At 66.1% G+C, this 57671-nt stretch carries 48 protein-coding genes, 1 tRNA gene and 1 pseudogene (1 of these 50 running past the window's edge); 28 read left to right on the top strand and 22 right to left on the bottom strand.

The features are described 5' to 3' along the window. Positions 1–255 precede the first annotated feature (255 nt). The 3 genes from A9975_RS32000 (at position 256) to A9975_RS32010 (ending at position 2388) form a co-directional block, all read left to right on the top strand. Entirely contained in the window at positions 256–1173 is a 918-nt protein-coding gene (locus A9975_RS32000) for a LysR substrate-binding domain-containing protein (RefSeq protein WP_183036247.1), read from the top strand. A gap of 144 nt (positions 1174–1317) precedes the next feature. Beyond that, entirely contained in the window at positions 1318–1728 is a 411-nt protein-coding gene (locus tag A9975_RS32005) for a MerR family transcriptional regulator (protein WP_183036248.1), read from the top strand. A gap of 60 nt (positions 1729–1788) precedes the next feature. Beyond that, the gene (locus tag A9975_RS32010) at positions 1789–2388 is read left to right on the top strand and encodes an NAD(P)H-dependent oxidoreductase (protein WP_183036249.1); all 600 of its coding nucleotides are present in this window, start codon (positions 1789–1791) and stop codon (positions 2386–2388) included. Positions 2389–2475: 87 nt separating this feature from the next. Here A9975_RS32010 and A9975_RS32015 read toward each other — a convergent pair whose 3' ends face one another. After that, a complete protein-coding gene (locus A9975_RS32015; protein WP_150984161.1) occupies positions 2476–3978 on the bottom strand; it encodes a tripartite tricarboxylate transporter permease in 1503 nt (500 codons plus the stop codon). A 12-nt stretch (positions 3979–3990) separates the two neighbouring features. Continuing rightward, entirely contained in the window at positions 3991–4452 is a 462-nt protein-coding gene (locus tag A9975_RS32020; RefSeq protein ID WP_043348382.1) for a tripartite tricarboxylate transporter TctB family protein, read from the bottom strand. A 319-nt stretch (positions 4453–4771) separates the two neighbouring features. Between A9975_RS32020 and A9975_RS32025 the strand changes: the two genes are divergently transcribed. Then, complete coding sequence (locus A9975_RS32025) at positions 4772–6496, top strand: potassium/proton antiporter (RefSeq protein WP_183036250.1); 1725 nt, start codon at positions 4772–4774, stop codon at positions 6494–6496. A gap of 325 nt (positions 6497–6821) precedes the next feature. On the opposite strand, the gene A9975_RS32030 is transcribed toward A9975_RS32025, so the two are convergent. The 3 genes from A9975_RS32030 to A9975_RS32040 all read right to left on the bottom strand — a co-directional run bounded on the left by A9975_RS32030 (position 6822) and on the right by A9975_RS32040 (position 9768). Beyond that, complete coding sequence (locus tag A9975_RS32030; RefSeq protein WP_183036251.1) at positions 6822–7856, bottom strand: tripartite tricarboxylate transporter substrate binding protein; 1035 nt, start codon at positions 7854–7856, stop codon at positions 6822–6824. Positions 7857–7932: 76 nt separating this feature from the next. Next, positions 7933–8388 carry a DUF2214 family protein gene (locus A9975_RS32035; RefSeq protein WP_150984164.1) on the bottom strand — a complete coding sequence of 152 codons (456 nt, stop codon included), beginning with the start codon at positions 8386–8388 and terminating at the stop codon, positions 7933–7935. Between the two features lie 159 nt (positions 8389–8547). After that, positions 8548–9768, bottom strand: a complete 1221-nt coding sequence (locus tag A9975_RS32040) for a CaiB/BaiF CoA-transferase family protein (protein ID WP_183036252.1) — start codon at positions 9766–9768, stop codon at positions 8548–8550. 332 nt (positions 9769–10100) lie between these two features. Between A9975_RS32040 and alaS the strand changes: the two genes are divergently transcribed. Beyond that, complete coding sequence (gene alaS, locus A9975_RS32045; RefSeq protein ID WP_183036253.1) at positions 10101–12725, top strand: alanine--tRNA ligase; 2625 nt, start codon at positions 10101–10103, stop codon at positions 12723–12725. Positions 12726–12853: 128 nt separating this feature from the next. On the opposite strand, the gene A9975_RS32050 is transcribed toward alaS, so the two are convergent. From A9975_RS32050 to A9975_RS32060, 3 genes are all read right to left on the bottom strand, one after another. Then, complete coding sequence (locus tag A9975_RS32050) at positions 12854–13615, bottom strand: slipin family protein (RefSeq protein WP_183036254.1); 762 nt, start codon at positions 13613–13615, stop codon at positions 12854–12856. Between the two features lie 2 nt (positions 13616–13617). Beyond that, positions 13618–15048: a nodulation protein NfeD gene (locus tag A9975_RS32055; protein WP_183036457.1), complete on the bottom strand. Its 1431-nt coding sequence runs from the start codon at positions 15046–15048 to the stop codon at positions 13618–13620. 109 nt (positions 15049–15157) lie between these two features. Beyond that, a complete protein-coding gene (locus tag A9975_RS32060) occupies positions 15158–16036 on the bottom strand; it encodes a LysR substrate-binding domain-containing protein (protein WP_183036255.1) in 879 nt (292 codons plus the stop codon). Positions 16037–16158: 122 nt separating this feature from the next. On the opposite strand from A9975_RS32060, the gene A9975_RS32065 reads away from it, so the two are divergent. The 6 genes from A9975_RS32065 to A9975_RS32090 all read left to right on the top strand — a co-directional run bounded on the left by A9975_RS32065 (position 16159) and on the right by A9975_RS32090 (position 20661). Beyond that, positions 16159–17370: a YbfB/YjiJ family MFS transporter gene (locus tag A9975_RS32065; RefSeq protein ID WP_183036256.1), complete on the top strand. Its 1212-nt coding sequence runs from the start codon at positions 16159–16161 to the stop codon at positions 17368–17370. A 131-nt stretch (positions 17371–17501) separates the two neighbouring features. Then, positions 17502–18275: a class II aldolase/adducin family protein gene (locus A9975_RS32070; protein WP_183036257.1), complete on the top strand. Its 774-nt coding sequence runs from the start codon at positions 17502–17504 to the stop codon at positions 18273–18275. Between the two features lie 96 nt (positions 18276–18371). Beyond that, positions 18372–18560 carry a 4-oxalocrotonate tautomerase gene (locus tag A9975_RS32075; RefSeq protein WP_043348354.1) on the top strand — a complete coding sequence of 63 codons (189 nt, stop codon included), beginning with the start codon at positions 18372–18374 and terminating at the stop codon, positions 18558–18560. Between the two features lie 110 nt (positions 18561–18670). Then, positions 18671–19702 carry a low specificity L-threonine aldolase gene (locus A9975_RS32080; RefSeq protein ID WP_183036258.1) on the top strand — a complete coding sequence of 344 codons (1032 nt, stop codon included), beginning with the start codon at positions 18671–18673 and terminating at the stop codon, positions 19700–19702. 58 nt (positions 19703–19760) lie between these two features. Beyond that, a complete protein-coding gene (locus A9975_RS32085; protein WP_183036259.1) occupies positions 19761–20348 on the top strand; it encodes an NUDIX hydrolase in 588 nt (195 codons plus the stop codon). A gap of 85 nt (positions 20349–20433) precedes the next feature. Further along, a complete protein-coding gene (locus tag A9975_RS32090; protein WP_043348346.1) occupies positions 20434–20661 on the top strand; it encodes a sulfurtransferase TusA family protein in 228 nt (75 codons plus the stop codon). 92 nt (positions 20662–20753) lie between these two features. Here the strand turns inward: A9975_RS32090 and galU are convergent, their stop codons facing one another. Further along, a complete protein-coding gene (gene galU, locus A9975_RS32095) occupies positions 20754–21632 on the bottom strand; it encodes a UTP--glucose-1-phosphate uridylyltransferase GalU (RefSeq protein WP_183036260.1) in 879 nt (292 codons plus the stop codon). Positions 21633–21684: 52 nt separating this feature from the next. After that, positions 21685–24552, bottom strand: a complete 2868-nt coding sequence (locus A9975_RS32100) for a valine--tRNA ligase (RefSeq protein WP_183036261.1) — start codon at positions 24550–24552, stop codon at positions 21685–21687. 322 nt (positions 24553–24874) lie between these two features. On the opposite strand from A9975_RS32100, the gene A9975_RS32105 reads away from it, so the two are divergent. Beyond that, positions 24875–27238, top strand: coding sequence for a UvrD-helicase domain-containing protein (locus A9975_RS32105; protein ID WP_183036262.1), 2364 nt, complete (start codon positions 24875–24877; stop codon positions 27236–27238). Between the two features lie 33 nt (positions 27239–27271). Here A9975_RS32105 and A9975_RS32110 read toward each other — a convergent pair whose 3' ends face one another. After that, positions 27272–28249, bottom strand: a complete 978-nt coding sequence (locus A9975_RS32110) for a tripartite tricarboxylate transporter substrate binding protein (RefSeq protein ID WP_183036263.1) — start codon at positions 28247–28249, stop codon at positions 27272–27274. A 71-nt stretch (positions 28250–28320) separates the two neighbouring features. After that, complete coding sequence (locus tag A9975_RS32115) at positions 28321–29088, bottom strand: GntR family transcriptional regulator (RefSeq protein ID WP_183036264.1); 768 nt, start codon at positions 29086–29088, stop codon at positions 28321–28323. A 127-nt stretch (positions 29089–29215) separates the two neighbouring features. Between A9975_RS32115 and A9975_RS32120 the strand changes: the two genes are divergently transcribed. Further along, positions 29216–30016, top strand: a complete 801-nt coding sequence (locus A9975_RS32120) for an amidohydrolase (protein WP_183036265.1) — start codon at positions 29216–29218, stop codon at positions 30014–30016. A 44-nt stretch (positions 30017–30060) separates the two neighbouring features. On the opposite strand, the gene A9975_RS32125 is transcribed toward A9975_RS32120, so the two are convergent. The 4 genes from A9975_RS32125 to A9975_RS32140 all read right to left on the bottom strand — a co-directional run bounded on the left by A9975_RS32125 (position 30061) and on the right by A9975_RS32140 (position 33646). Next, positions 30061–30861: a BPSS1780 family membrane protein gene (locus A9975_RS32125; protein ID WP_183036266.1), complete on the bottom strand. Its 801-nt coding sequence runs from the start codon at positions 30859–30861 to the stop codon at positions 30061–30063. Positions 30862–30866: 5 nt separating this feature from the next. After that, positions 30867–31850, bottom strand: coding sequence for a homoserine kinase (locus A9975_RS32130; RefSeq protein WP_183036267.1), 984 nt, complete (start codon positions 31848–31850; stop codon positions 30867–30869). Positions 31851–32066: 216 nt separating this feature from the next. After that, positions 32067–32501: a hypothetical protein gene (locus A9975_RS32135; protein WP_255504151.1), complete on the bottom strand. Its 435-nt coding sequence runs from the start codon at positions 32499–32501 to the stop codon at positions 32067–32069. A gap of 206 nt (positions 32502–32707) precedes the next feature. After that, positions 32708–33646 carry a TIGR00730 family Rossman fold protein gene (locus A9975_RS32140; protein WP_253928737.1) on the bottom strand — a complete coding sequence of 313 codons (939 nt, stop codon included), beginning with the start codon at positions 33644–33646 and terminating at the stop codon, positions 32708–32710. Between the two features lie 4 nt (positions 33647–33650). Here A9975_RS32140 and polA point away from each other — a divergent pair, with 4 nt between their 5' ends. The 4 genes from polA to A9975_RS32160 all read left to right on the top strand — a co-directional run bounded on the left by polA (position 33651) and on the right by A9975_RS32160 (position 40031). Next, positions 33651–36464, top strand: a complete 2814-nt coding sequence (gene polA / locus A9975_RS32145) for a DNA polymerase I (protein ID WP_183036268.1) — start codon at positions 33651–33653, stop codon at positions 36462–36464. 199 nt (positions 36465–36663) lie between these two features. Beyond that, entirely contained in the window at positions 36664–37992 is a 1329-nt protein-coding gene (locus tag A9975_RS32150; protein ID WP_183036269.1) for an NAD(P)/FAD-dependent oxidoreductase, read from the top strand. Positions 37993–38149: 157 nt separating this feature from the next. Then, positions 38150–39022 (top strand): dienelactone hydrolase family protein, encoded by an 873-nt coding sequence (locus A9975_RS32155; protein ID WP_183036270.1) that lies wholly within the window; start codon positions 38150–38152, stop codon positions 39020–39022. Positions 39023–39203: 181 nt separating this feature from the next. Further along, positions 39204–40031 (top strand): ZIP family metal transporter, encoded by an 828-nt coding sequence (locus A9975_RS32160; protein WP_052494643.1) that lies wholly within the window; start codon positions 39204–39206, stop codon positions 40029–40031. Between the two features lie 30 nt (positions 40032–40061). Here A9975_RS32160 and A9975_RS32165 read toward each other — a convergent pair whose 3' ends face one another. The 3 genes from A9975_RS32165 to A9975_RS32175 all read right to left on the bottom strand — a co-directional run bounded on the left by A9975_RS32165 (position 40062) and on the right by A9975_RS32175 (position 43285). Further along, entirely contained in the window at positions 40062–40919 is an 858-nt protein-coding gene (locus A9975_RS32165; protein ID WP_183036271.1) for a sulfurtransferase, read from the bottom strand. A gap of 86 nt (positions 40920–41005) precedes the next feature. Next, entirely contained in the window at positions 41006–41926 is a 921-nt protein-coding gene (locus A9975_RS32170; protein ID WP_183036272.1) for a DMT family transporter, read from the bottom strand. 255 nt (positions 41927–42181) lie between these two features. Further along, on the bottom strand, positions 42182–43285 hold the full coding sequence (locus A9975_RS32175; RefSeq protein ID WP_174428233.1) for an aromatic ring-hydroxylating dioxygenase subunit alpha: 1104 nt from the start codon (positions 43283–43285) through the stop codon (positions 42182–42184). A 358-nt stretch (positions 43286–43643) separates the two neighbouring features. Here A9975_RS32175 and A9975_RS32180 point away from each other — a divergent pair, with 358 nt between their 5' ends. The 4 genes from A9975_RS32180 (at position 43644) to folE2 (ending at position 47873) form a co-directional block, all read left to right on the top strand. Beyond that, the gene (locus A9975_RS32180; RefSeq protein WP_043348298.1) at positions 43644–43934 is read left to right on the top strand and encodes an exodeoxyribonuclease VII small subunit; all 291 of its coding nucleotides are present in this window, start codon (positions 43644–43646) and stop codon (positions 43932–43934) included. After that, positions 43931–44851 (top strand): polyprenyl synthetase family protein, encoded by a 921-nt coding sequence (locus tag A9975_RS32185; protein WP_183036273.1) that lies wholly within the window; start codon positions 43931–43933, stop codon positions 44849–44851. Before A9975_RS32180 ends, A9975_RS32185 begins: the two co-directional genes overlap by 4 nt. 59 nt (positions 44852–44910) lie before the next feature. Then, positions 44911–46821: a 1-deoxy-D-xylulose-5-phosphate synthase gene (gene dxs, locus A9975_RS32190; protein ID WP_183036274.1), complete on the top strand. Its 1911-nt coding sequence runs from the start codon at positions 44911–44913 to the stop codon at positions 46819–46821. Positions 46822–47069: 248 nt separating this feature from the next. Then, on the top strand, positions 47070–47873 hold the full coding sequence (folE2, locus tag A9975_RS32195) for a GTP cyclohydrolase FolE2 (protein WP_150984189.1): 804 nt from the start codon (positions 47070–47072) through the stop codon (positions 47871–47873). 65 nt (positions 47874–47938) lie between these two features. Here the strand turns inward: folE2 and tsaD are convergent, their stop codons facing one another. After that, positions 47939–48979: a tRNA (adenosine(37)-N6)-threonylcarbamoyltransferase complex transferase subunit TsaD gene (gene tsaD / locus A9975_RS32200; RefSeq protein ID WP_150984190.1), complete on the bottom strand. Its 1041-nt coding sequence runs from the start codon at positions 48977–48979 to the stop codon at positions 47939–47941. A gap of 184 nt (positions 48980–49163) precedes the next feature. Between tsaD and A9975_RS32205 the strand changes: the two genes are divergently transcribed. The 6 genes from A9975_RS32205 (at position 49164) to A9975_RS32230 (ending at position 56250) form a co-directional block, all read left to right on the top strand. Next, positions 49164–50438 carry an NAD(P)/FAD-dependent oxidoreductase gene (locus tag A9975_RS32205; protein ID WP_183036275.1) on the top strand — a complete coding sequence of 425 codons (1275 nt, stop codon included), beginning with the start codon at positions 49164–49166 and terminating at the stop codon, positions 50436–50438. 110 nt (positions 50439–50548) lie between these two features. After that, a complete protein-coding gene (rpsU, locus tag A9975_RS32210; protein WP_043348281.1) occupies positions 50549–50761 on the top strand; it encodes a 30S ribosomal protein S21 in 213 nt (70 codons plus the stop codon). A gap of 130 nt (positions 50762–50891) precedes the next feature. Continuing rightward, complete coding sequence (locus A9975_RS32215; protein ID WP_183036276.1) at positions 50892–51341, top strand: GatB/YqeY domain-containing protein; 450 nt, start codon at positions 50892–50894, stop codon at positions 51339–51341. 225 nt (positions 51342–51566) lie between these two features. Further along, positions 51567–53381 carry a DNA primase gene (dnaG, locus tag A9975_RS32220; protein ID WP_183036277.1) on the top strand — a complete coding sequence of 605 codons (1815 nt, stop codon included), beginning with the start codon at positions 51567–51569 and terminating at the stop codon, positions 53379–53381. A gap of 486 nt (positions 53382–53867) precedes the next feature. Continuing rightward, positions 53868–56144, top strand: coding sequence for an RNA polymerase sigma factor RpoD (gene rpoD, locus A9975_RS32225; RefSeq protein ID WP_183036278.1), 2277 nt, complete (start codon positions 53868–53870; stop codon positions 56142–56144). A gap of 27 nt (positions 56145–56171) precedes the next feature. Further along, positions 56172–56250, top strand: a tRNA-Ile gene (locus A9975_RS32230). Positions 56251–56323: 73 nt separating this feature from the next. On the opposite strand, the gene A9975_RS32235 is transcribed toward A9975_RS32230, so the two are convergent. Further along, positions 56324–56686, bottom strand: coding sequence for a hypothetical protein (locus tag A9975_RS32235; protein WP_183036279.1), 363 nt, complete (start codon positions 56684–56686; stop codon positions 56324–56326). A 194-nt stretch (positions 56687–56880) separates the two neighbouring features. Between A9975_RS32235 and A9975_RS32240 the strand changes: the two are divergent. Continuing rightward, positions 56881–57129, top strand: a pseudogene (locus A9975_RS32240) (DUF3455 domain-containing protein); the annotation flags it as partial. Between the two features lie 82 nt (positions 57130–57211). Here the strand turns inward: A9975_RS32240 and A9975_RS32245 are convergent. After that, positions 57212–57671 carry the 3' portion of a hypothetical protein gene (locus tag A9975_RS32245; RefSeq protein ID WP_183036280.1) on the bottom strand. Its footprint extends 8 nt past the window's final position, so only the last 460 of its 468 coding nucleotides appear in the window; its start codon lies off the right edge, out of view; it ends in the stop codon at positions 57212–57214.

The following is a 57671-nucleotide window of genomic DNA, read 5'->3' on the forward strand; positions in this document are numbered from 1 at the left end:
CTCCGGATCGGGGAAGCAAGGCAAACGCAGGCCGGGGCCGGCCGTCGGGCAACACCCCCCGCCGCGGATGCTGCCAGGCGGTGCTGCGGATCAATTATTCCGTGCAGGTCATCATAATGAAAGCTAATATTTCTTTCTTATGTCTAAAGGTTTTCTTAAGTATTGATGCGCCGTATTGGTGCGCTGGACGTGCGCCGGACAAGACATAGGCCAAGCCACACACCACACCAAGCCGCACATCATGACGTTCTCCCCATGAGCACCATCCGTTTCCTGCGCACCTTCGTTGCCGTGGCCGACCACGGCTCCTTTGCCGCCGCCTCCGAGAGGGTGGCCCTGACCCAGGCCGCGGTCAGCCTGCAGATGCGCGCGCTGGAGATGGAACTGCGCCGCGAGCTGTTCGACCGGGGCGGCCGGGTGGTGGCGCTCAATGCCGGCGGGCGCGAGCTGCTGCCGCAGGCGCGCCGCATGCTCGCGCTCTACGACGAGATGCGCCTGCCCCCGGAAGCGCCGGACGCGATGGCCGGCGCGGTTGCGGTGGGCGCGGTGGTGTCGGTCATGGGCGGCCTGTCGCATGTGGTGGCGCGCATGAAGCGCGAATACCCGGCGCTGGACGTGCGCCTGGTCGGCGCCAAGTCGATCGAGCTGGCGGCGCAGGTGGAATCCGGTGAGCTGGACGCGGCGATGCTCGTGCAAGGGGCGGGCCGCCTGCCCGGCACATTGGTGTGGACGCCGCTTTACCAGGAGCCGCTGGTGGCGATTGCCGGGCGCGATAGCCCGGGGGCGAACGCACGCGAAGCGCTGGCGGCCAACCCCTTCCTGCGCTTCGACCGCGGACAGCGCACCGGCATGCTGGTTGAGCGGGCGCTGCGCCGCGCGCATCTGCGCGTCAATGAGTTCCTCGAGCTGAACTCGATCGAGGCGCTCGTCGAACTGGTGCGCCAGCAGGTCGGCGTGACCGTGGTGCCATTGCTGCAGCGTGCGCGCTGGCTGGAGGACGAGGCGCTGCGCATCCTGCCGCTGGAAATCGGCGGCGCGCCGGTGCTGCGCACCATCGGCATGCTGGAGCGGCGCGACCAGGCGCGCCGCCACGTCACGGCGGCCGTGCGGGACGCCTGCGCAGGCCTGTTCGATGCCCCTGGCACCGGCGAACGGCACCTCGGGGGGGCTTGACTCTGCCCCTAGGGGCAAGCCTTACCCTGTGAAGCGCGTGCGGCAAGGTTCGCGCCCAAGGTTCGCGCCATAAGCCAAGCCAGGGCAAGCCGCCGGATGCCGCTGGCGTTTCATACTTTCGTACCAATGCAAGGAGGATCGGGGATGTTCATCGGAGAAATTGCCAGGCGCACGGGCGCGTCGCCGAAGGCGATCCGCCACTACGAATCGCTTGGCTTGCTAGGGCAGGTCACGCGCGCCGGCTCATACCGCGTCTACGCGGACGACGCGGTCAGGCAGGTCGGGTTGATCCGGCAGGCGCAGGCCCTGGGCTTTCGCCTGGCCGAGCTGCTCCCGGTGATGGATGCGGGCGCTGGGGAGCCGGACTGGCACCGGCTCGTGCAGCAGGTCGACAGCAAGCGTGCGAGCCTGCGCGAGGAAATCCAGAGGTTGTGCAAGCTGGACGCCGAGCTTGGCGAGATCGGCGCGGAAATCCGTGCGTGCCTTGGCCGTGGCGAAGCACGCGAAGCGGCCAGCGATCCGCCGCACGACGCAGTGGCGTGCCCGCGGCCTTGACTCTGCCTCCAGGGGCAAGCCTTACCCTCGCGGCGTCAACCTTTTTTGGAGAGCGTAGCGATGCGGCAGCGAATACTGGTGATCATGGGTCACCCTTCGAACGATGGCTTGTGCGGCGCCATCGCCAGTACCTATGCGGCCTCCGCCGAGGCCGCGGGGCACGAAGTCCGGCTGCTCAGGCTGGATGTGCTGAAGTTCGATCCCATCCTGCATGCGGGCTACAACGCCATCCAGGGCCTCGAGCCCGATCTGGTCGAGGCACAGGAAGCCATGGCATGGGCGGGGCACCTTGCGTTCGTCTTCCCGATCTGGTGGGGCGGCCCGCCCGCCTTGCTCAAGGGCTTCCTTGACCGCGTGCTGCTGCCCGGCTTCGCCTTCAAGTACCGCGCCGGCAAAGCGTTTCCCGATCAGCTCCTGAAGGGCCGCTCGGCGCATCTGCTGGTGACCATGGATACGCCGCCCTGGTATTTCAAATGGATCTACCGCATGCCGGGCATCCGCCAGATGCGCAATACCACGCTGGAGTTCTGCGGGATCAAGCCGGTCAGCACCGTGGCGTTCGGCCCGGTACTGGGCTCGCAGCCCGCGCAGAGGGATGCCTGGCTGGCGCGAGCCGGCGCGCTTGCCGCCAGCATCCGGGCACCGGCGGGCAAGGCATGAAAAAAAGGTGCCTTGCGGCACCTTGAGGTTCTGCTCTGGCAGCGTCGCTCGCGGCCGGCACGGATACCGGCCGCGGGACCTGCTCTCTTATTCTTCCTGGAAAGCTTCCTCGCGCTTGTTCTTGATCGACGGCAGCGCCACGATCAGGACCAGCACGGCGGCCGCGATCAGCAGGCCGAGCGACAGCGGGCGGGTCAGGAACACGCTGAACTCGCCGCGCGACAGCAGCAGGGAGCGGCGGAAATTCTCTTCCATCATCGGCCCCAGCACGAAGCCCAGCAGCAACGGCGCCGGCTCGCACTTGAGCTTGATGAACAGGTAGCCGATCACGCCGAAGGCCGCGGTCTGGAACACGTCGAACGTGGTGTTCTGGACCGAGTACACGCCGATGCAGCAGAACACCAGGATGGCCGGGTACAGGTAGCGGTAAGGCACCTTGAGCAGCTTGACCCAGATCCCGATCAGCGGCAGGTTCAGGATGATCAGCATGAAGTTGCCGATCCACATCGAGGCGATCAGGCCCCAGAACAGCGCGGGGTTGCTGGTCATGACCTGCGGGCCCGGCTGGATGTTGTGGATGGTCATCGCGCCCACCATCAGCGCCATCACGGCGTTGGGCGGAATGCCCAGCGTCAGCAGCGGGATGAAGGAGGTCTGCGCCGCGGCGTTGTTGGCCGATTCCGGACCTGCCACGCCTTCGATGGCGCCCTTGCCGAACTCATGCGAGAACTTCGAGGTCTTCTTTTCCAGCGAGTAGGCTGCAAACGAAGCCAGCGCCGCACCGCCACCCGGCAGGATGCCCAGCGCGGAGCCCAGGAACGTGCCGCGAAGCACTGCCGGGATCATGCGCTTGAAGTCGTCCTTGGTCGGGAACAGGTTGGTGATGTGGTCCGTGAAGGTTTCGCGGGCATCTTTTTGTTCCAGGTTCGCGATGATTTCCGCGAAGCCGAACACACCCATGGCGACCGAGACGAAGTTCAGGCCGTCGGTCAGCTCCGGCACGTCGAACGAGAAGCGCGCTGCGCCCGAGTTCACGTCGGTGCCGACCAGGCCCAGCAGCAGGCCCAGCACGATCATGGCGATGGCCTTGACCAGCGAGCCCGAAGCCAGCACCACGGCGCCGATCAGGCCCAGCACCATCAGCGAGAAGTACTCGGCGGGGCCGAACTTGAAGGCCAGTTCCGACAGCGGCGCTGCGAACGCGGCCAGGATCAGGGTTGCCACGCAGCCGGCGAAGAACGAGCCTAGGCCGGCGGTGGCTAACGCCACCCCCGCTCGCCCTCGCCTGGCCATCTGGTAGCCATCGATGGTAGTCACCACCGACGACGATTCACCCGGCAGGTTGACCAGAATGGCGGTGGTGGAGCCACCGTACTGGGCGCCGTAGTAAATACCGGCCAGCATGATGAGCGCGGCCACCGGCGGCAGCGTGTAGGTCACCGGCAGCAGCATGGCGATGGTGGCCAGAGGCCCCAGGCCCGGCAGCACGCCGATCAGGGTGCCCAGCACGCAGCCCAGGAAGGCGTATGCGAGGTTTTGCAGGGTCAGGGCGGTCGAGAAGCCCAGGCCCAGGTTGGCTAGTAGTTCCATATGGCCGTCTCCTTATCCTGCCAAGAATGCCGGCCACACCGGCATCTGAAGATTGATACCGTAGACGAAGGCGCCCAGGCTGATGATCACCAGGACGATGGCGTTGACAACGGCACCCTTCCAGCTGAATTCATGGCTGGCCATCGACGACACCAGCACCAGCACCAGCACCGACAGCACCATGCCCAGCGGCTTGAGCATCAGGCCGAACAGCACCACCGAACCCAGGATCCACAGCAAGGTCTTGATGTCCCAGCGTGCGAGCTGGTCTTCTTCCTTCTTGGCGGACAGGGAACTCCACAGCACCAGCGCGCCCAGCAAGGCGAGCACGATGCCGAGCCAGAACGGGAAATACCCGGGGCCCATCTTCGCGGCTGTACCCATGGAATACCCGCGTGCGACCCAGGAAAAGCTGAATCCGACCAGGATGAACATCAGGCCGGAGGCAAAGTCCTTTTGGCTACGAATGCGCAAAATGATTCTCCTCGAAAAAACTGCTTGAAATCCGTGCGGCTAGGGATGTTGCGGTGCGTCAAAAACGCGCGCGCAACCGTCCCGCCGCTGGCAGGGAGGAAATTAAGGGGAAGACCTTTCAGCTACCTTTCAGATGTCTGCAAAAATGGTCAATCTGCGGGTATCTCCCTAGGAGACATCCAGGGGCCGCCTGCTCCGTTGCCGAGTGCCGCTTTCACGTCTGCGCGGCAGAGTGGTCATAGGGCTGCGCTATCATCAACGGCTGCACTACCGTTGCCGATGCGGCACGGCATGGAAAAGGGAAAAAGGGAAAGCCGTTTTGGAAAGCATTGACCATGTCATCCTGATCGGCGCCGTCGTGATGTCGCTGGGCATTGTGGTGGGCGCCTTCTCGGCGCGCGTGGGCGTGCCCTTCCTGCTTGTCTTTTTATCGGTCGGCATGCTGGCCGGCGTGGATGGCCCCGGCGGCATCCGCTTCTCCAATACCTGGCTGAGCTTCCTGGTCGGCAACCTCGCGCTGGCGGTGATCCTGCTCGATGGCGGCTTGCGCACCCGGCTGGCCACCTTCCGGGTGGCGCTGAAACCCTCGCTGTCGCTAGCGACCGTGGGCGTGTTGGTCACCACCGGCCTGGTGGGCCTGTTTGCCGCCTGGGTGCTCGATATCGACTGGAAGCTGGGCCTGCTGCTGGGCGCCATCGTCGGCTCGACCGATGCCGCGGCGGTGTTCTCGCTGCTCAATACCAGCGGCATCCGGCTCAAGGAGCGGGTGGCGAGCGTGCTGGAGATCGAATCCGGCATCAACGACCCGATGGCCATCTTCCTGACCCTCACCCTGATCGACTGGATCGCCGCGCCCGCGGGCCTGAGCCCCGGCGCGCTGTTGTGGCGCCTGGTGGTGCAGTTCGGGGTCGGCGGATTGCTCGGATTAGGCCTGGGCTACTGCATGGCCAACGTGATGGAGCGCATTCGCGTGGCCGAAGGCCTGCAGGCCATCCTGCTGTGCTCGGGCGGCGCCATGGTGTTCGCCATCGTGCAGACGGCGGGCGGCAGCGGCTTCCTGGCCGTCTACCTGACCGGCATCCTGGTGGGCAACCGCGACCGCGCGGTAGGCCCCGACACCATGCGGGCGATGGACGGCATGGCCTGGCTGTCGCAGTCCGCGATGTTCCTGTTGCTTGGCCTGCTGGTGGCGCCCCACCGGATCTGGGAAGTGGCGCTGCCGGCGGTGGCGGTGGCGGCATTCCTGATGCTGGTGGCGCGCCCGGCGGCGGTCTGGCTGGCGCTGCTGCCGTTTCGCTTCAGTGCCCGGGAGAAGGGCTTCGTGGCCTGGATGGGCTTGCGTGGGGCGGTGCCCATCGTGCTGGCGCTGTTTCCAATGCTGCAGGGCATGCCCGATTCCGGCTTGCTGTTTCGCGTCGCCTTTGCGGTGGTGCTGACCAGCCTGCTGCTGCAGGGCACCACCGTGCCGCTGGCCGCGCGGCTGGCGCGCGTGCTGCGTCCCGCCTATCCGGAGCCGCTGGCCCGCTCGCGGCTGCAGGGCACCCATGCGCCGGCGCTGGAGGTGATGCAGTTCAGGGTCGAGGGCGATTCGCCGGCTGAAAACCTGCGCGCCGACCAGCTCGAACTGCCGCCCCGTTGCCGGCTGCTGACCGTGGTGCGGGACAAAGCGCTGGCTGCGCCCGATCAGACCGTGCTGCGGGCTGGGGATATGGTGTCGATCCTGGCGCCGGGGACCAGCGTGCCGATGCTTGCACTGTTGTTCCATCGGCCTGGGCCGGCACCTGCCTGGGGCAAGGCTAGCCATGATTTCCTGCTATCCGGGGAGGCCATGCTGCGGGATGTGGCCGGGCTTTACGGGACGCGGGAGTTGAGTCCTGCCGAGGCGGCACGGACACTGGAGGCCGCTATGCAGAAGGCCTTTACATCACCACCGGTGGAGGGCGACGCCGTGGAGATCGCCGGGCTGAAGCTGACGGTGACGCGGATGGATGGGCCGCGGATTATTCAGGTGGGGTTGTTGTTGCCGCGGGATGGGGAGGCTTGATGTGGTGGCTGCAACTGCAACTGCAACTGCAGTTTCACCCCCCCTGCGGGGCGGCGACCTACTTTCTTGTCTCGCCAAGAAAGTAGGCAAAGAAGGCGACCCGGATGCGGCGAAAGACTCCTCGTCGCCGGACGAAAAGAGCGGCCGGAGGCCAAACTCGCATCGCCTTATGGCGATACTCAAACATGGCCTCCTCGTTTCCGCTCTTTTCGCCCGGCAACGAGGCGCCGCATAACGGGAAATTCAAACCTTCACGGCTCGCTTTGCATCGCGCCGGGGTGTTCCCCGCCCGGGGGCGGGTCACACGGCTACAACCGTTGGTATATCAATCCACCTTGGCGCCCGACACTTTTACGATCTGCGCGTACTTCTTCAGCTCGCGCTGCACCAGTTGGCCGAACTGCTCCGGCGTGGTTGGTGCCGGCTGGGCGCCGATGCGGGCCAGCTTTGCCTTCATGTCGTCGGTCTTGAGAATGGCGACGATCTCGTGGTTGAGGCGGTCGACGATCTCTTTCGGGGTGTTGGCCGGGGCGAACACGCCGAACCACGTGGAGATGTCGAAGCCTTCCAGGCCGAGCCCCTTGCCGGCTTCCGCGATAGTGGGCAGCTCGGGCAGGGCGGCGGCGCGGGTGGCGGTGGTGACGGCGAACGCCTTGAGCTTGCCGGCCTTGATGTTGGCCGAGGCGGAGGCGAGGTTATCGAAGATCATGTCGGTCTGGCCGGACAGCACCGACAGCTGCGCGGGCGAGGCGCCGTTGTAGGGAATGTGGACCATGCTGACCTTGGCCATGCTCTTGAACAGCTCGCCGGATAAATGTCCAGCGCTGCCGTTGCCGCCCGAGGCGTAGTCCAGCTTGCCGGGGTTCTTGCGCGCGTATTCCACCAGCTCTCGCACATTGCTGATATGCAGCTCGGCGGCCTTGCCGGGGTGCATGACGAGTACGTTGGGCACGTCGGCCACCAGCGTGATCGGGCTGAAGTCCTTCACCGGGTCGTACGGCATCTTGGCGAAGAGGCTGGGGTTGATGGCGTGGGTGGCCACGGCGCCCATCACGATGGTGTAGCCGTCGGCCGGCTGCTTGGCCACGTAGTCGGCGCCGATATTGCCACCGGCGCCCGGGCGGTTTTCCACCACCACGGGTTGGCCCAGGCTGTCCTTGAGCTTGTCGCCGATGGCGCGCGCCACCGTGTCCAGCGGGCCGCCGGCCGGGTAGGGCACGACGAACTTGAGCGGCTTGGTCGGGTAGGCGGCTGCCGCTGCGGCGGCCGGCGCGGCGCTAAATGCGCTAAATGCGATAAGGGTGCCGATAGCGGGCAGGGCGGCGGCGAGCAGCGCCGCGGCAAGTTTTTTCTTGAGCATGGAGATACGTCGGGTTGGATCGGGAATCTGGGTGCGCCAGGCGCCCTGGGGCATCTGGCGGCGAGGGTGCTGCGGCCTATTTCATGCCGATGCCGCGCGCCATCATTACCGCGCACAGCGGCAACAGGATCAGCAGGTGGGCCTGGATCATGACCCAGCGCCGCGCGGACTTCAGTTCGGCGGGCATGGGCACGAAGTCCGGCAGGCTGCGCGCCTGGCGGCGCCACCGCTGGATGGCGAAGGTGGGCGGCAGCGAGCACAGCGCGATCACCACGAACACGGTGATCTTGGCGTGGAACCACGGGTTGTGCAGGTAGAACTGTGCGCCCTTGGCGCCGTAGAACAGCCGCAGCAGGCCGGTTGCCAGCACCGCCATGGCAGTGAGGAAGTAGAGCAGGTCGTAGATCGACAGGCGCTTGAGCACGGGCGGCGTCATGCCGGGGCGCAGCACGACCGCTTCGGCGGTCATCAGGGCGATCAGCAGGAAGATGAAGGTGTAGTGCAGGAAGGCCAGCAGGGCGTCGGTCAGCATCCAAACTCCTTTTGTGGTCAGGCATGCGCCGTACGCCGGCGCGCGCGGGGTCAGGGTTCTTGCTTTTTCTCGCTACGGCAACGGCTATGGGAACAACGACGACAAACTTCAGCTTGCCGCCCGCGCGCCGCCACTGCAGGCACACAGGCGGCCAGCACCCTACAGCACGCCCTTGGCGCGCAGCGCGGCTATCTGCTCCGGCGTGTAGCCCAGCATGTCGCCAAGCACCGCGTCGGTGTGCTCGCCCAGCAGCGGCGGGTGGCGCACGGCCTCGGGCGGCGTCGCGCTCATCTTGATCGGGCTGCCCACCAGCTTGACCTCGCCGGCGCTCGGGTGCGGCAGGTCCACGCGCAGGCCGCGCGCCTTGACCTGGGCATCCTCGAACACGTCGTCCAGTGTGTTGATGGGGCCGCAGGGCACGCCGGCGGCCTCCAGGTCGAGGATCCACTGGGCGCGGGTGCGCGGCCTGACCATGTCGGCGAGGATCGGCACCAGCACATCGCGATGCGCAACCCGCTGCGGGTTGGTGGCGAAGCGCGGGTCGTCGGCCAGTTCGGGGCGCCCGCCCGCAGCGACGAACTTGCGGAACTGGCCGTCGTTGCCCACCGCCACGATGATCCAGCCGTCGGCCGCCTGGAAGGTCTGGTAGGGGACGATATTGGGGTGGGCGTTGCCCCAGCGCCTGGGCGCTTCGCCGCTGGCCAGGTAGTTGGTGTTCATGTTGGCCAGCATGGCCACCTGCACGTCGAGCAGGGCCATGTCGATGTACTGGCCTTCGCCTGTTCGCTCGCGGTGGGCCAGCGCGGCCAGCACGGCGATGGTGGCGTACTGCCCGGTCATCAGGTCGGAGATGGCCACGCCGGCCTTCTGCGGGCCGCCGCCGGGCAGGTCGTCGCGCTCGCCGGTCAGGCTCATGAAGCCTCCCATGCCCTGGATGATGAAGTCGTAGCCCGGGCGCGCCGCGTAGGGGCCGGTCTGGCCGAAGCCGGTCACCGAGCAATAGATCAGGCCCGGCTTGATCGCCTTGAGGGAGTCGTAGTCCAGGCCGTACTTCTTCAACTGGCCGACCTTGTAGTTTTCCAGCACCACATCGCTCTGGGCGGCCAGCGCGCGCACCAGTTCCTGGCCCTCGGGCGTGCTGATATCGCAGGTCACCGAGCGCTTGTTGCGGTTGGCGGCCAGGTAATAGGCAGCTTCCGCGGTATCGCGGCCCTCGCCGTCCTGCAGCCAGGGCGGACCCCAGGTGCGGGTATCGTCGCCGGCCCCGGGGCGCTCGATCTTGATCACGTCGGCGCCGAAGTCGGCAAGGTTCTGGGCGCACCATGGCCCGGCGAGAACGCGGGTCAGGTCGAGGACGCGGAGGTGGCTTAAAGCTCCCATGGGGTGTATTGCGGATCCGGCAAGGGGTGGGCGAGGGAAGGCCGGGCGGCCCCGCCGTCTGGTCTGGGTGGCGGCTTGCAGGGCAATCGGAGGCTGGCGCGAAACCAGGCTCGGGGGCGTCCGGCTGGGACAGCCAGCACTTTACCACCGGCAGGCCGCCGGGAGCACATCGCGGCCGGCCCGGATCGCGGCGGGGCGCGGTGTTGCGGGCGGCGCGAGGCGAATCCCCGGCGGAATGCCGCGCGCTCAGGCTTCCCCGTATAATCAACGGTTTGCAAAACCATCTTGACCGACAGCGCCCTGCCACGACGTGGGACGCCCTTGCCCAGAACATGAAAGTCTCCGACATCCGCAGCAAGTTCCTGCAGTACTTCGAATCGAAGGGCCACACCGTGGTCCGCTCGTCCAGCCTGGTGCCGGGGAACGATCCGACGTTGCTGTTTACCAACTCCGGCATGGTGCAGTTCAAGGACGTGTTCCTGGGCACCGACAAGCGCCCGTACACCCGCGCGACCTCGTCGCAGCGCTCGGTGCGCGCCGGCGGCAAGCACAACGACCTGGAGAACGTGGGTTACACCGCGCGTCACCACACCTTCTTTGAAATGCTCGGCAACTTCTCGTTTGGCGACTATTTCAAGCGCGAGGCGATCCAGTACGCGTGGGAGCTGCTGACCAAGGTCTACCAGTTGCCGGCCGAAAAGCTGTGGGTCACGGTGTACGCCGAAGACGACGAAGCCTATGACATCTGGGCCAAGGAAGTCGGCGTGCCGCCCGAGCGCATCGTGCGCATCGGCGACAACAAGGGCGCGCGCTACGCCTCCGACAACTTCTGGCAGATGGCCGACACCGGCCCCTGCGGACCGTGCTCGGAAATCTTCTACGACCACGGCCCTGACGTGTGGGGCGGCCCCCCGGGATCTGCCGAGGAAGACGGCGACCGCTACATCGAGATCTGGAACCTGGTGTTCATGCAGTTCAACCGGGACGAGCAAGGCAATATGCCGCGCCTGCCCAAGCCCTGCGTCGACACCGGCATGGGCCTGGAGCGCATCGCCGCGGTGCTGCAGCACGTGCACAGCAACTATGAGATCGACCTGTTCCAGGCACTGATCAAGGGCGCTGCGCGCGAGACCGGCACCACCGATCTCAACAACAATTCGCTGAAGGTCATCGCCGACCACATCCGTGCGTGCTCCTTCCTGATCGTCGACGGTGTGATCCCCGGCAATGAAGGCCGCGGCTACGTGCTGCGCCGTATCATCCGCCGCGCCATCCGCCACGGCTACAAGCTGGGCCGCAAGACCCCGTTCTTCCACAAGCTGGTGGGCGATCTGGTGGGTCAGATGGGCGAAGCCTATCCGGAACTGTCCGACGCCGAAGCGCGCGTCGTGGAAGTGCTCAAGGCAGAAGAGGAGCGCTTCTTCGAAACCATCGAGAACGGCATGTCCATCCTTGACTCGGCACTGGCCGACGTCAAGGCCAAGGGCGGTACCGTGCTCGACGGCGAACTTGCCTTCAAGCTGCATGACACCTTTGGCTTCCCGCTGGACCTGACGCAGGACGTGTGCCGCGAGCAGGAGATGACGGTGGACGAAGCCGCCTTCGACGCGGCCATGAACCGCCAGCGCGAGCAGGCCCGCGCCGCCGGCAAGTTCAAGATGGCGGCCGGCCTTGAGTACAAGGGCGACAAGACCACCTTCCACGGCTACGAAAAGCTGGGCGTGGACGGTGCGAAGATCACCGCGCTGTATGTGGACGGCGCATCCGTCGACACGATGCAGCCCGGCCAGACCGGCGTGATCGTGCTGGATAACACGCCGTTCTACGCCGAGTCCGGCGGCCAGGCCGGCGACCAGGGCGAACTGAAGAGCGGCAGCGCGGTGTTCAGCGTGGTCGATACCACCAAGGTGCAGGCCGATGTGTTCGGCCACCAGGGCACGCTGGCGGGCGGCGCGCTCAAGGTGGGCGACAGCGTCACCGCGCAGGTGGATGCGCAGCGCCGCGCGCGCACCGTGCGCAACCACTCGGCCACCCACCTGATGCACAAGGCATTGCGTGAAGTGCTGGGCAGCCACGTGCAGCAGAAGGGCTCGCTGGTCGACGCGGACAAGACCCGCTTTGACTTCTCGCACAACGCGCCGATGACCGACGAGCAGATCCGTCGCGTCGAGGAGATCGTCAACGCCGAGATCCTGCAGAACGCAGCCACCGGTGCCGAAGTCATGCCCTTCGACGACGCGGTCAAGAGCGGCGCGATGGCGCTGTTCGGCGAGAAGTACGCCGACGACGTGCGCGTGCTGTCGATCGGCAGCTCCAAGGAACTGTGCGGCGGCACCCACGTGACCCGCACCGGCGATATCGGCGTGTTCAAGATCGTGGTGGAAAGCGGCGTGGCAGCGGGCATCCGCCGCGTCGAAGCCATCACCGGCGACAACGCGCTGCATTACCTGCAAGCGCTGGATGCCAAGCTGAACGAAGCCGCCGCCGCGCTCAAGGCGCAGCCGTCCGAACTGGTGCCGCGTATCGGGCAGGTGCAGGAGCAGGTGCGCGCGCTGGAGAAGGAGCTGGAGCGCCTCAAGAGCAAGCTGGCTGCCTCGCAAGGCGACGAGCTGGCGGCGCAGGCCATCGACGTCAAGGGCATCAAGGTGCTGGCCGCACAGCTCGACGGCGCCGACGTCAAGACGCTGCGCGAAACCATGGACAAGCTCAAGGACAAGCTGGGCACCGCGGCCATCGTGCTGGGCGCAGTGGCCGACGGCAAGGTCAGCCTGATCGCTGGGGTGACCGCCGATGCCACCGCCAAGGTCAAGGCTGGCGAGCTGGTCAACTTTGTCGCGCAGCAGGTCGGCGGCAAGGGCGGCGGCCGTCCGGACATGGCGCAAGCTGGCGGTACGGAGCCGGCCAACCTGCCCAAGGCGCTGGCTGGCGTCGGCGAGTGGGTGGCGGGCAAGGTCTGAGGCGGGGCCAACACCATCTGCCATGACGACGGCTGTCTCTCCCTCTCCCCTCAGGGGGAGAGGGGAGCAAACTGGCAGGAGTCTGACTCCTCCCCGTAGCATCCCAAAGGCGCCCCAGGCGCCTTTTTTCACGTCGACTCGCGGCTCAGCTTTCCCACCAGCGTGAGGATGTCGATGGGCAGCGGAAACACGATCGTCGAGCTCTTGTCGCCGGCAATCTGCGTCAGCGTCTGCAGATAACGCAGTTGCATCGCCTGCGGTTCCCTTGCCAGCATCTGCGCGGCTTCCAGCAGCTTCACCGAGGCCTGCAACTCGCCCTCGGCATGAATCACCTTGGCGCGCCGTTCGCGCTCGGCCTCGGCCTGGCGCGCGATGGCGCGGATCATCGTTTCGTTGAGGTCGACGTGCTTGATCTCCACGTTGGAGACCTTGATGCCCCAGCTATCGGTCTGGGCATCGAGCGCTTTCTGGATGTCGATGTTGAGCTGCTCGCGCTCGGCCAGCATCTCGTCGAGCTCATGCTTGCCCAGCACCGAGCGCAAGGTGGTCTGCGCCAGCTGGCTGGTGGCCTCGAGGAAGTTCGCCACCTGGATGATGGCGCGCTCCGGATCGATCACGCGGAAATACACCACCGCATTCACCTTGACCGACACGTTGTCGCGCGAGATCACGTCTTGCGGCGGCACGTCCATCACCACCGTGCGCAAGTCCACGCGCACCATCTGTTGCACCGCCGGGATCAGGATCACGAGCCCCGGGCCCTTCACTTTCCAGAAGCGTCCCAGCATGAACACCACGCCGCGTTCGTACTCGCGCAGCACGCGGATCGAGGAAACAATGAGCAAGGCAATGATGAAGACCAGACCGCCAGCGCTGAATCCGAATGCCATGATCATGCTCCTTGAGTGGATGGGGGAATCGGGGTGGTGCTTGCCTGTGCGCCGTCCATGGCGCGGACCTCGAGCAGCAGCCCGTGGCGTCCGATGACCAGCACGCGCTGGCCGTGCGTCATCGGCATGGCACTGTGCACCTGCCAGCGTTCGCCGCGTATTTCGGCCCAGCCGTCATCCCACAGATCCTCCAGCACCACGCCGGGCATGCCGATCATCGCGTCGCCGCCATTGATCGAGGGCATGCGACGGGCGCGCCAGAGCAGCGTCCAGACGGCGAACAGGAACACCGCGCTGGCCAGCGCCAGGCTGCCGATCAACCACAGCGGAATGCCGAAGCCGGGCACATTCGTATCGATCAGCATCACCGCCCCGAAGATAAAGGCGATGATGCCGCCCACGCCCAGCGCGCCAAAGGTGGGCAGGTATAGCTCTGCCACCATGCAGCCGATGCCCAGCGCGATCAGCCCCAGGCCTGCGTAGCTGACGGGCAGCATATGCAGCGCAAACAGCGCCAGCAGCAGGCAGATCGCGCCGCCAATGCCGGGCACCACCATGCCCGGCGTGGAGAACTCGAAGATCAGGCCGTAGATGCCGGCCATCATCAGAATCAGCGCCACGCTGGGGTCGGTGATGACCCCCAGGAAGCTGTCGCGCCAGTCCGGCTCCAGCACCTGCACCGGCGCGTGCGCCGTGCGCAGCACGCGCTCCGCGCCGGCGGCCTGGATGTGCTTGCCGTCCACGGCGCGCAGCAGTGCAGGCAGGTCGGGCGCGATCAGATCCGCGACCTTCTGTGCGACCGCCTCGCTGGCCGACAGGCTGACCGCTTCGCGTACCGCGCGTTCGCCCCACTCGGCATTGCGCCCGCGCAATTGCGCCAGGCCGCGTATATAGGCCGAGGCGTCGTGCATCTGCTTGCGCTCCATGGTGTCCTGCGGCGGCGCGCCGGCAGGGGCGGAGGCTGGGGCGGCCTCCGGTTTTTGCGGCCCGCCAATGCCGATCTGCACCGGGCTGGCCGCGCCCAGGTTGGTGCCGGGCGCCATCGCGGCGATATGGCTGGCGTAGAGGATGTAGGTGCCGGCGCTGGCCGCGCGCGCGCCGCCCGGATAGACATAGCTCGCCACCGGCACCGGTGAGGCCAGGATGCCCTGGATGATCTCGCGCATCGACAGATCCAGCCCGCCAGGGGTGTCCATTTCCAGCACGATCAACTGCGCGCCGGCATCGCGCGCGCGCGCCATGCCGCGCTCGATGAAGCTCGCGCTGGCCGGGCCGATCGCGCCTTTGAGCGGGATGACGAAAACGGGGGGAACGGCGCCGGCGGCCGCGGGCGCGCTCGCCTGCGCATTGGCCGGCGTGGCGGGGACCAGCGGTGTCGCCAGCAAGGCAACGAGGGCTAGCCAGAAGGCCGTTGCAAGCCATCGCAGGAGCATCGGGACATGCTTCATGGCAATGACGCCGGCACGTGGAGTGCAAACGCGGCGCCACTTCCAGTGTAGGCGACCGGGCACATCTTGCCCGGCGTGGCGGCGCCTGGCGGACTCAGGCGGCCGCGGCCAGTCCTGGCCGTGGGGCGCGGAACGTATCGGCCAAGGCGCCCAGCGCGGTATTGGCCATGGCCGGATGCCAGGCCAGCAACGTGGTGACTTTGCCGGCCTGGCCGAGGTCGTGGAGGCTGATCTTGGGCAGGTCGCGGTACAGGCCAAGTACCGAGCGCGGCACAATCGCCACGCCAATGCCGGCTGCCGCACAGGCAATGATGGCGTGATACGAGCCCAGCTCCAGCACCCGGCGCGGCGGGCTGCCGCTGGCGCCGAACCAGGCTTCGAGCCGGCCGCGGTAATTGCAGCCGGACTCGAACGACAGCATGGTGCGGGTTTCCAGGTCGGCCGCGCTGTGGATGGGGGCATGGCGCTCGCGCGCGATCAGCACCAGCTCTTCCTCGAACGCCGGCAGCCACGCCAGCGCCGGGTCGTCCAGCGGCTGGGCCACAAAGGCGCAGTCCACCTCGAAGCGCGCCAGCGCCTGCAAGGCCTGGCGCGTGGGGCAGGTCACCAGCTCAAGCTCCACGTCCGGCCACGCCTGGTGATACGTGGCCAGCACGGCGGGCAGGCGGCTGGCTGCCGTGCTCTCCATCGAGGCGATGCGCAGGCGGCCTTGCGGCCTGGCCGGCAGCACGGCCTGGCGGGCTTCTTCGGCCAGGTCCAGCACGCGGCGGGCGTAGTCGAACAATGTCTGTCCGGCCGGCGTCAGCACCATGCGCTTGCCGTCACGCAGGAACAGATCGACCCCGAGCGAGGCCTCCAGCTGGCGGATGCGGGTGGTGACGTTGGACTGCACGCGGTGCAGGCGGGTGGCGGCGCGGGTGATGCCGCCTTCCTCCACGACGCAGCGAAAGATTTCCAGGGAAGCCAGGTCCATTGCGATCCCCTTGCCGGGTGTGATGATGAAGTGACGACGAACAAACGATCATCTCTGGAAAAGATGATTGAGTTCTCAATTATTCATTTTTCGGTTCGCTGATCGGAGCGTAGCATGCGCCTATGAAATCCACATCCACACTGGCGCCCCGCGACGCCGCCGCGCCGGCACAGGCACAGCCTGGCGTCTGGGCCGTGGCCCTGGCGGGGCTGGTGGCGCTGGGCGTGGCGATGGGCGTTGGCCGCTTCGCCTTTACGCCGCTGCTGCCCATGATGCTGCACGACGGCAGCGTCACGCTGGGCGAGGGCGGCTGGCTGGCCACGCTGAACTACCTGGGCTACTTCGCCGGCGCGGCCGCTTGCCTGTTCATCCGGCCCGACCCGGCGCGCATGGTCCGGCTCGGCATGGTGGCTACCGTCATGCTGACGCTTGGCATGGCTGCGCCCGGCGGCATGGCGGCCTGGGGCCTGTGGCGCGCCGCGGCCGGCGTGGCCAGCGCGATGGTCATGGTCTACGGCTCGGCCTGGTGCATGCACCGGCTGGCCGAACTGGGCCGGGCGTCGCTGGGTGGCGTGATCTTTTGCGGGCCGGGCATTGGCATCGTCATCACGGGCGTATCCGTCTTTGCCATGGTGAGCGCCGGCTGGCGGGCCAACTGGGGCTGGCTGGCCTTCGGCGCGCTGGCGGTGCTGCTGGTCAGCGCGGTCTGGCATGTCTTTACGCCCGCGCCGCGCACCGCGCACGCAGCCGGCCCCACCGCGCCGGCGCAAGCGGCGCCCCGGCTGGGCCGCGAGACCTGGCTGCTGACTTTTGCCTATGGCCTGGCGGGCTTCGGCTACATCATCACGGCCACATTCCTGCCGGTGATCGCGCGCCAGGCCATGCCGGGCTCGCTGTGGGCAGACCTGTTCTGGCCCATCTTCGGCGTGGGGGTGACCATTGGCGCCTTCGTGGCCTCGCGCGTCAGCACGGAGCGCGACAATCGCCGGCTGCTGGCCTTTACCTATGTGATGCAGGCGATCGGCGTGGCCATCGCGGTGGTCTGGCCGACGGTGGCGGGTTTCGCGCTCAGCAGCATGCTGGCCGGGTTGCCGTTCAATGCGCTGGTGTCGTTCGCCATGCGCGAGGCGCGCCGGCTGTGGGGCGCACAGGCGCAGCGCCTGATGGGCCTGATGACCGCCAGCTACGGCCTCGGCCAGATCGTCGGGCCGCCGCTGGCCACGGCGCTGGTGGCACGCACCGGCGGCTTCGCCGCCTCGCTTGGCTGCGCAGTGGCGGCCCTGTTGCTGGGTGGCGCCATCTTCGCCTGGATGAGCCGGCAACAGCGCAGATAATCCGGCCTCCCCAAGGTGCCGGGGCACGTCCTGACGCAGCGCCTGCCTTGCGCTACAGTATCGCCTTTGCCGCCCCCGGCGCCGGTTGGCTGAACCGGCGCGCGGCACCCGCGCGGCGCAGGAGCCGAACCATGTCCTTTGCCTTGCAGCCCGCCCGTGCCGCGGGCGCCACTCAACCCGTCACGCAAGCCGAGTCGCGCATGCGCGTCGACCTGGCGGCGGCTTACCGCCTGTGCGCCCGGCAGGGTTGGGACGATCTCATCTACACCCATATCTCCGCAGCCGTGCCGGATGAGCCCGGTCACTTCCTGATCAATCCGTTCGGCTTCGCCTTCGACGAAATCCGCGCCAGCGACCTGGTCAAGATCAATGGCCGCGGCGAGGTGGTGGGCGACAGCACCCATGCGGTCAACGTCACTGGCTTTGCGCTGCATGGCGCGGTGCATGCGGCACGCCCCGATGCGGTGTGCGTGATGCACCTGCACAACAGCGCCGGCGTGTCGGTATCGGCCCAGGCCTGCGGCCTGCTGGCGCTCTCGCAGCACGCTTTGCGCTTCTATGGCCGGCTGGCCTATCACGACTACGAAGGCCTGGCGTTCACGCCCGCCGAGGGCGCGCGGCTGACCGCGTCGCTCGGCCGGCATCCCGCCATGCTGCTGCGCAACCATGGCACGCTGACGGTTGGCCGGACCGTGGCCGAGGCGTATGTGCTGATGGCGACGCTCATCAAGGCCTGCGAGATCCAGCTTGGCGCGCAGGCTGGCGGACAGGTCGTGCAGCCGCCGCATGCGTTGGCACAACGGGCGTCCGAACAGCTTGACGACGGCGGCGCCGTCGAGGGCGAACTGGAATGGCCGTCGCTGTTGCGCAAACTCGATAGAATCGATGTTTCGTACCGCGATTGACTTTGACGGGTGCTGGCAGATCCCTCCGCGCATCGCCAGGGCAATCCGCAACGGACCACGAAAGACAAAACGACAACAGGAAACAGGAAACCAGCCATGCCGACTTACCACGTAGAACTCTTCGAAGGCCGCACCATCGAGCAAAAGCGCAAGCTGGTCGAGGAAGTCACCCGCGTCACCTGCGAGACGCTCGGCTGCTCGGCCTCGGCCGTGGATATCATCATCACCGACATCAAGCGCGAGAACTGGTCCACCGGCGGCCAGTTGTGGGCCGACAAGAAGTAAGCCACGCGCAGCTACGCAACAGGCAGCCCCATACCAAGACCGCCCCGGGCCAAAGGCCACAAGCCCCGACGCCCATGGCACGCGCCAAGCCACCCGCCACGGATCTCCCCATGCAGCATTTCGCCTCCGACAACTACGCCGGCTTCTGTCCGGAATCGCTCAAGTATTTCCTTGAAGCCAACGGCAGCGGCCACGAGCAGGCCTATGGCGACGATTCGTGGACGCAAAAAGTCTGCGACCGGATCCGCGACCTGTTCCAGACCGATTGCGAGGTGTTTTTCGTCTTCAACGGCACCGCGGCGAACTCGCTGGCGCTGGCCGCGCTGTGCCAGTCCTACCACTCGGTGATCTGCCATGAGCTGGCACATATCGAGACCGACGAGTGCGGCGGCCCGGAGTTTTTCTCCAACGGCTCCAAGCTGCTGACCGCCCCGGGCGCCAACGGCAAGCTCACGCCCGATGCGGTGGAAGCGCTGGTGACGCGCCGCGCCGATATCCACTATCCCAAGCCCAAGGTGGTGTCGCTGACGCAGTCGACCGAGGTCGGCACGGTGTACACGGTGGAGGAAGTGCGCGCCATTGCCGCCATCGCCAAGCGCCGCCAGTTGCGCGTGCACATGGACGGCGCGCGTTTTGCCAATGCCGTGGCGTCGCTCGGCGTGCATCCGTCGGAGATCACCTGGCGCGCGGGGGTGGACGTGCTGTGCTTCGGCGGCACCAAGAACGGCCTGCCGGTGGGCGAGGCGGTGGTGTTCTTCGACCGCAAGCTGGCCGAGGACTTTGCTTACCGCGTCAAGCAGGCCGGGCAACTGGCTTCCAAGATGCGTTTTATCTCGGCCCCGTGGCTGGGCTTGCTCGAGAACGATGTCTGGCTCGGCAACGCACGCCATGCCAACGCCATGGCGCAGTTGCTGCATGAGCGCATCGCCACCATCCCCGGCGTGCGCATCATGTTCCCGACCGAGTCCAACGCCGTCTTTGCCGAGCTGCCGCTCGCGGCCATCGAGGCGCTGCGTGCCAAGGGCTGGCGCTTCTATACGTTTATCGGTGCCGGCGGCTGCCGCTTCATGTGCTCATGGGATCTGCAGCCGGAAACCGTCGAGGCGCTGGCCGCGGATATGCGCGTGGCCTGCGGCGCGTGAACGCCGCCGCCCTTATAAAATGACAACATAACAAGACGACAAAAACAGGAGCTCCCGCATGGCCGTTTACCGATACTGTCCGCAATGTGGCTCGCCGCTGGAATTGCTGCCGCATTCCGGCCGCGAACGTGATGCCTGCATCCAGCCAGAGTGCGGCTTTGTCCACTGGAACAATCCGCTCCCCGTGCTGGCCGCGGTGGTGGAATATGAAGGCAAGCTACTGCTGGCGCGCAATGCCGCGTGGCCGGAAAAAATGTTCGCGCTGGTGACCGGCTTCATGGAACGCGACGAGACGCCGGAGCAGGGCGTGGCGCGGGAGCTCAAGGAAGAAACCAACCTGGACGCGCACTCGGTATCGCTGATCGGCGTGTACGAGTTCATGCGCAAGAACGAGCTGATCATCGCCTACCATGTGCAGGCGAGCGGCACCATCGCGTTGTCCGAGGAGCTGGCCGACTACAAGCTGGTGGCGCCCGAGGACATGCGGATCTGGTCGGCGGGCACGGGCTTCGCGGTGGCCGACTGGCTGGCCTCGCGTGGCCATCCGGTGCGGTTCTTCGATCGCCAGACTGGCGAGGACATTCCCGACCCGCGCCGGCGCGATGGCCTGGGGCAGCCGGGCGTTTCGCTACAATACCGGCCATAATCATCAGTCATCGATGCGACAGCGGCAGGCACGGTCCCAATGGGTCATGCCGGGCCCTGAGCGCACAGAACCAAGGAAGAGAGGAATGGAGTTCCAGAAAGAAGTGGATGCGCGCGGCCTGAACTGCCCGCTGCCGATCCTGCGCACCAAGAAGGCGCTGGCCGACATGCCCAGCGGCGATGTTCTCAAGATTCTCGCCACCGATCCCGGCGCCACGCGGGATTTCCAGGCGTTTGCCAAGCAGACCGGCAACGAACTGCTGTCGCACCAGGAAGTGGACAAGGTCTTCGTGTTCTACATGCGCCGGCGCTAAACCGACGACAGCTCGATGCGGGCTCGCCCCGCGCCAAATGAAAAAAGCCGCATTTCTGCGGCTTTTTTCATGGTTCCAGATCTTCAGGCATCTCAGATGCTATTAGCGCGCGCGCGCAGGTAGGTGCTGAATTCGTCCATCACCTCCGGGTGCTTGAGCGCAAACTCCACGGTGGCCTTCAGGTAGCCCAGCTTGCTGCCGCAGTCGTAGCGCACGCCCTTGTAGCGGTAGGCCAGCACCTGTTCCTGGCTGAGCAGGGACTGGATGGCATCGGTGAGCTGGAACTCGCCGCCCGCGCCCGGCTTGAGGCTGCGGATATGGTCGAAGATGCGCGGGGTCAGGATGTAGCGTCCAACCACGCCCAGGTTGGACGGTGCATTTTCCGGCGCCGGTTTCTCGACGATGTCCGACACCTTGATCACGCCTTCGTCCCATTCGCGGCCAGCCACCACGCCGTAGGAGCGGCTCTGCTCCGGCGCGATCTCTTCCACGCCCAGCACCGAGCAATTGTAGTGGCCGTACAGGTCCACCATCTGCTTCATGACCGGCGGATCGCCATCCAGCAGGTCATCGGCCAGCATCACGGCGAACGGTGCGTCGCCCACCAGCTTTTCCGCGCAGAGCACGGCATGGCCAAGGCCGAGCGCCTCGGGCTGGCGCACGTAGAAGCATTCCACGTGCGACGGCTTGATCGAGCGCACCAGGGTGAGCAGGGCCTGCTTGTTCTTGGCCTCGAGCTCCGCTTCGAGCTCATAGGCCTTGTCGAAGTGATCTTCGATGGCGCGCTTGGAGCGGCCGGTGACGAAGATCATCTCGGTGATGCCGGCAGCCATGGCTTCTTCCACGGCGTACTGGATCAGGGGTTTGTCGACCACCGGCAGCATTTCCTTCGGGCTCGCCTTGGTAGCCGGCAAAAAACGAGTGCCGAGACCGGCTACCGGGAAGACAGCCTTGGTGACGCGGGTTTCCATATCGGTTTTCCTTATCAATTCGGTGTAGACAACCCTGCTGGTGATGCAAAGCTCATGCCGGCAAACGCTGTAGTTGATCCTGCAGCTTGACCAGGGTCTGTTCGAAATCCGACAGACGCTGGGTTTCTTGCGCGACGACGGCGGGCGGTGCCTTGGCGACGAAGCTCTCGTTGGACAGCTTGCCACGGCACTTGCCGAGTTCGGCGCTGATGCGCTCTATTTCCTTGGACAGGCGCACGCGTTCCGCGGCCACGTCGATTTCGATTTTCAGCAGCAGGCGGTTGCCGCCGACGATGGCCACTGGCGCGCCGGCACCTTCGGCCATCAGGGCATTCTGATCTTCGAAGACCTTGACCTCCGAAAGTTTCGCCAGCGCCTGCACATAAGCCTGGGCCGACGTCAGGAACGCGCTGTCGCCTTCAGCGTACAGCGGAATGCGCTGGGCCGGCGAGATGTTCATTTCGCCGCGCAGGTTGCGGCAAGCGTCGACCACGGCCTTGAGCTGCGCGGTCCATTGCTCGGCGGCCTCGTCGATCTTTGCCATGGCGGGCAGGGGATAGGCCTGCAGCGCCAGCGTCTCGCTGCCGTCGCCCTTGGCGCGGCCGGCCAGCGGCGCTACCTTCTGCCACAGCTCTTCGGTGATGAAGGGGATGATCGGGTGGGCCAGGCGCAGCACGGTTTCCAGCACGCGCAACAGCGTGCGGCGGGTGGCGCGCTGCTGCGCTGGCGTGCCGTTCTGGATCTGGACCTTGGCCAGTTCCAGGTACCAGTCGCAGTACTCGTCCCAGACGAACTTGTAGATGGCGCTGGCGATATTGTCGAAGCGGTACTCGGCAAAGCCCTTTTCCACTTCGGCTTCCACGCGCTGCAGCAGCGACACGATCCAGCGGTCCGGCTGCGAGAAATGCAGGTAGCCGTCGGGGCCGCAGTCGTTGCTGCACGGGCCCATGCCGCAGTCGTGCCCTTCGGTGTTCATCAGCACGAAGCGCGTGGCGTTCCACAGCTTGTTGCAGAAGTTGCGATAGCCTTCGCAGCGGCCGGTGTCGAAGTTGATGTTACGGCCCAGCGTGGCCAGCGAGGCGAAGGTGAAGCGCAGTGCATCGGCGCCAAACGCCGGAATGCCGTCGGGGAATTCCTTCTTGGTCTTTTTCTCGATCTTGGGCGCGTCCTTGGGACGGCGCAGGCCGGTGGTGCGCTTCTTGAGCAGCGGCTCGAGCTCGATGCCATCGATCAGGTCGACCGGGTCCAGGGTGTTGCCCTCGGACTTGCTCATCTTCTTGCCTTCCGAGTCCCGCACCAGGCCGTGCACATAGACGGTATGGAATGGCACCTTGCCGGTGAAGTGCTTGGTCATCATGACCATGCGCGCCACCCAGAAGAAGATGATGTCGTAACCGGTAACAAGTGCCGACGACGGTAGAAAATGTTGCAACTCCGGCGTCTCGGCAGGCCAGCCCAGCGACGAGAAGGGCACCAGGGCCGAGGAGAACCAGGTGTCGAGCACATCGTCCTCGCGGCGCAGCGGCCCGGTGCTGCCGGCCGCGCGCGCCTGGGCCTGCGCCTCTTCCTCGCTACGGGCGACGAAGCACTTGCCGGCCTCGTCGTACCAGGCCGGGATCTGGTGGCCCCACCACAGCTGGCGCGAGATGCACCAGTCCTGGATGTTCTCCAGCCACTGGTTGTAGGTGCTGTTCCAGTTATCGGGGATCAGCTTGATCTCGCCGCTCTGCACGGCGTCCAGCGCCACTTCGGCAATCGAGCGGCCCGGGTGAAAGGTGCCTTCCGGCGCCGGCTTGCTCATGGCGACGAACCACTGGTCGGTCAGCATCGGCTCGATGGCGCTGCCAGTGCGCTCGCTGCGCGGCGTCATCAGCTTGTGCTTCTTGACCTCGGCCAGCAGGCCCTGGGCATCCAGGTCCGCCACGATGCGGGTGCGCGCCTCGAAGCGGTCCAGGCCGGCATAGGCGGCGGGCGCGTCGGCGACGATCTTGGCGTCGAGCGTCAGGATGGACAGCTGCGGCAGCTTGTGGCGCTGGCCAACCGCATAGTCATTGAAATCGTGGGCGGGCGTCACCTTGACCACGCCGGTGCCGAATTCGCGGTCGACGTAGTCGTCGGCGATCACCGGGATATCGCGGCCGGTGAGCGGCAGGCGCACAAACTTGCCGATCAGGTGCGCATAACGCTCGTCTTCCGGGTGCACCATCACGGCCACGTCGCCCAGCATGGTTTCGGGGCGGGTGGTGGCCACCGTCAGGTGGGTCAGGCCGTGCACGGTATCGGCTTCGGCCAGCGGATAGCGGATGTGCCACATCGAGCCATCTTCCTCGACGTTGTCCACCTCCAGGTCGGACACTGCGGTGCCCAGCACCGGGTCCCAGTTGACCAGGCGCTTGCCGCGGTAGATCAGGCCTTGCTCGAACAGGCGCACGAAGACTTCGGTGACCGCCTTGGACATCTCCGGCGACATCGTGAAGTACTCATGGCTCCAGTCGATCGAGGCGCCCATGCGGCGGATCTGGCGCGTAATCGTCGAGCCGGACTCTTCCTTCCACTCCCACACCTTCTCGACGAACTTCTCGCGGCCTAGCTCATGGCGCGATACGCCTTGCGCTTCCAGCTGGCGCTCCACCACGATCTGGGTGGCGATGCCGGCGTGGTCGGTGCCTGGCACCCACAGGGTGTTGGCGCCGCTCATGCGGGCATGGCGGGCCAGGCCGTCCATGATGGTCTGGTTGAAGGCATGGCCCATGTGCAGCGTGCCGGTCACATTGGGCGGCGGCAGCTGGATGCAGAAGTCCGGACGGTCCGGGTCGAGGGTCGGCTTCGCGATGCCGCGCTTCTCCCACTCTGGGCCCCACTTGGCCTCAATGGCGGCGGGTTCGAAGCTCTTGGCAAGGGACTGGTCTTGGGCGGTCATGCTCGGATGTCGATGATTACGTCGGATTCTGCGGGCCAGGCGGGCAGGGGCAACGCGCCGGGAAAACATCAAATTATAGGGGAGGCGGGTGGGGGGCGCGCGATTTCGGCCCGGGCTCGGCCGCGCGGCGTCATTTTGCCGGTGCTTTGCCCCGCCTGAAAGTGCTCTGCTTACCTCTCGCGAGGGGATCCGCCATGCTTTTTTGTGCCATTTTGCGTGGTTCGCGGCGCACTGCCGGACGATCCCCCTGTCCGGCGGCCGGGGCCGCGCGGGTACGGGGGGCGCCCCGGTATAATTCGGGGCACTCCACAAGGCCTCCCCGATGTCCGACCTGCTTGCCAATCTCAATGCTGAACAACTAGCCGCCGTCACTTTGCCTGACGAGCCGGCGCTGATCCTGGCTGGCGCGGGCAGCGGCAAGACGCGTGTGCTGACCACCCGCATCGCATGGCTGATCCAGAACGGCCGGGTGTCGCCCGCCGGCCTGCTGGCGGTGACCTTTACCAACAAGGCCGCCAAGGAAATGATGACGCGGCTCACGTCGATGCTGCCGATCAACACGCGCGGCATGTGGATCGGCACCTTCCACGGGCTGTGCAACCGCATGTTGCGCGCGCATTACCGCGACGCCGGCCTGCCGCAGACCTTCGCCATCCTCGACAGCCAGGACCAGCTCTCCGCCCTCAAGCGCCTGCTCAAGTCGCTGAACGTGGATGACGAGAAGTACCCGGCCAAGAACCTGCAGTACTTCATCAACAACGCCAAGGAGCAAGGCCTGCGCCCGGCCGACGTGGAGGCCAACGACGACTTCAACCGCCGCTTCGTCGATCTCTACGCCGCCTACGATGTGCAGTGCCAGCGCGAAGGCGTGGTCGACTTCGCCGAGCTGCTGCTGCGCTGCTACGAGCTGCTGCGCTACAACGACGCGATCCGCCAGCACTACCAGCACCGCTTCCGCCATGTGCTGGTGGACGAGTTCCAGGACACCAACGTGCTGCAGTACCAGTGGCTCAAGATGCTGGCCGGCTTCGGCACGCAGAACCCGGCCGCGGTGTTCGCGGTCGGCGACGACGACCAGAGCATCTACGCGTTCCGTGGCGCCAATGTCGGCAACATGCGCGACTTCGAGCATGAGTTCCGCGTGCGCCACATGATCAAGCTGGAGCAGAACTACCGCTCCCACGGCCACATCCTGGATTCGGCCAACCACCTGATCGCCCACAATTCGCGCCGCCTGGGCAAGAACCTGCGCACCGATGCCGGCCACGGCGAGCCGGTGCGGGTGTACCAGGCCGGCACCGACGGCCAGGAGGCCGGCTGGATCGTGGAGGAAATCCGTGACCTGATCGCGCAGGGCATGAGCCGCTCGGAGATCGCCATCCTCTACCGCAGCAATGCGCAGTCGCGAGTGATCGAGCACGCGCTCTTCTCGGCCAGCATTTCCTATCGCGTGTATGGCGGCTTGCGCTTCTTCGAGCGTGCCGAAATCAAGCACGCGCTGGCTTACCTGCAGTTGCTGGAAAACCCGCGCAACGACGCTGCCTTCGGCCGCGTGGTGAATTTCCCCACGCGCGGCATCGGCGCGCGCTCGCTGGAGGCCCTGCAGGATGCGGCGCGCCAGTACAACTGCTCGCTGGCCGAAGCCGTGGCCTTCGTGCCCGGCAAGGCCGGCAGCACGCTGGGCGCCTTTGTGCGGCTGATCGAGCAGATGCGTGCCGAGACGCGGCGCATGACGCTGCCGGAAACCGTCGAGTACGTGACCAACACCAGTGGCCTGATCACGCACTATCGCGCTGAAAAAGAAGGCCAGGACCGCATCGAGAACTTGCAGGAACTGGTGACGGCGGCGCAGGCGTTCGTGACGGAGGAGGGCTTTGGGCTGGACGCGCTGGCTAGTGCGATTCCGGTCGGGCGCGATGGCGCGCAGCCGCTGCCCGCGCTGGGCGAGGGCGACCAGGCCCAGCAGGTGCTGGATCCCGAGGCGCTGCCGGTGGTGATGACCCCGCTGGTGGCCTTCCTCACCCATGCCTCGCTGGAAGCCGGCGACAACCAGGCGCAGGCGGGCCAGGACGCCGTGCAGATGATGACGGTGCATGCCGCCAAGGGGCTGGAGTTCAACGCGGTCTTCATCACCGGGCTGGAAGAAGGGCTGTTCCCGCACGAGAACAGCGCCACCGAGGCTGACGGGCTGGAGGAAGAGCGCCGCCTGATGTACGTGGCCATCACGCGTGCGCGCGAGCGGCTCTATCTCTCGTTCGCGCAAAGCCGCGTGCTGCACGGGCAGATGCGCTACCACGTGCGCTCGCGCTTCTTCGAGGAGCTGCCCGAGGAATCGCTCAAGTGGCTGATGCCGCCTGCGCAGGCCTATGGCGGCGGCGGTTCGCAGCGCCGCCAGCAGAACGAGGGCGGCTGGGGCCGCGACTGGTTCAAGAAGGCGGAGGACGTTCCCTATTCGGGCACCCAGCCTACCGGCGGCATGGACACCGGCAACGGCTATGCCGACGCCAAGCGCCAGGCCGGCTCCGGCTTGCGCATCGGCCAGAGCGTGTTCCACAACAAGTTCGGCGAAGGCGTGATCGCCGGGCTGGAAGGCGAGGGCGATGCCGCCCGCGCGAATATCAAGTTCAAGCGCCACGGCGCCAAATGGCTGGTGCTGTCGGTCGCCAAGCTGGACCCGATCGACTGAGCGGACGGGCGCCCAGGCGCCCAGGCAGAGGGATCAGTCCAGCTGGATGTTGCCTTCCTTGATCACCTTGGCCCATTCGGTGGTCTGGGCCTGGATGAACTTCGCCGCCTCGGCCGGCGTGCCGGCCACGATCTCCCCGCCCAGGCTCGTTACGCGCTCGCGATTCTCTGGCAGGTTGATGACCTTGCGGATCGCATCCGACAGGCGCTTGACGATTTCCGGCGGCGTGCCCGCCGGCAAGAACACGCCATTCCACTCGTAGACCTCATAGTGCGGCACGCCTGCCTCGGCCAGCGTTGGCGTGTCCGGCAGGATGGCCGTGCGCTTGGCGCCGGTCACGCCCAGCACGCGCAGCTTGCCCGCGCGCACATGCTGCAGGCCCGACGCCGTGTTGGCGAAAAACACCGGCACCTGCCCGGCAATCACATCGGCCATGGCCGGGCCGCCGCCCTTGTACGGCACGTGCAACAGGTCCAGTTTCATGCGCTGCGCGAACAGCGCGCCCGCCAGGTGCTGGGCCGAGCCGTTGCCCGAGGACGCATAGGCGATGCTGCCCGGCTTGGCGCGTGCCATCGCGATCAGCTCCTGCGTGGTCTTGGCCGGGAACTGCGGGTTCACGACCAGCATGTTGGGATACAGCGCCAGCACCGAGACCGGGATGAAGGACTTGACCGGGTCGTAGGGCAGTCGCTTGTAGAGCGAGGGGTTGGCGGCAAACGAGGCAGCGTCGAGCAGCACTGTATAGCCGTCCGGGGCGGACTTGGCGACCAGGTCCGTGCCGATCTGGCCGCCCGCGCCGGGCCGGTTGTCCACCACGATGGTCTGGCCCAACTCCTGGCCCAGGCGCGGCGAGATCAAGCGAGCCATGGTGTCGGCGCCGCCGCCGGGCGCGTAGGTGACGATCAGCCGGATGGGCTTGGCCGCGGGCCAGGCCTGTGCGTGCGCAAGGCTGCTGGTGCCGGCGGCGAGCCAGCACAGGGCGGTGGCGCAAAGTCGGATCGGGAATCGCATGGGTCTCCTCGGAATGTGTAGGTCTGGGTGCTTGCGCCGGCCCGCGCTTGCGGTGGCGTCGCGCGCGGGGCTCAGCGAACCTCGGCGCGGTAGTGGAAATCGTCGGCATTGCCCAGCGTCTGGCGGAACTCCACGCGCCGGCCCGCCAGGTCAAACGCCACGCGGCTGACCGCCAGCGCGGGATGGCCCTCCGGCAAGCTCAGCTGGGCGGCCTCGCGTGCGCCAAGCCGGGTGAAGCGCAGGTCGTCGACAGCGCGGCCGACCGTGACGCCGCAACGCTCGGCATACATCGGGTAGAGCAGGGGCGCGAACTCGGCCGGCTTGAGCGTGGCCAGCGCGCCGAACAGCAGCGCCGGCAGCCAGATGGTCTCGAGCAGGCGGACCTGGCCTTCCCAGCCGCGCTGGCGCAATACGCGCAACACCGGTGTGCCCGCAGCCAGGCCAAGCTGCACGGCGACATCCGCTGGCGCCGCCAGCGTGCGCAGCGACACGATGCGCGACTCGGGAATCTCCGAGCCGGCATCGCCAAAGCGGAAGAACCGCGCCATGGTGGCGCCGGTCAGCGCGCCGCGCACAAAGGTGCCGCGGCCATGCACGCGTTCCAGCAAGCCTTCGTCCACCAGTGCCTGGATGGCGGCGCGCATGGTGCCCAGCGCCACGCCGTAGTGCTCCGCCAGTGCGCTCTCGGCCGCAATGGCGGTGCCGGAAGCCCATTCGCCGGCCAGGATGCGGCCCTTGAGCGCGGTCGCGATGCGGGCCCAGCGCGGCGCCGCCAGGCTGGCTGGCGAGGCGTCGAGGCCGGCTCCCGTCGGGTCGGGCAGGGCGGAACGGTCTGGCATTCGTGTCTCCATGCGTGCCCCGGCAGCGGTGCCTGTTCGGGGAGATAGGTGGGCTCTAGTCATCTATAGGACTAGAGCATAGAATGGAGGGGCGCAGGTGTCAACCGGCGCTACCATTCATGGCGGCATGCGCCGTTCCTTGGGCCAGAACATGTTCCAGATCGATTCCCATTTCCACGTGTTTTCCGCCGAGGCTCCCGCCGTGGGAGGGGCGCGCTACCGGCCCGCCTACGGCGCCAGCCTGGCGCAGTGGCAAGCCATCTCCGGGGCGCATGGCGTGCGCGCGGGCGTGGTGGTGCAGCCCAGTTTTTTCGGATGCGACAACAGCGAGCTGGAAGCAGCGCTGGCGGCCTCGCCCGCGCTGCGTGGTGTTTGCGTGGTGGGCCCGGAGGCATCCGCCGGCGAGCTGGCGCGGCTGCACGGGCTGGGCGTGCGCGGGCTGCGCTGGAATATGGTGGGGCGGCACGACGACGCATCATGGCGCGATGCGCGCTGGCCCGCGCTGCTGGAGGCGGCCCACGCGCTGGGCTGGCACCTGGAGTTGCACACCGATCCAGGCCGGCTCAACGAGCTGCAGGGCTGGTTGCCGGCGGTGCCGATCGCGCTGGTGCTGGATCATTTCGGCAAGCCCGCGCCCGGCGCGCAGGCAGACGCGCCGATGCTGGCTTGCGCCGCACACTGGCGCAGGCAGAGGGAGGTCTACGTCAAGCTGAGTGCGCCGTATCGCGTGGCGGCGGACCTGGCCGGCGTGGTGGCTGGCTGGCACCACTGCCTGGGCGAGCAAGGCTTGCTATGGGGATCGGACTGGCCTTGGACCAATCACGAGGCCGAGGCCGGCTATGCCGGCCTGCAGCGCAAGGTGTGGGAGTGGCTGGGCCCGCTGTGCGAGGCGCCGGACCGAAACGCGGCCCGGCTGTTCGGCCTGTGAGCCGCATGAGCCGCGTGACGCCGGGTGACCGGCGTGACCTGCCTTCAGGCGGCCAGGTCCGGCCTGCCGGCGGCTTCTTCCGGCACGACATTGAAGCAGCCGCGGTAAGTGGCGTAGAACGAGCAATACATGATCGCCAGCATCAGCAGCGAGTACGGTGTGACCAGGAAGGACAGCACCGCTTCAGCCCCCAATGCGCCGAACAACGCCTCCAGGAAGAACGGCACCGCCACCAGCAGGACCGCGAACACCACGCCATAGGCCAGGAACGCGCCACGGTTGCGCCAGCACGCGGTCCAGCTGAAGAACAGGGCTTTGACCGGCGGCACGTTGTGCCACGCTGTGAGCAGCGGCGCAAACCAGAACAGCATGGCAATTGGCGTGTACAACGCGGCCCCGATCATCAGCGCGAAGTAGAGCTGCCGCACGGATTCCGCCGACGGCGCTTCTTCCTTGAGCAGGATCGGCACCAGCGTGCTGATGTCCACCAGGCTGCCCGCGATGAGGCTCAGCACGAAGACCAGGCCTGCGTAGATGCCACCCAGCACCAGCAGGTTGCGGCTTGCCTGCTTGCCATTGCCGCGAAACCCAGCCAGTAATACGGTCGGCAGCACGCGCTTGTTCAGGATCACCTCGCGGCAGGCGGTCATGATGCCGACCGACAGGCCCGGGGTGACCACCAGCAGCGCGATGACGCCGATCAGTGGCACGAACACGGCCAGTTGCGCGGCGATCAGGTAGACAAACAACAGCATCAGGAAGGCGAGCGGGTTCTTGCGGAACAGCCAGACACCCTGGCGGAACCAGACATAACCTTCCTTGGCGGAGACTTCCAGTAATTGCATGACGGTCAGGTCCAGGGCAGCGCGGCGGCTTCGATGCGCCGGCGCAGGATGCGTTCAAAGTGGGTCGGGTCATGCGGTTGCAGCATGTCGGCCTCGCGTGGCAGGTAGAAGTCCCACAGGCGGGAAATCCAGAAGCGCAATGCGCCGGCGCGCAGCATGTCGCGCCAGTGCTGCGCCTCGATGGGGTCCAGCGGCCTCACGGCATGATAAGCCCGCAGCAGGGCCTGGCCGCGGGCGGCGTCGAGCGCGCCGCTGGCCAGGTCGATGCACCAGTCGTTGACGGTGACGGCCAGGTCGAACAGCCACTTGTCGTTGCCGGCGAAGTAGAAATCGAAGAAGCCCCCCAGTTTCTCCTGCCCGGCGGGGCCGTCCTCGAACAGCGCGTTGTCACGGAACAGGTCGCAATGGCAGGGGCCGCCGGGCAGCGCCGCGTAGTCCGCGCTGCCGAAGAAAGCGGTCTGGTGGACCAGTTCCTCGCGCAACAACGCTTGCTGGCCGGCATCCAGGAAGGGCAGGATCTCGCCTTGCGTTTGCTGCCACCACGGCAGGCTGCGCAGGTTGGGCTGCTGGCGCGGATAGCTCTGGCCGGCAAGGTGCATGCGGGCCAGCATGTCGCCCACTTGTGCGCAGTGCCCCACGCCTGGCGCCAGCTGCGAGCCGCCCGGCAGGCGCGTGACGATGGTCGCCGGCTTGCCCTTGAGGGCCCGCAGGATCTCGCCGTCGCGGCCCGGGATGGGCGCCGGCACGCGGATGTCGTGCGCGGCCAGGTGGGCCATCAGGTGCAGGTAATACGGCAGTTGCTCGAACGTCAGGCGCTCGAAGATGGTCAGCACGTACTCGCGTGTGACACCGTCCTGCTCCATGGTCAGGAAGAAGTTACTGTTCTCGATGCCTGAGGCAATGCCGCGCAAGTCGCGCATTTCGCCCAGGTTGTAATCAAGGAGCCAACTGGCGATCTCGTCCGGCGAGACCGTGGTGAATACGGCCATACTCTTTGTGTGAATCGAAACGGATGGCGGCGGGCGCAAGCAGAGCTTGGCTTTCGCGGCATGGATGCCGGAAGCGCCGGCGCGGCCCCACCGTGATCATCTGGCGGGGTCGTGGGAAATCAGAAACAAGACAGCAGAAACCAGGCAGCAAAAACAAGAACGGACGCGAAAATCAGGGTGCGCAAGGCGGGATTCTAAGACCTGGCGCCCCGATGCTCAGAATTGCAGCACTTTGACCGATGGCACGCGGTTCGTGTCGTGGTCCCGGATCTTCGGCGAGCTGTCTTCCGGCTTGCTCATCTGGTATTTGGTGCCCATGCCGGACTTGACCTCGATATCGGTGGCCTGGCCTTTGTTCTTGTATTCCCGGATCTGCGTGCCATCCCGCTCATTGAGCTGGAAGCTCGGTTCGCGCGGCTGGTTCAGCTGGGTCTTGGCCGGCGAGGTGATCGGCCGGTCGTTGATCTGGTTCAGCTCTTGCTGGGTCAGCGCGCCGCCTGCCTGCTCGGCCGGCTGCGCCATCACCGCGGCCGGGGCGCCAAGCGCCACCAGTGCCGCAAAAGCCAGCGCGCGCAGGGCGGCCGGGCGGGGGGCTCCAAGCGGCTGCGGCGCTTGCGCGCGGGCGGTGGCCAGGAGTGAGGGGGAGGTCATTGAAGGCTCCTGCGCGGTGCAGCAGGCCGGGGGCATGCTGCGCCACAAATGGCGCTGCAGCCCGGCGGCGCCGGGCTTTGGCAGTGTGTCAGGCTTCCATTCTAGCAATTCCTGCCCGCGCCGGGCCCCTCGCGGTGACCCTGCGGGCACCTTTGCGGGGCGGGCGGGGTGCCCGGAAGCCGCCTGGCGGGCCTGTTCTACCTGGCTTACAGGTAGAACATCTCTTCCTTGGGCGGGATCGGGTTGTCGCCACCGCGCTGCTCGTAGTACTCATATACCGCTTCGAGCACTTCGTGCGGCTCGTCCACGATCTTCATCAGGTCGAGGTCATGCTCGGCGATCAGGCCCATCGGCAGCAGCGTGAAGCGGAACCAGTCAAGCAGGCCTTTCCAGAAGCGGCTGCCGAACAGCACCACCGGCACGGCGCGGGACTTGCCGGTCTGTACCAGCGTCAGCACTTCGGCCAGCTCATCCAGTGTGCCGAAACCGCCCGGCATCACGATAAAGGCGTCCGAATTCTTGACGAATGTGACCTTGCGCGTGAAGAAGTGGCGAAAGCGCATGGCGATGTCCTGGTAGGGATTGCCTTGCTGCTCGTGCGGAAGCTCGATGTTCAGGCCTACGCTGGCCGACTTGCCCGCGTGGGCGCCCTTGTTGGCCGCCTCCATGATGCCCGGGCCGCCGCCCGAGATCACCGCGAAGCCGGCGTCGGAGAACAGGCGGGCGATCTCGATGGTGCGCTGGTAGTAAGGCGAGTCCTCGCGCAGGCGCGCGCTGCCGTAGATCGATACCGCCGGGCGGATCTCCGAGAGGTACTCGGTCGCCTCGATGAACTCTGCCATAATCGTGAACATTTGCCACGAAGCGCGCGCCTTCTTTGCAGTCGCGCGGTCTTCGTCGGCCAGCGCACGCAGGCTGGGAATCATCTTGCGTGGGTTGGCGCGGATGCCGGCGGCGGGAGACGTATCTCCCGGGCCATCGGCAGCGGTGCTGACCGTCACGTTCACGTCCATATCGGCCGCGGTGGTAATACTGCCTTGCGCGGCCTGCTTGAGGGCCGCTGCCGGGTTATCGGCGCCGGCTGCGTCGGAAGGGGGGGCGGCGTTCGCACCGCCTGCGGCGGCACCAGTCAATTTTGAGTCCATGGGAATGTCGGATAGTCCAAAAACACTCTTGCTCGTCGATGGGTCGAGCTATCTGTATCGTGCGTATCACGCTCTGCCGGACCTGAGGAACGGTGAGGGCCTGCCCACAGGGGCAATCTACGGCATGATCAATATGCTGCGCAAGCTGCGCAGCGATTTCCCGGCAGAGTATAGCGCCTGCGTGTTCGACGCCAAGGGTAAGACCTTCCGCGACGACCTGTATCCGGCCTACAAGGAGCATCGCCCGTCGATGCCCGAGGACCTGGCCAGGCAGATCGAGCCGATCCACGAAGCGGTGCGTGCGCTGGGCTGGCCCATCGTGGTGGTGGAAGGCGTGGAGGCGGACGACGTGATCGGCACGCTGGCGCGCCGGGCCACCGCCGAAGGCATGCGCACGGTGGTCTCCACCGGTGACAAGGACCTGGCGCAACTGGTCGACGACCATGTCACGCTGGTCAACACCATGAGCGGCGAAATCCTCGACCCGCCCGGTGTGGCCGCCAAGTTCGGCGTGCCGCCGGCGCGCATCGTCGACTATCTCTCGCTGATTGGCGACGCCGTGGACAACGTGCCCGGCGTGCCCAAGGTGGGCCCCAAGACCGCGGTCAAATGGCTGACCGAGTACGGCACGCTCGACGATGTCATGGCCAATGCCTCCGGCATCAAGGGCGTGGTGGGCGAGAACCTGCGCAACACGCTGGCGTGGCTGCCCAAGGCGCGCGAGCTGGTGACGGTCAAGACCGATTGCGACCTGACGAGCTCGTTGGCCGACTTCCACCAACTCGAGGGTGGCAGCGAGGACAAGGACAAGCTGATTGACTTCTTTGCGCGCTATGGCTTCAAGACCTGGCTGCGCGAGGCCACCGGCGAAAGCCTGCCCAACCCGCGCGCCCAGGCACGCGCAAGCGCGGCGCCGCCTGCGGCCGGCGCCGCGGCGGCGGGAGCCGACCCGGGTCCGGCCCAGGGCGGCCTGTTCGACAGCGCCCCGGCCCCGGCCCAGATCCGCTACGAAACCGTGGCCACCGAGGCGGCGCTGGAGGCCTGGATGCGGCGCATCGAAACCGCGCCGCTGGTGTCCATCGATACCGAGACCACCTCGCTGGACCCGATGCAGGCCCAGATGGTTGGCATCTCGCTGTCGATCGAGCCGGGCGAAGCCTGCTATATCCCGGTGGCGCACCGCGGCCCGGATGTGGTGGGCCTGGAAGCCAATGGCCAGCTCACGCGCGAGGCCGTGCTGGCGCGCATGCGCGCCTGGCTCGAAGACCCGTCGCGCGGCAAGGTCGGCCAGAACCTGAAGTACGATTCCCATGTCTTTGCCAATCACGGTGTCAGCCTGCGCGGCATCGTGCACGACACCATGCTGCAAAGCTACGTGCTGGCGTCCCACCGCAATCATGGCATGGACAGCCTGGCCGAGCGCCTGCTCGGCCTGAAGACCATCAGCTACGAGGAAGTGTGCGGCAAGGGCGCGAGCCAGATCGGCTTTGACCAGATCGACATCGCGCGCGCCACCGAGTACGCGGCCGAGGATGCCGACGTCACGCTGCGCCTGCATCGCAACATGTACCCGCAGGTCGAGGCATTGCCGGGGGTGCATTACGTCTACGAAAAGATCGAGATGCCGGTCTCGGTGGTGCTGCAGAAGATCGAGCGCAACGGCGTGCTGATCGACGCCGAGCGCCTGGGCGCGCAAAGCACGCAGCTCGGCCAGCGCATGCTGACGCTGGAGCAGGCCGCGTACGAGGCTGCGGGCCAGCCTTTCAACCTGGGCTCGCCCAAGCAGATCGGCGAGATCCTGTTCGGCCAGATGAAGCTGCCGGTGGTCAAGAAGACCGCCAGCGGCGCGCCGTCCACCGACGAAGAGGTGTTGCAGAAGCTGGCCGAGGATTACCCGCTGCCCAAGCTGCTGCTGGACTACCGCGGCCTGGCCAAGCTCAAGTCCACCTACACCGACAAGCTGCCGAAGATGGTCAACCCGGCCACCGGCCGCGTGCATACCAGCTACGGGCAGACCACCGCGGTGACCGGCCGGCTGGCTTCCACCGAGCCCAACCTGCAGAACATCCCGGTGCGCACCGAGGAAGGGCGGCGCATCCGCGAGGCCTTTATCGCCGGGCCGGGCAACGTGATCGTGTCGGCCGACTACTCGCAGATCGAGTTGCGCATCATGGCCCATATCTCTGGCGACGAGAACCTGATGCGCTCCTTCGCCGAGGGCGAGGACGTGCACCGCGCCACCGCTGCGGAGATCTTCGGCGTGGCGCCGGATGCCGTCAGCAGCGAGCAGCGCCGCTATGCCAAGGTCATCAACTTCGGCCTGATCTACGGCATGAGCGCTTTCGGCCTGGCCGGCAACCTCGGCATCGAGCGCGAGGCCGCCAAGCACTACATCGACCGCTATTTCATGCGCTATCCCGGCGTGGCGCGGTACATGGAAGAAACGCGCCAGACCGCGCGCGAGCAGGGCTTCGTCGAGACCGTGTTCGGCCGCCGCCTGTGGCTGCCGGACATCAATGGCGGCAACGGCCCGCGCCGCCAGGGCGCCGAGCGCGCCGCCATCAACGCGCCGATGCAGGGCACGGCCGCCGACCTGATCAAGCTGTCGATGATCGCGGTGCAGGACTGGCTGGAACGCGATGGCCTGGGCACGCGCCAGGTCATGCAGGTGCACGATGAGCTCGTGCTGGAAGTGCCGCAGGCCGAGCTGGAACTGGTCAAGGTAAGGTTGCCGGAACTGATGTGCAGCGTGGCTGAACTGCGTGTGCCGCTGGTGGCCGAGGTTGGCACCGGCAGCAACTGGGAGGAGGCGCACTAAGCTCGCGGGGCGGCCTTCGGGGCTGTCCCGGGATTGCACCCGTCCCGGTATTCCTGCATCCTGGTTTCGATTGAAGCGACCGCTGAATCGGTGAATGGCGTCTTGCCAGTTGTGCTGCTGTGCAGCAGACTGATGAAAAGCCGAGGTCACTGGCGCGCGTCAGGCCCCGCAAAAGAATATCGACGACACTGGGTAGATCATGAGCACAGAGGGAAGGGCGCATCGCATCATCGTAGTCGGAGGAGGAGCAGGCGGGCTGGAGCTGGTCACGCGGCTGGGCGACAAGCTCGGCAAGGGCGGGGCCGCGCAGGTGGTGCTGGTGGACCGCTCCCCCACGCATATCTGGAAACCGCTGCTGCATGAAGTTGCCGCCGGCAGCATGGATCCCCACACCCATCAGCTTGAATACGTGGCGCAGGCCCGCTGGCATCATTTCGAATTCCAGCAAGGCGAGCTGACCGGCATCGACCGGGATCGCAAGACGATCTCGGTGGCGGCCTGTGTCGACCTCGACGGCACGGAGCTCTTGCCCGCACGCGATCTTTCCTATGACACCCTGGTGCTGGCGATTGGCTGCGTCACGCATTTCTTCGGCGTGCCCGGCGCTGCCGAGAACGCCATCGCGCTCGACACCGTGGACCAGGCGGAGCGCTTCCGCCGCAAGCTGATCTCGGCCTGCGTGCGCGCCCAGAACGGGCGCGGGCGCATCGGCGAGGACGGCCGCCCGCGCGTGGACGTTGCCATCATCGGTGCCGGCGCCACCGGCGTCGAGCTCTCTGCCGAGTTGCGCAATACCGCGCACGTGCTCAGCGCCTACGGGCTGCATCAGCTCGATCCGCGCCGCGATGTGCGCATCCACGTGATCGAGGCCGGCCCGCGCATCCTGCCCGCGCTGTCCGAGCGCGTGTCCACCGAAACCACCAAGCTGCTGCACAAGCTCGATATCGAAGTCCTCACCGCCGAGCGCGTGACCGAAGTCACCGGGGACGCGGTGCTGACCGCCAGCGGCAAGCGGGTCGACGCCGACCTGACGGTGTGGGCCGCCGGCATTACCGCGCCGGCGGTGCTGTCCACCCTGGACCTGCCGGTCAGCCGCATGGGCCAGGTCATCGTCAAGCCCACGCTGCAAAGCGAGGCCGATCCCGATATCTTCGCCTTTGGCGATTGCGCCAGCTGCCCCTGGCCAGAGAAGCAGGGCGCGGTGCCCCCGCGCGCGCAGGCTGCGCACCAGCAGGCCATGTTCCTCTACGGCGCGCTGCGCGCGCGCCTGAGTGGCAAGCCGCTGCCGACGTTTGCCTTCAAGGACCTGGGCTCGCTGGTGTCGCTGGGGCATTTCAGCGCGGTCGGCAGCCTGATGGGCGGCCTGATCGGCGGCTCCATGTTTATCGAAGGGCTGATGGCACGTGTGATGTACAGCTCGCTGTACCGCATGCACGTCATGGCGTTGCACGGCGCCGTGGGCATGGGGCTGGATACCGTGACCCACTGGCTGCGCAGCAAGACCAGCCCGCGCGTCAAGCTGCACTGACACGCGCCGGCGCCGGGCGAATCGCTGCGAATCGCCCCGCTTGCCGGTTGCGTGCGCTGAACTCCATGTTTGCTTAGAATCGGATCTCGCCACGGCGGCGGTGCCACCCCGTGCGCTATCCATCCAGATTCGCCATCCACGCCAAACAGGAGACCGCATGCTGAAGCCAGAAGTGGAAAGCCTCGTACCCAGCCAGTCCTTTGACCGCCGCGCCTTCGTCAAGACGGCGCTAGGTTCGGCCTTTGCCGCAGCCGCCTTGCCCGTGATGGCACAGGCCATCAAGACCGATTTCGCAGGCCTCACAGCCGGCGAGGTAACGATTCCCTCGGGCGGCTTCAACATGCCGGCTTACCGCGCCCAGCCGGAAGGCAAGACCAACCTGCCGGTGGTGCTGGTGGTGAGCGAGATCTTCGGCGTGCATGAGCACATCGCCGACGTCTGCCGGCGCTTTGCCAAGCTGGGCTACCTCGCCATCGCGCCGGAGCTGTTCGCGCGCCAGGGCGACCCGAGCAGCTTCGGCACCATCCAGGAATTGCAGGCGAAACTCATTTCCAAGGTGCCCGACGAGCAGGTGATGGGCGATCTCGATGCTGCCGTGGCTTGGGCCAAGGACAACGGCGGCAATACCAGCCGGCTCGCCATCACCGGATTTTGCTGGGGCGGGCGCGTTACCTGGCTGTACGCCGCGCATAGCCAGCAGATCAAGGCCGGTGTGGCCTGGTATGGCCAGCTGGTAGGCGAGCCGACCCCGATCAAGCCACGCAACCCGATCGACCTGGTCGGCCAGCTCAAGGTGCCGGTGCTGGGCCTCTATGGCGGCAAGGACACCGGCATCACGCAGGAACAGGTCGAGAAGATGAAGGCGGCGCTGGCGGCATCGAGCGACCCCTTTGCCAAGGCTTCCACGTTCGTGGTCTACCCGGAATCCGGCCATGCCTTCAACGCGGACTACCGCCCGAGTTACCGGGAAGCCGATGCCAAGGACGGCTGGCAGCGCTGCCTGGCCTGGTTCAAGCAGCACGGGGTTTGAGATGCGGCCCGCCCTGGGGCGCGTTTGCAGCGGGGCCCGGCGCGGCACAAGGTCGACTTGTGCCGCGGGATTTGCAAAACCGGCTGCAATCTACGTACAATGCGGGCTTCGTTTCTTGCAACAGTGTTGCGTTTGAGGTCGATGCTGCTCCCCAGGAGCGGAATACCGATCCCAGGAGCCCATCATCGATTCCACGCTTGTCTACATCCTGCTTGCCGCCACCATCTCGGGGGTGGGCAGTATCTTTGGCGCGGCGCTGTTGTCGCTGACCGTGGCTTCGCGCGTGGTCGAGCGCATGGTGAGTTTCTCGGTGGGGGTGCTGCTGGCCACGGCGCTGCTGCATTCCCTGCCCGAGGCGTTCGAGTCCGGCGCCGATCCGCGTGCCTTGTTCGGTACCTTGCTGGCCGGCCTGCTCGGCTTTTTCCTGCTGGAAAAAGTCGCGCTGCTGCGCCACTCGCATCATCACGAGGGGGATGGGCACCACCATCACCATGGCCATGACCGGGAGGAAGCTGGCCGTAGCGGCATGACCATCCTGGTGGGCGATACCTTCCACAATTTCGCCGACGGCATCGTGATCGCCGCGGCCTTCCTGGCGGATCCGCATATCGGCCTGGTCACCGCGCTGGCCATCGCCGCGCACGAGATCCCGCAGGAGGTGGGCGATTTCATCGTGCTGCTCAACGCCGGGTTCTCGAAGGCGCGCGCCTTTGCCTTTAACCTGCTGTCCAGCCTGGCGGCCATCGCCGGCGGCGTGGTGGGGTACTACCTGCTCGACCAGATGAGCGGCTGGATTCCCTACGTGCTGGTGATTGCTTCAAGCAGCTTCGTCTATATCGCCGTAAGCGACCTGATGCCGCAGATGCAGCGCAAGCCGCGCTGGCGCGAATCGATCATCCAGGTCGTGCTGGTCGCCACCGGGATCTGCGCCATCTTCTTCATCACCAATGGCGTGCACGAAGCGCATGGCCATGGCCATGCACATGGCGTGGCCGCAGCCGCCAGATAAGCTGGCGCGGGCGGCTTGCGCCGCCCGCCATCAGGACCCGCTTGCCACTGGCCGCGCCGGGTCGGCGCACCACTCGCTCCACGAGCCCGGATAGAGCGCGGCGCCCGGCATGCCGGCCACTTCCAGTGCCAGCAGGTTGTGGCAGGCGGTCACGCCCGAGCCGCACTGCATGATCGCCTCGCTGGCCGGCTTGCTGCCCAGCACTTGCCCGAACTCTTGGCGCAACGCGCTAGCCGGCTTGAAACTGCCGTTGCCTTCCAGGTTGTCCTTGAAGAAGCGGTTGGCCGCGCCGGGGATATGCCCACCCACGGGGTCCAGCGTTTCGTTCTCGCCACGGAAGCGGTCTGCCGCACGGGCGTCCACCACCAGCCGGGTCGGGTTTGCCAGGTTCGCCAGCACGGCGCCGGCGTCCACCGTGGCCACCAGCGCCGCCTTGCGCGTCAGGTTGCCCGGGGTTTCGGGCTCCGGCGTGTTGCCCGCCTCGAGCGGCAGGCCCGCCGCCACCCACGCATTCTTGCCGCCATCCAGCACGGCCACCGCGCCGTGGCCCAGCCAGCGCAGCAGCCACCAGGCGCGCGCCGCGTACATGCCGCCCTGCGCGTCGTAGGCAATGACCTGGGTGTCATCGTTTACGCCCAGCACGCGCAGGCGCGCGGTCAGCGTGTTCGGGTCCGGCAAAGGGTGCCGGCCATTGGTGCCGGTTTTCTCGCCGGACAGTTCGTTGTCCAGGTGCAGGTAGAAGGCGCCGGGCAGGTGGCCCACGTGATAGGCCTCGCGTCCGGCGGCCGGGTTGGCCAGGTCGAAACTGCAGTCGATCACGACGCTGTGGCGGCTGCCGTCTTCGCGCAGCGCGCGCAGGTCCTGGCTGGAGATCAGGGTGGTGAACATGGCGTAACCTTGGGTTGGGATAGTCGCGCTGCAAAGGCATGGGCGGGCGCGGGCGGCGGGGTGAGCACGGTCCGCCACCCCCGATGCTACACCTCGGGGTGCACTTCCGCCTCGGCCGACTTGACCGGGGTATCGGCGGTTGGCTGCTGGTTGGAGCCTTCGCGCGCGCGGGTCAGCGTGGTGGCGATGCCGCTGGCAATGATCAGTGCCATGCCAACCCAGGACAGCCAGTTGAGCTGGTCGCGCCAGACAATCATGCCCCACAGGCTGGAGAACACGATGCCGGCGTATTGCAGGTTGGCGGTGAGCAGCGTATTGCCGCGCTTGTAGGCGCGCGTCATCGCGGTCTGGCCGAGCGTGGCCAGGATGCCGATGGCCAGCAGCAGGCCCGCGCCGCGCCAGGTGTGGGTGCTCGGCCCGGTGTACAGCATCCAGGCCAGGCCTACCACCATCCCGACTGCCGAGAAATAGAACACGATGCGGCCTTCGGGCTCGCCCAACTGGCCGAGCTGGCGCACTTCGACATAGGCCAGCGCGGTGAACATGCCGGAGATCAGGCCGATCAGCCCGCCGGTGAGCTGGTTATGGCCGACGGAAGGCTGCAACAGGCAGATTACGCCGCCGAACGACATCAGGATGGCGCCGATCAGCTTGCGGTCCGCGCCGCCGGTGCCGGTCAAGGCTGCGCCGGCGCCCAGGATCAGCGCGATCCAGACCGGCGACATGTAATTCAGGGTCATCGCCGTGGCCAGCGGCAGCATCGTGATCGAGGTGAACCACAGCAGCAGGGCGGTCACGCCGAACAAGCTGCGCTTGATATGCATGGCCATGTGCGGCGTACGCACCGAGGTGCCGGATGAAGCCAGCACCGTCCACATGATGATCACGCCGATCACGCTGCGGTAGAACACGATCTCGCCCGTGGCATAGATCTCGGATGCCAGCTTGACGCCCACCCCCATTAACGAGAAGGCGAAGGCGGCGAACAGCATCCAGAGCGATTGCATGGTGGGGCGAAAGGAAGAATGGACAGCGCGCGAAGCGGCTCCGGGCGGGGGCGCGGAACTGGATCGCGAAAGGCTCCGCAGGGGGCGGATGGCCGGCAAGGCTGGCGGCGAGGCGCCGGGCGCACACCGGAAGCGGCGATTGTATCAGCGAGTGTGCACCGCACCAAAGGCAAAACGGACCGCCTGGGCGGTCCGTTTTGCTTGCGCCTGCGCTGCGCTGTCGATGCCGCGGCCCGCTGGGCCTTGGCTGGCGGGTCAGTCCGTGAAGGACATGGCGCGGCGATACCATTCATGAAAGTGCTGCATACCGTCTTCCATGGGCGACTGGTACGGGCCGGTCTCGCTGACGCCGCGTTTGGCCAGCGCCCGGCGCCCGGCATCCATGCGCTCGGCGATCTCGTCGTCCTCGACGCAGGTTTCCATGTAGGCGGCGCGCTCGGCCTCGACGAATTCGCGCTCGAACAGCGCGATTTCCTCGGGGTAGTAGAACTCCACGACGTTGCGCGTCTTGTTCGGCCCGAGCGGGTGCAGGGTGGAGACCACCAGCACGTTCGGATACCACTCCACCATGATGTTGGGGTAGTAGGTGAGCCAGATCGCGCCGTACTTGGGCAGCACGCCGTTGTTGAAGCGCAGCACGGCCTCATGCCACTTCTGGTACGTGGGGCTGCCCGGGCGCTTCAGGCCCGCGTGCAACCCGACGGTCTGGACGCTGTGCCAGTCGCCGAACTCCCAGCTCAGGTCGTCGCAGGAGACAAAGCTCCCGAGGCCTGGGTGGAACGGCACGACGTGGTAGTCCTCCAGATAGACCTCGATAAAGGTCTTCCAGTTGTAGTTGCACTCGTGGATCTCGACGTGGTCGAGCAGGTAGCCTTCGAAGTTCAGGTCTTCGGCCACGCCCAGGCGTGCCAGGTCGGCCCGAACGTCGCGCTGCCCCTCGAACAGCAGGCCGTTCCAGTTCTGTAGCGGCGAGCGGTTCAGATGGACGCACGGACGCTCGGCGAAATGCGGCGCGCCGAGCAGTTCGCCCTTCAGGTCGTAGGTCCAGCGGTGCAAGGGGCAGACAATGTTCTTCGCATTGCCGCGGCCATTGAGCATGATGGCCTGCCGGTGGCGGCAGACATTGGACATGAGCTCGATCCCGTCGGCATTCCGTACCAGGATGCGGCCCTCGTCCTCGGCGGCCAGCGCCTGAAAATCGCCCGTTTCGGGGATCATCAGTTCGTGGCCGACATAGCCCGGGCCCTTCTTGAACAGCAGTTCCAGTTCTTGTTGATGCAGTGCCTCGTCGATGTAGACGTTTACGGGCAACTGCGTATCAGCCGGCACCAGTTTCAGCGCGGTGCTGAGATTGGACATTATCCCCACTCCCTATGACAGGCGAAAGCAGTGAACAACCCAACCATCGAAAAAGAAATCGATATGGGAAAGACAGTCAGCCGCGCCTTGGCCCGCTTCCGGGTGGAAAGATGGAGATCGCGCTGACGAACCGCGGATTGTACCCGACCGAAAAAGTTAAGGGACTGATTATTTAGCCTTTTTAGCGAAAAAGTCGACCCGGGTCGTCATGGAGGTGTCGTTCGGGGCGCATTCGGAAAGACGACCCAAGCGCACAAGTCACTTTCCGGCAACGCTGTCGATGCCCCCTGTTGCATGGGATGCGGTCAATGTCCCGCTTTGGCGTAAAATCCCAGCTTCCCCAGATTCAATGTCCGCAATGCCAAAGACTACGAGCTCCCCGGCCCAGGCCGATCCGGCCGCGACCGACCAGCGGTCCGCCTCCGCGCCACCCGCCTCCTACGAGGCCGCCATGGCCGAACTGGAGGCGCTGGTAGCCAGCATGGAGGGCGGCGCCTTGCCGCTGGAAGATTCTTTGGCCGCGTACAAGCGCGGGGCAGAACTGGTCAGGTACTGCCAGCAGATGCTCGAACGCGTGGAACAACAGGTTAAAGTGCTGGAGGGCGATGTGCTCAAGCCCATGGCCGCCGACGCCGGAGACCTCGAATGAGCGAATCGCATCAAGCTATCGACGCTGGTGATTTCACTGCCTGGATGCGCGCCACGGGCGCCAGGACCGAGGCCGCGCTAGACGCCGGGCTGCCGGCTGCGCAGACTGTGCCTTGCACGCTGCACGAAGCCATGCGGTATGCTGTGCTCGGCGGTGGTAAGCGGGTTCGCCCCTTGCTGGTGCACGCGGCGGGTGAAGTGGCGGGCGCTGCCCCCGAAGCCTGCGACGCGGCGGCCAGCGCGGTGGAGATGATCCACGCGTACTCGCTGGTGCATGACGATATGCCCTGCATGGACGATGACGATTTGCGTCGTGGCCGCCCCACCGTGCACAAGGCCTACGATGAAGCGACGGCGCTGCTGGTGGGCGACGCGCTGCAGACCCAGGCCTTCGTTGTGCTGGCCGAATCGGCCTTGCTGGCCTCGCTCGACGCTGCCGCGCGCCTGCGCCTGGTAGCGGAACTGGCCCGGGCCTCCGGCTCCGTGGGCATGGCAGGCGGGCAGGCGATCGACCTGCAGCATGTCGGCCTGGCCATGTCGCTGGAGGAACTGGAAGGCATGCATCGCATGAAGACTGGTGCGCTGCTGCGCGCCAGCGTGCGCATGGGCGCTTGCTGCGGTGCCGTGGACGAAGCCGGCCTGGCTGCGCTTGACCGCTACGCCGCAGCCGTGGGCCTGGCGTTCCAGGTAGTGGACGATATCCTCGACGTGACCGCGGATACCGCCACGCTGGGCAAGACTGCCGGCAAGGACGCGGCAAACGACAAGCCGACCTACGTGTCGCTGATGGGGCTCGAGCCTGCACGCCAACTGGCGCAGCAGCTTCGGGCCACGGCGCACGAAGCGTTGGCGGTGTTCGGCGCGCGCGCCCGACGCCTGGGCGAACTGGCCGATCTCATCGTGCTGCGCTCGAATTGAATGGATAAGCAGGAAACACTGACAACCGGGCACAAGAATCCGGCCGCCGAACGGACATCATGACCTACGCACTGCTCAAAACTATTGACGACCCCGCAGCCCTTCGCAGGCTGGACCGCCGCCAGCTCAAGACGCTGGCCGACGAACTCCGCGCCTACGTGCTTGAATCGGTGTCGCAAACCGGCGGCCACCTGTCGTCCAACCTGGGCACGGTCGAGCTGACCATTGCCCTGCACTATGTGTTCAATACGCCGGACGACCGCGTCGTCTGGGACGTGGGGCACCAAAGCTATCCGCACAAGATCCTGACCGGTCGCCGCGACCGCATGCATTCGCTGCGCCAGTGGGGCGGCATCTCGGGCTTCCCGCGCCGCTCGGAAAGCGAGTACGACACCTTCGGCACCGCGCATTCGTCCACCTCCATCTCGGCTGCGCTGGGCATGGCGCTGGGTGCCCGCACGCTGGGCGAGAAACGCGTTTCCATCGCCGTGATCGGCGACGGCGCGATGACCGCCGGCATGGCCTTCGAGGCCATGAACAATGCCGGCGTCTACAAGGACCTGCCGCTGCTGGTGGTGCTCAACGACAACGACATGTCGATCTCGCCGCCGGTGGGCGCGCTCAACAGCCACCTCGCGCGGCTGATGAGCGGCAAGTTCTACGCCGCCACCAAGAAGGGCATCGAGCGTGTGCTGTCGGTCGCCCCGCCGGTGCTCGAGTTCGCCAAGCGCTTTGAGGAACATGCCAAGGGCATGATGGTGCCGGCGACGCTGTTCGAGGAATTCGGCTTCAACTACATCGGCCCGATCGACGGCCATGATCTCGAATCGCTGGTGCCGACGCTGCAGAACATCCGCCAGCGCGCCCTCGAGGGCGGTGGTCCGCAGTTCCTGCACGTGGTCACCAAGAAGGGCCAGGGCTACAAGCTGGCCGAGGCCGACCCGATCCTGTACCACGGCCCCGGCAAGTTCAACCCGGCCGAAGGCATCCGCCCGTCGACCAAGCCCGCCCGCAAGACCTACACGCAGGTGTTCGGCGAATGGCTGTGCGACATGGCCGCCGCCGACCCCAAGCTGGTGGCGGTGACGCCGGCCATGCGCGAAGGCTCCGGCATGGTCGAGTTCGAAAAGCGCTTCCCCAGCCGCTACTACGACGTGGGCATCGCCGAGCAGCACGCCGTGACGTTCGCCGGCGGGCTGGCCTGCGAAGGCCTCAAGCCCGTGCTGGCGATCTACTCCACGTTCCTGCAGCGCGGCTATGACCAGCTGATCCACGACGTGGCGCTGCAGAATCTGCCGGTGGTGTTCGCACTCGACCGCGCTGGCCTGGTCGGCGCCGACGGCGCTACCCACGCGGGCGCCTACGACATCGCGTTCCTGCGTTGCATCCCCAACATGATGGTGATGACGCCGGCCGACGAGAACGAGTGCCGCCAGCTGCTGACCACCGCTTACCAGCAGGATTGCCCGACCGCCGTGCGTTACCCGCGCGGCGCCGGCACGGGTGTGGCGACCGAGGCCGCGCTCACCGCGCTGCCGGTGGGCAAGGGCGAGATGCGCCGCACGGGCGGCGCGCGCGCCGGCCAGCGCGTGGCGTTCCTGGCGTTCGGCTCGATGCTGCATCCGGCGCTGGGTGCGGCCGAGGCGCTCGACGCCTCGGTGGCCAACATGCGCTTCGTCAAGCCGCTCGACGAAGAACTGGTGAAGAAGCTCGCGAGCGAGCATGACTACCTCGTCACCGTCGAAGAAGGCTGCGTGATGGGCGGCGCGGGCAGTGCGGTGCTCGAAGCGCTGGCTGCCGCCGGTATCGCCATGCCGGTGCTGCAGCTCGGCCTGCCTGACCGCTTCGTCGACCATGGCGACCCGGCCTTCCTGCTGTCGCAGTGCGGGCTGGACGCCAAGGGCATCGAGCAATCGGTGCGTGAGCGCTTCAACCTGGCCCAGCCTGCCGTCGCCACCCGCGCGGCCTGAGCCAACGGCGCGCCCGCGGCTTGCGGGCGCGCCGGTTTTCCTGATGGTTTCCCGATGCCATCACCCGTGCGTCCCGTACGGGTATCGCCCCGCTCGTGGGCAGTCAAAGGCAAATTCCCTTAGAATCCCAGGTTCTGTGTTCGCAGCTGCGGGAGGCCATCGGCTTTGCCATCCCCGCGGTTTCACACTCGTTGCGCGGCAAGGTTGACTGCGAAAAATGCCGCGACCGTAGAGGAAACCTGATCGATATGAATGACATCAATCCCGCCTTTGTGATGCCCGACGTGCAGTCGAGCCTCGATACCCGCCAGATCCCCATCCAGCGGGTTGGCGTGAAGGGCGTGCGTTATCCCCTGTCGCTGAAGACGCCGGCCGGCGTACTGGCCACCGTCGGCACCTTCAATCTCGACGTGCACCTGCCTGCCGACCAGAAGGGCACGCACATGTCGCGCTTCGTCGCTTTGCTGGAAGAAGAACGCGAGCCGCTGGAGCTGGCGAGCTTCCGCACGCTGCTCGACAAGATGCTGGTCAAGCTCGAAGCCGAGGCTGGCCGCATCGAAGTCACCTTCCCGTATTTCATCAACAAGACCGCGCCGGTATCCGGCGTGCAATCGTTGATGGACTATGAAGTCACCCTGATCGGCGAAGTGCGCAACGGCGCCACCAAGGTCTTCCTGAAAGCCCTGGTTCCGGTCACCAGCCTGTGCCCGTGCTCGAAGAAGATCTCGCAGTACGGCGCGCACAACCAGCGCTCGCACATCACCATGAACGTCGAACTGGCGGCCGACCTGCCGGTCGAGGCGCTGGTGCGCATGGCCGAGGAAGAAGCCTCGTGCGAGTTGTGGGGCCTGCTCAAGCGCCCGGACGAGAAGTTTGTCACCGAGCGCGCTTACGAGAACCCCAAGTTCGTCGAGGACCTGGTGCGCGATATCGCCATGCGCCTGAATGCGGACGATCGCATCGTGGCCTATGTGCTGGAGGCCGAGAACTTCGAGTCCATCCACAATCACAGCGCCTATGCGGTGATCGAGCGCGACAAGCGCGCGCAGTAAGCCCGCCGTGCCGCAGTAAAAAAGCCACCGTGAGGTGGCTTTTTTACTGCATCGAGGCGTTGGCTTCAGGCGGCGGGGCGCTCCGGCAGCCGGATGTCCGACAGCTCCCAGCGCGGCGTCACGCCGTAGCCGTAGTCGCGCTTGGCCAGCTCCGGCGCGGCTTGCAGCCGCATGGCACCGGCGAAGGCGATCATGGCGCCGTTGTCCGTGCAGAAGGCCAGGTCCGGATAGTAGACCTCGATCTTCTTCTGCGCGCCAAGCTGGTTCAGCCGCTCGCGCAGCTGCCGGTTGGCGCCCACGCCGCCGGCCACCACCAGGCGCCGGTGCCCGGTCTGCTTGAGGGCGGCCATCGACTTGGCGGCCAGCACGTCGACGATGGCATCGACAAAGGAGCGCGCCAGGTTGGCCCGGTCCTGCTCACACACATTGCCCAGCTTGCGCGTTTGCGTGAGCACAGCGGTTTTCAGGCCGGCGAAGGAGAAATCGAGGGTGCCCGAATGCAGCATCGGACGCGGCAGCGCGTACGTGCCGGGCACGCCGAACTCGGCCAGCCGCGAGACTTCGGGGCCGCCCGGGTAGCTCAGGCCGAGCAGCTTGGCGGTCTTGTCGAACGCTTCGCCGGCGGCATCGTCCAGGGTCTCGCCCAGCAAGGCGTACTCGCCGATGCCGCGCACTTCCATCAGCTGCGTGTGCCCGCCCGAAACCAGCAAGGCAACGAACGGGAATGGCGGCGGATTGGGTGTCAGCAGCGGCGACAGCAGGTGGCCTTCGAGATGGTGCACGCCCAGCATCGGCACGTTCAGCGCGAAGCCCAGGGCGTTGGCCACCGATGCACCCACCAGCAGCGCGCCGGCCAGGCCGGGGCCTTGGGTGAAGGCAATCGCGTTGATGTCGGCGCGGGTGCGGCCAGCTTCGTCGAGCACCTGCTGCAACAGCGGCAGCACGCGGCGGATATGGTCGCGCGAGGCGAGCTCAGGCACGACGCCGCCGTAGTCGCGGTGCATGGCGATCTGCGAATGCAGGGCGTGGGCGAGCAGGCCGGCTTGCGTGTCGTAGAGCGCGAGGCCGGTTTCGTCGCAGGAGGATTCAATGCCGAGGACAAGCATGGGGCAGGCAACGCCGGCATCAAGCGAGGCCGGCAAATCAAGGGGTTGGAGCGGGCTGAAGACCATCGGTCCGGCAGCCGGGCGTGAGGCCAGCAGGGTAGCACAGCGGCGCTGGCCATGCTTTTCGCTACAATCGCCGCTTCTTCCGCAGGCACTGATCAGGCATTCATTGGGCAAGACAGATATGGGCAGCAAGCAGACCGCAGAGACCGGCCAGGCCGGCGCGCGCGCAGGGCGCTTCGACGTGGCGGTGCTTGGCGCCGGGGCCGCAGGCATGATGTGCGCCGCCGTGGCGGGGCAGGGCGGCGCCAGCGTGGTGCTGATCGACCACGCCACCAAGGTGGCGGAGAAAATCCGCATCTCCGGTGGCGGGCGCTGCAATTTCACCAACCTGCAGGCGGGTCCGGCCAATTTCTTGTCGGCTAATCCGCACTTCTGTCGTTCCGCGCTCGCCCGCTATACGCCGCAGGATTTCCTCGCGCTGATGCGCAAGCATGAGATCGACTGGCACGAGAAGCACCGCGGCCAACTCTTCTGCAATGACAGCGCCGAGCAGGTGATCGAGATGCTGCGTGCCGAATGCGGCACGGGCAACGTGCACTGGCGCACGGGTTGCGGCGTGGACGAGGTCAGGCGCGAGGGCGACGATTTCCTGCTGATGACGGCAAGCGGGCCAGTGCGTGCCGGCGCGCTGGTGGTGGCCACAGGCGGCCTGTCCATCCCGAAGATCGGCGCCACCGACATCGGCTACCGCATTGCCCGCCAGTTCGGGCTGGGCGTTGTCGAGACGCGCCCGGCGCTGGTGCCGCTGACGTTCGACGGGCAGGGCTGGGCGCCGTTCGTGCCGCTGGCGGGCGTGTCGATGGAGGTGGACATTGCGACGGGTAGCGGCAAGACAGCTGGCGCCTTCCGCGAGGACTTGCTGTGGACCCATCGCGGCCTGTCCGGCCCGGCCGTGCTGCAGATTTCCAGCTTCTGGCGCCCTGGCACGCCGATCACCATCGACCTGTTCGACGGCAACGACGCCAGTGAATGGCTGCTCGAACAAAAGGGTGGCAGCCGCAAGCACCTGGCCAACCTGCTCGCCGAGCGCCTGCCGGCCCGTCTGGCCGACGCCTGGTGCGCGGCAGCGGGCCTGAACGGCGCGCAGCCGCTGCACGATATGCCGGACAAGGCACTGCGCCGGCTCGGTGCGGCGCTCAATAGCTGGCAACTGGTGCCGGCAGGCACCGAGGGCTACCGCAAGGCCGAGGTCACGCTCGGCGGCGTGGACACGCGCGCGCTGTCGTCGGCGACCATGATGGCGCGCACCGTGCCCAACCTGTATTTCATTGGCGAGGTGGTCGACGTCACCGGATGGCTGGGCGGGTACAACTTCCAGTGGGCGTGGGCATCCGGCGTGGCCGCCGGGCAGGCCGTGGCGGAGAATGCAAGGGCCATGGCGGCGGGGACGGCCTGAGTGTCGTAAGCAGCATGGCGGCAAAAAAACCGCCATACGGGCTTGACAGCGGTTGTGCTACACTTGTAGCTTTCGTAAAACCGCTAACAGCTGCTACTTATTTCAGCAAAATGACCACGATCCACCTTAAAGAAAACGAGCCGTTTGAAGTTGCCATGCGTCGTTTCAAGCGCACCATCGAGAAAAACGGCTTGCTGACTGAATTGCGGGCTCGCGAGTTTTACGAAAAGCCGACGGCGGAGCGCAAGCGCAAGAAGGCTGCCGCCGAAAAGCGCCACTACAAGCGTATCCGCAGCCTGATGCTGCCGAAGAAGATGTACTGAGCGTACCCTTCGCGTTTCGCATCAAAACCCGCTGTGGGCAAGGCTCCGGCGGGTTTTTGCATTGGCGGCCCGACGGCCGGCGTTGCGCCTGGCCGGCACCATCCCGCCCACACTTTCCTGGAATAATGCGATGTCCCTCAAAGCCCGTGTAACCGAAGACATGAAGGCCGCCATGCGTGCCCGCGAGACCGAGCGCCTCGGCACCATCCGCCTGCTGCTGGCTGCCATCAAGCAACGGGAAGTGGACGAGCGCGTCGAGCTCGACGACACCGCCGTGCAGGCCGTGATCGAGAAGCTGATCAAGCAGCGCAAGGACTCCATCTCCCAGTTCACCCAGGCCGGCCGCAACGACCTGGCTGACAAGGAGAGCGCGGAAATCGAAGTGCTCAAGGTCTACATGCCGGCGGCCCTGTCGGATGCGGAAGTGGCCGCCGAAGTGCAGGCCGCGGTCACGGAAACCGGCGCCGCCGGCCCGCAGGACATGGGCAAGGTCATGGCCGTGCTCAAGGCCAAGCTGGCCGGCCGTGCCGACATGACCGCCGTCTCCGGTCTGGTCAAGGCCGCGCTGGCGGGGCGTTGAGCGGGGCGGGGCGCTAGCCGACACCTGGCGGCCGGAGGCCGCGGAGTCTGGCTAAGGGCACTTTTTGCCCGGCACCCCTCGCCGGCGCTGGCTGCAATCCGTTGCGTCTGCACTACAATGTAGTGATAAGAGGCCGGAAAGCGCAGTGCCGGTCACGCACTTCATGAACCAGATATCGCCGCCGCCCGGTTCCACGGGTGGTTCGGCCATAGGACGACAAGCCGGGTGATTCCGCAATCCTTCATTCAGGACCTGCTCAACCGTGTCGACATAGTCGATGTGGTGGGCAAGTACGTGCAGTTGAAGAAGGGCGGCGCCAACTTCATGGGGCTCTGCCCCTTTCACAACGAGAAGTCGCCGTCGTTCACGGTCTCGCCGACCAAGCAGTTCTATCACTGCTTCGGTTGCGCGGCGCATGGCTCGGCCATCGGCTTCCTGATGGAATACTCCGGGCAATCCTACCCGGATGCCGTGCGCGAGTTGGCGCAATCGGTCGGCCTGTCCGTGCCCGAGGAGCGCGACCGGCTGCCGCCGGCCCAGCGCGCCGAAGTGCAGGCGCGCTCGCTGGCGCTGTCCGATGCCATGACCCGCGCGACCGAGTTCTATCGCAAGCAATTGCGCAGCGCGCCGCAGGCGATCCAGTACCTCAAGAGCCGCGGCCTGACTGGCGAGATTGCGGCGCAGTTTGGCCTGGGTTATGCCCCGGACGACTGGCAGGGGCTGGAGTCGGTGTTCGGCAATTACCGCGACGATGCGATCGCCGGGCCGCTGGTGGAAGCCGGCCTGATGATCGAAAGCGCCGAGAAGCGCGACGCCGACGGCAAGCCGCGGCGCTACGATCGCTTCCGGGACCGCATCATGTTTCCCATCCGCAGCACCAAGGGCCAGGTGATCGGCTTTGGCGGGCGGGTGATGGGGCAGGGCGAGCCCAAGTACCTGAATTCGCCGGAAACGCCCCTGTTCAGCAAAGGCACCGAGCTATATGGCCTGTTCGAGGCCCGCCATGCGATCCGGGAAACCGGCTATGTTTTGGTGGTCGAAGGTTATATGGACGTGGTGGCCCTGGCGCAGTTGGGCTTTGCCAACGCCGTGGCCACGCTGGGCACGGCCTGCACGGCGGTGCACGTGCAAAAGCTGTTGCGCCAGACCGATGCCGTGGTGTTCTCGTTCGACGGCGACGCCGCCGGGCGCCGCGCGGCGCGCCGGGCCCTGGAGGCCTGCCTGCCGTACGTGGCGGACAACAAGACCATCCGCTTCCTGTTCCTGCCCGCCGAGCACGACCCGGACAGCTATGTGCGCGAGCAGGGCACCGACGCGTTTGCCGCGCAGGTGCGCGATGCCATGCCGCTGTCGCGCTTCCTGCTGCAGGTGGTGTCGGAGGGGCAGGAGCTGCGTCAGGCCGAGGGGCGCGCACGCGCCCAGTACGAGGCCAAGCCGCTGCTGCAGTCCATGCCCGCAGGCGGCCTGCGGCTGCAGATCGTGCGCGAGCTGGCCGAGGCCACCGGCACCACGCCGGCCGAAATCGAAGCCGTCTGCGGGCTGGCGAGCGACCCGGCGCGGGTCGGGCGTTTTGCCCAGCCGCGGCCGCGCACCAAGCGCCAGGCCCCCACCGGGCTGGAGCAGCGGGTGCTGCAGTTGCTGATGCGCTACCCGCAGCTGTCGAGCCGGCTCGACGCCGATAGCCGGGCGTTGCTGCTCGAAGACGAGCAGGCCGACGCCGAAGTGCTGGCGCACCTGGTGTCCGCCTGCGACGAGCTGCAGGGCGAGGTGAACTTCGCGGCCTTTAGCGAACATCTCGCGCAGTCGCCGTACGCCGAGGTCTATGCCAATGTGCGCGCCGCGGTACTGCGCGAAGAGATTGATGAGGAACCTGCCGAGCAGGAGTTCGACACCGCCATCGCCAAGCTGCTGGCGGGGCCGTTGCGCCGCGAGCTCGACATGCTCCAGCAGTCGGTGATCATGGGCACTGCGGATGAGCAAGGCAAGAGCCGCATGCGATGGCTGGTCAGCGAGATCAATCGCCGGCGGCAGTTGGGCTGATTTGGGTTGAATCGGGTTGACCGTCCGGTAGGTCGGGCAAGGTGGGTGGTGACAAATAAGTGAGGGCTTGGCGCGGCATGGCTACGCTTAAGCCTTGATTTTTCAGGTGAAAACCTCACCTGTTGGGAAGCCGGCTAATTGCTAGTGCTACAATAGCCGGTTTGGATAGCGAGATCTTTCTCTCCCCTTCTGGTGAAAGTGAGCGTGCCAATGGCAAAGGCCAAAGCAACCGAAAAGGTTTCCACTAAAACTCCCCAATCGGGGAGCGGCAAGGCGTCCGTGAAAACAACGGCGGCTGCGAAGACAGCCACGTCAGTCAAGGCGCCAGCCCAGCCTGTGCCTGCCAAGACAGCTCGGAGCGCCAAGGCGCCCGCAGCGTCCACTTCCACCGGGATCCGCCTATCCGAAGACCTGAAGCCCTCGACTTCGGCACACGAGAGCGGCGATAGCGCCAATACAAGCGGCAAGAACGCCGCATCTGTACCTGTGAAAGGCAAGAGTATTACCGTGGCGAAACAGCAGAATACCGAAGTCGAGAGCAAGAAAGCGGCAGCGACCAGCGCCAAGACCGGAGACGCCAAGCCAGGCGCCGCCGAGCCCGAGGCCACGCCGAATGCCGCAACTTCCGCCCCCGTTGCATCCGAGCGTCCCGCCGCTGCGGCAGTCAAGCCGGAGCCGAAGAAGCGTGGCCGCAAGCCCAAGGCCGGAGCGCAGCACGACGACAGCACACCAGACGACGTGACTGAAGAGCTTTACGAAGACGAGATCCCCGCGGCGGCAACGCCGACCGCCGCGCCCAAGAGCGACAAGCAAAAGGCTCGCGACCGCAAGGCCAAGGAAAAGGCGCTGCTCAAGGAGTTCGCCTCGACGCAGCAGGGTACCGAGGAAGAGCTGGAAGTACGCCGCCAGAAGCTCAAGGCGCTGATCAAGCTCGGCAAGTCGCGCGGCTACCTGACGTACGCGGAAATCAACGATCACCTGCCGGACGACATGGTCGATTCGGAAACGATCGACACGCTGGTCGCCACGCTCAACGACATCGGCATTGCCGTCTACGAACAAGCGCCGGACGCCGAAACGCTGCTGCTCAACGACAACGCACCGTCGGCCACCAGCGAGGAAGAAGCCGAAGAAGAGGCGGAAGCGGCACTTTCAACCGTTGACTCCGAATTCGGCCGCACCACCGACCCCGTGCGCATGTACATGCGCGAGATGGGCACGGTGGAGCTGCTGACGCGCGAAGGCGAAATCGAGATCGCCAAGCGCATCGAGGCCGGCCTGAAAGACATGGTGATGGCGATCTCCGCCTGCCCGGTCACGATCTCCGAGATCCTGGCCTTGGCCGAGCGCGTTGCCAACGATGAAATCAAGATCGACGAGTTCGTCGACGGCCTGATCGACCCGAACGCCGCGGACGTGCCCGTGGCCCCGCCGGCTCCGGCCGTGGTGGCGGCTGCCGAGGAAGACGAGCTGGAGTCTGACGGCGAAGAGTCCGACGAGGACGAGGATGACGATGCCGGCGGCCTGGCTGCCTCGGCACGCCAGCTCGAAGAACTGAAGCTGGCCGCGCTGGAAAAATTCCGCGTGATCGCCGAGCAGTTCGACAAGATGCGCCGCTCGTTCGAGAAGGAAGGCTACAAGTCCAAGTCCTACGTCAAGGCCCAGGAAGCCATCCTGAACGAGCTGATGAGCATCCGCTTCACCGCTCGCAACGTCGAACGCCTGTGCGACACGCTGCGTGGCCAGGTGGACGAGGTGCGCAAGCTCGAGCGCTCCATCCTGAAGATCGTGGTGGACAAGTGCGGCATGCCGCGTGCGGATTTCGTCGCCCGTTTCCCGGGCAATGAGACCAACCTCGAGTGGATCGACACGATTATCAAAGACGGCAAGTCGTACAGCACTATCGTCGAGCGTAATGTGCCGGCCGTGCGCGAGCTGCAGCAAAAGCTGATCGACCTGCAGATGCGCGTGGTGCTGCCGCTCAAGGAGCTCAAGGAAGTCAACCGCAAGATGAGCGAGGGCGAGAAGCGCGCCCGCGAAGCCAAGCGCGAGATGACCGAGGCCAACCTGCGCCTGGTGATCTCGATCGCCAAGAAGTACACCAACCGCGGCCTGCAGTTCCTCGACCTGATCCAGGAAGGCAATATCGGCCTGATGAAGGCGGTGGACAAGTTCGAATACCGCCGCGGCTACAAGTTCTCGACCTACGCGACGTGGTGGATCCGCCAGGCCATCACCCGCTCGATCGCCGATCAGGCGCGCACCATCCGTATCCCGGTGCACATGATCGAAACGATCAACAAGATGAACCGCATCTCGCGCCAGATCCTGCAGGAAACCGGCAACGAGCCGGATCCGGCAACGCTGGCCGAGAAGATGGAGATGCCGGAAGACAAGATCCGCAAGATCATGAAGATCGCGAAGGAACCGATCTCCATGGAAACGCCGATCGGTGACGACGACGACTCCCATCTTGGCGACTTCATCGAAGACACCAACACGCTGGCCCCGGCCGAAGCGGCGCTGCACGGCTCCATGCGCGACGTCGTCAAGGACGTGCTGGATTCGCTCACGCCACGCGAAGCCAAGGTGCTGCGCATGCGTTTCGGCATCGAGATGAGCACGGACCACACGCTGGAAGAAGTCGGCAAGCAGTTCGACGTCACCCGTGAGCGGATCCGTCAAATAGAAGCCAAGGCATTGCGCAAGCTGCGTCACCCGAGCCGCTCGGATAAGCTAAAGAGTTTCCTTGAAGGCAGTTGATCGGTATCATGCCGGTCTGACTTTCCAGGGCCTCTAGCTCATGCCTGGTTAGAGCAGCGGACTCATAATCCGTTGGTGCCGTGTTCGACTCACGGGAGGCCCACCATTGTTGAAAAAGCCCCGCAGGAATCTGCGGGGCTTTTTCTTTGCCGCGTCGGACTTAAGCTAAGCAGGCTGCGCTATTTGTCCATGCCGGCAGTGGGCGATTTCTTCTGGCTTGGCGCCTTGCCAGCCGGCTTCTTGGTCGAAGCCTTTGAGTCGGTGAGCGCCGAGGCCGTGTTCTGGTTGGCACCCTGGGTGTACGGGTCAAACTTGTCGTTGGCCTTCGCGGTGTCTGGCACGTAACCGTCCTTGTTGGTGGCGCGTTCTGCGTCGGGTACGTAGCCGTCTTTATTGGTCGTGCGCTGAGGGTCCGGCACATAGCCGTCCTTGTTGGTGCTACGCATGTTGTAGTCGTAGCGGTCCGCTGGATTTGCGGGGCCTGCGGCGTAGACGGTAGCAGGCAGGAGAACTGCAATTGCCGTTGCGATAGCGATCTTCATGGATGACTCCTTCCAATCAAAGTCGATGCAAAGCCGATGACCCTCGCGCGCTCAGTTGGCGCAACGGTCCGCCTATTAGCGTAGCCGTCAGGCTTGCAGAATTCCAGTGCTCATTTTGCTGCGCGCTTGTGGTTGAGCCCATGTCTGCTGTTCGCTACTTCAACCGCATCCAGTGACAACGCGCCGGGCCGACCTGGGAGGCGCCGGACGGCAGCAAAGTAACCGGCAACGTACTGCGGCAGGCCGCAAATGCCAGGGCGCCCGACAGCATTGCGCTATTGCTGTTGCAGACGACGAGTTCCGGAGGGGCGGGCTTGCTAGCGGGAGTGCATTACGTTCAGCGCCTGAATACGCAAGGCGGCATTGCGCCCGCTCAAGCCTGCACCGAGGAAGGACAGGAAAGCCGCGTGCCTTATCGCGCGGACTACGTATTTCTCGAATAGACGCGCCTCGCCGAGGCACGCGCGTTCGCTCTGATTGCATAGCCGTCCGCGCTGACCGGGCGAGCCGCGCAGCGCCAGGCCTTCAGAGCTTCTGCACCGCAGCCAGGTCGAATATCTTTACCCAGCGCAACGCTTCCTTGCGGCTTGCCATCGGGATCTGCCAATTGCCTTGCGCCTGGTGTTCGAGATGCAAGGCAAGTATCCATGCGCTGCCGTTCTCCAGTGCGGTGGCACTCGCTATATCCGCAAAAATAAACTTCGCCTGCTGTCCGTCGACATCCAGTGCGCCACGCTTGCGTTCCGGATCCACGCGCATCGTCCCCCATGCGCCCTCCAGCGACAGGATGCGCTCGCCCTTGATCTTGACGCCGTGGATCGCGCGGTAGCGGCGCACCAGGCTAGCGACGAATGCCGCGAGCAGCGCCGCGCAGAACACGACAGCGGCGGTCCCGGCGATCGCGCCATAGGCTGCGGCCACCGTGGCGTACAGGCGGACCGCGCCGTAGATGAGGGCACCGATCAAGGCGAGGCCGGCGATGATG

Origin of the sequence: Cupriavidus sp. UME77 (assembly GCF_014170355.1) — a bacterium.
In the GTDB taxonomy this organism is placed as follows: Bacteria; Pseudomonadota; Gammaproteobacteria; order Burkholderiales; family Burkholderiaceae; genus Cupriavidus; species Cupriavidus basilensis.

Excerpts from the sequence above, each read along its gene's own strand:
- A9975_RS32000 (WP_183036247.1), top strand. The coding sequence starts at position 256 with ATGAGCACCATCCGTTTCCTGCGCACCTTCGTTGCCGTGGCCGACCAC.
- A9975_RS32005 (WP_183036248.1), top strand. The coding sequence starts at position 1,318 with ATGTTCATCGGAGAAATTGCCAGGCGCACGGGCGCGTCGCCGAAGGCG.
- A9975_RS32010 (WP_183036249.1), top strand. The coding sequence starts at position 1,789 with ATGCGGCAGCGAATACTGGTGATCATGGGTCACCCTTCGAACGATGGC.
- A9975_RS32015 (WP_150984161.1), bottom strand. The coding sequence starts at position 3,978 with ATGGAACTACTAGCCAACCTGGGCCTGGGCTTCTCGACCGCCCTGACC.
- A9975_RS32030 (WP_183036251.1), bottom strand. The coding sequence starts at position 7,856 with ATGCTCAAGAAAAAACTTGCCGCGGCGCTGCTCGCCGCCGCCCTGCCC.
- A9975_RS32035 (WP_150984164.1), bottom strand. The coding sequence starts at position 8,388 with ATGCTGACCGACGCCCTGCTGGCCTTCCTGCACTACACCTTCATCTTC.
- A9975_RS32040 (WP_183036252.1), bottom strand. The coding sequence starts at position 9,768 with ATGGGAGCTTTAAGCCACCTCCGCGTCCTCGACCTGACCCGCGTTCTC.
- alaS (WP_183036253.1), top strand. The coding sequence starts at position 10,101 with ATGAAAGTCTCCGACATCCGCAGCAAGTTCCTGCAGTACTTCGAATCG.
- A9975_RS32050 (WP_183036254.1), bottom strand. The coding sequence starts at position 13,615 with ATGGCATTCGGATTCAGCGCTGGCGGTCTGGTCTTCATCATTGCCTTG.
- A9975_RS32055 (WP_183036457.1), bottom strand. The coding sequence starts at position 15,048 with ATGCTCCTGCGATGGCTTGCAACGGCCTTCTGGCTAGCCCTCGTTGCC.
- A9975_RS32060 (WP_183036255.1), bottom strand. The coding sequence starts at position 16,036 with ATGGACCTGGCTTCCCTGGAAATCTTTCGCTGCGTCGTGGAGGAAGGC.
- A9975_RS32065 (WP_183036256.1), top strand. The coding sequence starts at position 16,159 with ATGAAATCCACATCCACACTGGCGCCCCGCGACGCCGCCGCGCCGGCA.
- A9975_RS32070 (WP_183036257.1), top strand. The coding sequence starts at position 17,502 with ATGTCCTTTGCCTTGCAGCCCGCCCGTGCCGCGGGCGCCACTCAACCC.
- A9975_RS32075 (WP_043348354.1), top strand. The coding sequence starts at position 18,372 with ATGCCGACTTACCACGTAGAACTCTTCGAAGGCCGCACCATCGAGCAA.
- A9975_RS32080 (WP_183036258.1), top strand. The coding sequence starts at position 18,671 with ATGCAGCATTTCGCCTCCGACAACTACGCCGGCTTCTGTCCGGAATCG.
- A9975_RS32085 (WP_183036259.1), top strand. The coding sequence starts at position 19,761 with ATGGCCGTTTACCGATACTGTCCGCAATGTGGCTCGCCGCTGGAATTG.
- A9975_RS32090 (WP_043348346.1), top strand. The coding sequence starts at position 20,434 with ATGGAGTTCCAGAAAGAAGTGGATGCGCGCGGCCTGAACTGCCCGCTG.
- galU (WP_183036260.1), bottom strand. The coding sequence starts at position 21,632 with ATGGAAACCCGCGTCACCAAGGCTGTCTTCCCGGTAGCCGGTCTCGGC.
- A9975_RS32100 (WP_183036261.1), bottom strand. The coding sequence starts at position 24,552 with ATGACCGCCCAAGACCAGTCCCTTGCCAAGAGCTTCGAACCCGCCGCC.
- A9975_RS32105 (WP_183036262.1), top strand. The coding sequence starts at position 24,875 with ATGTCCGACCTGCTTGCCAATCTCAATGCTGAACAACTAGCCGCCGTC.
- A9975_RS32110 (WP_183036263.1), bottom strand. The coding sequence starts at position 28,249 with ATGCGATTCCCGATCCGACTTTGCGCCACCGCCCTGTGCTGGCTCGCC.
- A9975_RS32115 (WP_183036264.1), bottom strand. The coding sequence starts at position 29,088 with ATGCCAGACCGTTCCGCCCTGCCCGACCCGACGGGAGCCGGCCTCGAC.
- A9975_RS32120 (WP_183036265.1), top strand. The coding sequence starts at position 29,216 with ATGCGCCGTTCCTTGGGCCAGAACATGTTCCAGATCGATTCCCATTTC.
- A9975_RS32125 (WP_183036266.1), bottom strand. The coding sequence starts at position 30,861 with ATGCAATTACTGGAAGTCTCCGCCAAGGAAGGTTATGTCTGGTTCCGC.
- A9975_RS32130 (WP_183036267.1), bottom strand. The coding sequence starts at position 31,850 with ATGGCCGTATTCACCACGGTCTCGCCGGACGAGATCGCCAGTTGGCTC.
- A9975_RS32135 (WP_255504151.1), bottom strand. The coding sequence starts at position 32,501 with ATGACCTCCCCCTCACTCCTGGCCACCGCCCGCGCGCAAGCGCCGCAG.
- A9975_RS32140 (WP_253928737.1), bottom strand. The coding sequence starts at position 33,646 with ATGGACTCAAAATTGACTGGTGCCGCCGCAGGCGGTGCGAACGCCGCC.
- polA (WP_183036268.1), top strand. The coding sequence starts at position 33,651 with ATGTCGGATAGTCCAAAAACACTCTTGCTCGTCGATGGGTCGAGCTAT.
- A9975_RS32150 (WP_183036269.1), top strand. The coding sequence starts at position 36,664 with ATGAGCACAGAGGGAAGGGCGCATCGCATCATCGTAGTCGGAGGAGGA.
- A9975_RS32155 (WP_183036270.1), top strand. The coding sequence starts at position 38,150 with ATGCTGAAGCCAGAAGTGGAAAGCCTCGTACCCAGCCAGTCCTTTGAC.
- A9975_RS32165 (WP_183036271.1), bottom strand. The coding sequence starts at position 40,919 with ATGTTCACCACCCTGATCTCCAGCCAGGACCTGCGCGCGCTGCGCGAA.
- A9975_RS32170 (WP_183036272.1), bottom strand. The coding sequence starts at position 41,926 with ATGCAATCGCTCTGGATGCTGTTCGCCGCCTTCGCCTTCTCGTTAATG.
- A9975_RS32175 (WP_174428233.1), bottom strand. The coding sequence starts at position 43,285 with ATGTCCAATCTCAGCACCGCGCTGAAACTGGTGCCGGCTGATACGCAG.
- A9975_RS32180 (WP_043348298.1), top strand. The coding sequence starts at position 43,644 with ATGCCAAAGACTACGAGCTCCCCGGCCCAGGCCGATCCGGCCGCGACC.
- A9975_RS32185 (WP_183036273.1), top strand. The coding sequence starts at position 43,931 with ATGAGCGAATCGCATCAAGCTATCGACGCTGGTGATTTCACTGCCTGG.
- dxs (WP_183036274.1), top strand. The coding sequence starts at position 44,911 with ATGACCTACGCACTGCTCAAAACTATTGACGACCCCGCAGCCCTTCGC.
- folE2 (WP_150984189.1), top strand. The coding sequence starts at position 47,070 with ATGAATGACATCAATCCCGCCTTTGTGATGCCCGACGTGCAGTCGAGC.
- tsaD (WP_150984190.1), bottom strand. The coding sequence starts at position 48,979 with ATGCTTGTCCTCGGCATTGAATCCTCCTGCGACGAAACCGGCCTCGCG.
- A9975_RS32205 (WP_183036275.1), top strand. The coding sequence starts at position 49,164 with ATGGGCAGCAAGCAGACCGCAGAGACCGGCCAGGCCGGCGCGCGCGCA.
- rpsU (WP_043348281.1), top strand. The coding sequence starts at position 50,549 with ATGACCACGATCCACCTTAAAGAAAACGAGCCGTTTGAAGTTGCCATG.
- A9975_RS32215 (WP_183036276.1), top strand. The coding sequence starts at position 50,892 with ATGTCCCTCAAAGCCCGTGTAACCGAAGACATGAAGGCCGCCATGCGT.
- A9975_RS32235 (WP_183036279.1), bottom strand. The coding sequence starts at position 56,686 with ATGAAGATCGCTATCGCAACGGCAATTGCAGTTCTCCTGCCTGCTACC.